General features: G+C 65.1%; 53 protein-coding genes (2 of these 53 cut by a window edge). 28 read left to right on the top strand and 25 right to left on the bottom strand.

Features of this window, described 5'->3' with window-relative positions; genetic code table 11:
- Positions 1–1194: the 3' portion of a SpoVR family protein gene (locus tag OO015_RS10350; protein WP_265942070.1), read on the top strand. Its footprint begins 174 nt before the window's first position; 1194 of the gene's 1368 nt are visible here — the last part of the coding sequence; the start codon falls outside the window, past its left edge; its stop codon occupies positions 1192–1194.
- Positions 1195–1227: 33 nt separating this feature from the next.
- Here the strand turns inward: OO015_RS10350 and OO015_RS10345 are convergent, their stop codons facing one another.
- From OO015_RS10345 to mltG, 3 genes are all read right to left on the bottom strand, one after another.
- Positions 1228–1956, bottom strand: coding sequence for a prepilin peptidase (locus tag OO015_RS10345; RefSeq protein WP_265941185.1), 729 nt, complete (start codon positions 1954–1956; stop codon positions 1228–1230).
- Positions 1957–2040: 84 nt separating this feature from the next.
- Positions 2041–2874: a shikimate dehydrogenase gene (aroE, locus tag OO015_RS10340; RefSeq protein WP_265941184.1), complete on the bottom strand. Its 834-nt coding sequence runs from the start codon at positions 2872–2874 to the stop codon at positions 2041–2043.
- A 4-nt stretch (positions 2875–2878) separates the two neighbouring features.
- Positions 2879–3931: an endolytic transglycosylase MltG gene (gene mltG, locus OO015_RS10335; protein ID WP_265941183.1), complete on the bottom strand. Its 1053-nt coding sequence runs from the start codon at positions 3929–3931 to the stop codon at positions 2879–2881.
- An 81-nt stretch (positions 3932–4012) separates the two neighbouring features.
- Between mltG and miaA the strand changes: the two genes are divergently transcribed.
- From miaA to OO015_RS10320, 3 genes are all read left to right on the top strand, one after another.
- A complete protein-coding gene (gene miaA / locus OO015_RS10330; RefSeq protein ID WP_265941182.1) occupies positions 4013–5005 on the top strand; it encodes a tRNA (adenosine(37)-N6)-dimethylallyltransferase MiaA in 993 nt (330 codons plus the stop codon).
- A 342-nt stretch (positions 5006–5347) separates the two neighbouring features.
- Positions 5348–6277, top strand: a complete 930-nt coding sequence (locus tag OO015_RS10325; RefSeq protein WP_265941181.1) for an A/G-specific adenine glycosylase — start codon at positions 5348–5350, stop codon at positions 6275–6277.
- Positions 6278–6564: 287 nt separating this feature from the next.
- The gene (locus OO015_RS10320; protein WP_265941180.1) at positions 6565–6765 is read left to right on the top strand and encodes a hypothetical protein; all 201 of its coding nucleotides are present in this window, start codon (positions 6565–6567) and stop codon (positions 6763–6765) included.
- Between the two features lie 76 nt (positions 6766–6841).
- Here the strand turns inward: OO015_RS10320 and OO015_RS10315 are convergent, their stop codons facing one another.
- The gene (locus OO015_RS10315) at positions 6842–8065 is read right to left on the bottom strand and encodes an argininosuccinate synthase (RefSeq protein ID WP_265941179.1); all 1224 of its coding nucleotides are present in this window, start codon (positions 8063–8065) and stop codon (positions 6842–6844) included.
- Between the two features lie 584 nt (positions 8066–8649).
- Here OO015_RS10315 and OO015_RS10310 point away from each other — a divergent pair.
- Positions 8650–10563, top strand: a complete 1914-nt coding sequence (locus OO015_RS10310; RefSeq protein WP_265941178.1) for a peptidase domain-containing protein — start codon at positions 8650–8652, stop codon at positions 10561–10563.
- A gap of 4 nt (positions 10564–10567) precedes the next feature.
- A complete protein-coding gene (locus OO015_RS10305) occupies positions 10568–11500 on the top strand; it encodes a glycosyltransferase family 2 protein (protein ID WP_265941177.1) in 933 nt (310 codons plus the stop codon).
- A gap of 9 nt (positions 11501–11509) precedes the next feature.
- Here the strand turns inward: OO015_RS10305 and OO015_RS10300 are convergent, their stop codons facing one another.
- Positions 11510–11854, bottom strand: coding sequence for a hypothetical protein (locus OO015_RS10300; RefSeq protein WP_265941176.1), 345 nt, complete (start codon positions 11852–11854; stop codon positions 11510–11512).
- 75 nt (positions 11855–11929) lie between these two features.
- On the opposite strand from OO015_RS10300, the gene OO015_RS10295 reads away from it, so the two are divergent.
- Positions 11930–12409, top strand: coding sequence for a hypothetical protein (locus OO015_RS10295; RefSeq protein ID WP_265941175.1), 480 nt, complete (start codon positions 11930–11932; stop codon positions 12407–12409).
- Between the two features lie 2 nt (positions 12410–12411).
- On the opposite strand, the gene OO015_RS10290 is transcribed toward OO015_RS10295, so the two are convergent.
- On the bottom strand, positions 12412–13374 hold the full coding sequence (locus OO015_RS10290) for a glycoside hydrolase family 15 protein (protein WP_265942068.1): 963 nt from the start codon (positions 13372–13374) through the stop codon (positions 12412–12414).
- A 78-nt stretch (positions 13375–13452) separates the two neighbouring features.
- Positions 13453–14244 (bottom strand): glycoside hydrolase family 15 protein, encoded by a 792-nt coding sequence (locus OO015_RS10285; RefSeq protein ID WP_265941174.1) that lies wholly within the window; start codon positions 14242–14244, stop codon positions 13453–13455.
- A 94-nt stretch (positions 14245–14338) separates the two neighbouring features.
- Between OO015_RS10285 and OO015_RS10280 the strand changes: the two genes are divergently transcribed.
- Positions 14339–15139: a creatininase family protein gene (locus tag OO015_RS10280; protein WP_265941173.1), complete on the top strand. Its 801-nt coding sequence runs from the start codon at positions 14339–14341 to the stop codon at positions 15137–15139.
- Between the two features lie 23 nt (positions 15140–15162).
- Positions 15163–16038 carry a pyrroline-5-carboxylate reductase gene (gene proC, locus OO015_RS10275; protein WP_265941172.1) on the top strand — a complete coding sequence of 292 codons (876 nt, stop codon included), beginning with the start codon at positions 15163–15165 and terminating at the stop codon, positions 16036–16038.
- 4 nt (positions 16039–16042) lie between these two features.
- Here the strand turns inward: proC and OO015_RS10270 are convergent, their stop codons facing one another.
- Positions 16043–17767, bottom strand: coding sequence for a hypothetical protein (locus tag OO015_RS10270; protein ID WP_265941171.1), 1725 nt, complete (start codon positions 17765–17767; stop codon positions 16043–16045).
- A 176-nt stretch (positions 17768–17943) separates the two neighbouring features.
- Here OO015_RS10270 and OO015_RS10265 point away from each other — a divergent pair, with 176 nt between their 5' ends.
- Positions 17944–18612: a haloacid dehalogenase type II gene (locus tag OO015_RS10265; RefSeq protein WP_265941170.1), complete on the top strand. Its 669-nt coding sequence runs from the start codon at positions 17944–17946 to the stop codon at positions 18610–18612.
- 12 nt (positions 18613–18624) lie between these two features.
- Positions 18625–19587: a sugar kinase gene (locus tag OO015_RS10260; protein ID WP_265941169.1), complete on the top strand. Its 963-nt coding sequence runs from the start codon at positions 18625–18627 to the stop codon at positions 19585–19587.
- A 105-nt stretch (positions 19588–19692) separates the two neighbouring features.
- On the opposite strand, the gene dcd is transcribed toward OO015_RS10260, so the two are convergent.
- Genes dcd through OO015_RS10245 form a run of 3 tightly spaced genes read right to left on the bottom strand, consistent with a single transcriptional unit; the run spans position 19693 to position 21738 of the window.
- Positions 19693–20208: a dCTP deaminase gene (gene dcd / locus OO015_RS10255; protein WP_265941168.1), complete on the bottom strand. Its 516-nt coding sequence runs from the start codon at positions 20206–20208 to the stop codon at positions 19693–19695.
- A 22-nt stretch (positions 20209–20230) separates the two neighbouring features.
- Positions 20231–21526 (bottom strand): amidase, encoded by a 1296-nt coding sequence (locus tag OO015_RS10250; RefSeq protein ID WP_265941167.1) that lies wholly within the window; start codon positions 21524–21526, stop codon positions 20231–20233.
- 5 nt (positions 21527–21531) lie between these two features.
- The gene (locus OO015_RS10245; protein WP_265941166.1) at positions 21532–21738 is read right to left on the bottom strand and encodes a hypothetical protein; all 207 of its coding nucleotides are present in this window, start codon (positions 21736–21738) and stop codon (positions 21532–21534) included.
- A gap of 271 nt (positions 21739–22009) precedes the next feature.
- Between OO015_RS10245 and OO015_RS10240 the strand changes: the two genes are divergently transcribed.
- The gene (locus OO015_RS10240) at positions 22010–22408 is read left to right on the top strand and encodes a cytidine deaminase (protein WP_265941165.1); all 399 of its coding nucleotides are present in this window, start codon (positions 22010–22012) and stop codon (positions 22406–22408) included.
- Between the two features lie 929 nt (positions 22409–23337).
- The gene (locus OO015_RS10235; protein WP_265941164.1) at positions 23338–24765 is read left to right on the top strand and encodes an aminomethyl transferase family protein; all 1428 of its coding nucleotides are present in this window, start codon (positions 23338–23340) and stop codon (positions 24763–24765) included.
- 64 nt (positions 24766–24829) lie between these two features.
- On the opposite strand, the gene OO015_RS10230 is transcribed toward OO015_RS10235, so the two are convergent.
- From OO015_RS10230 to OO015_RS10215, 4 genes are all read right to left on the bottom strand, one after another.
- Complete coding sequence (locus OO015_RS10230; protein WP_265941163.1) at positions 24830–26602, bottom strand: ScyD/ScyE family protein; 1773 nt, start codon at positions 26600–26602, stop codon at positions 24830–24832.
- Between the two features lie 428 nt (positions 26603–27030).
- A complete protein-coding gene (locus OO015_RS10225) occupies positions 27031–28149 on the bottom strand; it encodes an NDMA-dependent alcohol dehydrogenase (protein WP_265941162.1) in 1119 nt (372 codons plus the stop codon).
- Between the two features lie 315 nt (positions 28150–28464).
- Positions 28465–29694, bottom strand: coding sequence for a pre-mycofactocin synthase MftD (gene mftD, locus OO015_RS10220; protein WP_265941161.1), 1230 nt, complete (start codon positions 29692–29694; stop codon positions 28465–28467).
- Between the two features lie 432 nt (positions 29695–30126).
- Entirely contained in the window at positions 30127–31242 is a 1116-nt protein-coding gene (locus OO015_RS10215) for an NDMA-dependent alcohol dehydrogenase (protein WP_265941160.1), read from the bottom strand.
- A gap of 274 nt (positions 31243–31516) precedes the next feature.
- On the opposite strand from OO015_RS10215, the gene mftA reads away from it, so the two are divergent.
- The 6 genes from mftA to OO015_RS10185 all read left to right on the top strand — a co-directional run bounded on the left by mftA (position 31517) and on the right by OO015_RS10185 (position 36742).
- Positions 31517–31681: a mycofactocin precursor MftA gene (gene mftA, locus OO015_RS10210; protein WP_265941159.1), complete on the top strand. Its 165-nt coding sequence runs from the start codon at positions 31517–31519 to the stop codon at positions 31679–31681.
- A gap of 8 nt (positions 31682–31689) precedes the next feature.
- Positions 31690–31956 (top strand): mycofactocin biosynthesis chaperone MftB, encoded by a 267-nt coding sequence (mftB, locus tag OO015_RS10205; RefSeq protein ID WP_265941158.1) that lies wholly within the window; start codon positions 31690–31692, stop codon positions 31954–31956.
- Positions 31946–33043 (top strand): mycofactocin radical SAM maturase, encoded by a 1098-nt coding sequence (gene mftC, locus OO015_RS10200; protein WP_265941157.1) that lies wholly within the window; start codon positions 31946–31948, stop codon positions 33041–33043. Before mftB ends, mftC begins: the two co-directional genes overlap by 11 nt.
- A 44-nt stretch (positions 33044–33087) precedes the next feature.
- Positions 33088–34635 (top strand): mycofactocin biosynthesis glycosyltransferase MftF, encoded by a 1548-nt coding sequence (mftF, locus tag OO015_RS10195; RefSeq protein WP_265941156.1) that lies wholly within the window; start codon positions 33088–33090, stop codon positions 34633–34635.
- A 130-nt stretch (positions 34636–34765) separates the two neighbouring features.
- Positions 34766–35368, top strand: coding sequence for a CDGSH iron-sulfur domain-containing protein (locus OO015_RS10190; protein ID WP_265941155.1), 603 nt, complete (start codon positions 34766–34768; stop codon positions 35366–35368).
- Between the two features lie 159 nt (positions 35369–35527).
- On the top strand, positions 35528–36742 hold the full coding sequence (locus tag OO015_RS10185) for an NAD(P)/FAD-dependent oxidoreductase (RefSeq protein WP_265941154.1): 1215 nt from the start codon (positions 35528–35530) through the stop codon (positions 36740–36742).
- A 15-nt stretch (positions 36743–36757) separates the two neighbouring features.
- On the opposite strand, the gene OO015_RS10180 is transcribed toward OO015_RS10185, so the two are convergent.
- The 6 genes from OO015_RS10180 to OO015_RS10155 all read right to left on the bottom strand — a co-directional run bounded on the left by OO015_RS10180 (position 36758) and on the right by OO015_RS10155 (position 41055).
- A complete protein-coding gene (locus OO015_RS10180) occupies positions 36758–37093 on the bottom strand; it encodes a rhodanese-like domain-containing protein (protein ID WP_265941153.1) in 336 nt (111 codons plus the stop codon).
- Positions 37094–37214: 121 nt separating this feature from the next.
- Complete coding sequence (locus OO015_RS10175; RefSeq protein ID WP_265941152.1) at positions 37215–38612, bottom strand: MBL fold metallo-hydrolase; 1398 nt, start codon at positions 38610–38612, stop codon at positions 37215–37217.
- Positions 38613–38624: 12 nt separating this feature from the next.
- Positions 38625–39026, bottom strand: coding sequence for a DUF302 domain-containing protein (locus tag OO015_RS10170; RefSeq protein WP_265941151.1), 402 nt, complete (start codon positions 39024–39026; stop codon positions 38625–38627).
- An 83-nt stretch (positions 39027–39109) separates the two neighbouring features.
- The gene (locus tag OO015_RS10165) at positions 39110–39304 is read right to left on the bottom strand and encodes an FmdB family zinc ribbon protein (RefSeq protein ID WP_265941150.1); all 195 of its coding nucleotides are present in this window, start codon (positions 39302–39304) and stop codon (positions 39110–39112) included.
- 4 nt (positions 39305–39308) lie between these two features.
- Positions 39309–39665: an ArsR/SmtB family transcription factor gene (locus tag OO015_RS10160; RefSeq protein WP_265941149.1), complete on the bottom strand. Its 357-nt coding sequence runs from the start codon at positions 39663–39665 to the stop codon at positions 39309–39311.
- Positions 39666–39885: 220 nt separating this feature from the next.
- The gene (locus OO015_RS10155) at positions 39886–41055 is read right to left on the bottom strand and encodes an aminomethyltransferase family protein (RefSeq protein ID WP_265941148.1); all 1170 of its coding nucleotides are present in this window, start codon (positions 41053–41055) and stop codon (positions 39886–39888) included.
- Between the two features lie 511 nt (positions 41056–41566).
- Between OO015_RS10155 and OO015_RS10150 the strand changes: the two genes are divergently transcribed.
- The 7 genes from OO015_RS10150 to OO015_RS10115 all read left to right on the top strand — a co-directional run bounded on the left by OO015_RS10150 (position 41567) and on the right by OO015_RS10115 (position 49734).
- Positions 41567–42916, top strand: a complete 1350-nt coding sequence (locus OO015_RS10150) for an MFS transporter (protein ID WP_265941147.1) — start codon at positions 41567–41569, stop codon at positions 42914–42916.
- Positions 42917–43009: 93 nt separating this feature from the next.
- Complete coding sequence (locus OO015_RS10145) at positions 43010–44692, top strand: acyl--CoA ligase family protein (RefSeq protein ID WP_265941146.1); 1683 nt, start codon at positions 43010–43012, stop codon at positions 44690–44692.
- A gap of 145 nt (positions 44693–44837) precedes the next feature.
- On the top strand, positions 44838–46712 hold the full coding sequence (locus OO015_RS10140; protein WP_323053865.1) for a PLP-dependent aspartate aminotransferase family protein: 1875 nt from the start codon (positions 44838–44840) through the stop codon (positions 46710–46712).
- 38 nt (positions 46713–46750) lie between these two features.
- The gene (locus OO015_RS10130) at positions 46751–47545 is read left to right on the top strand and encodes an enoyl-CoA hydratase (RefSeq protein WP_265941145.1); all 795 of its coding nucleotides are present in this window, start codon (positions 46751–46753) and stop codon (positions 47543–47545) included.
- Between the two features lie 669 nt (positions 47546–48214).
- Positions 48215–48571, top strand: a complete 357-nt coding sequence (locus tag OO015_RS10125; protein WP_265941144.1) for a hypothetical protein — start codon at positions 48215–48217, stop codon at positions 48569–48571.
- Between the two features lie 67 nt (positions 48572–48638).
- Complete coding sequence (locus OO015_RS10120; protein ID WP_265941143.1) at positions 48639–49067, top strand: hypothetical protein; 429 nt, start codon at positions 48639–48641, stop codon at positions 49065–49067.
- Positions 49051–49734 carry a DUF4388 domain-containing protein gene (locus OO015_RS10115; protein ID WP_265941142.1) on the top strand — a complete coding sequence of 228 codons (684 nt, stop codon included), beginning with the start codon at positions 49051–49053 and terminating at the stop codon, positions 49732–49734. The genes OO015_RS10120 and OO015_RS10115 overlap by 17 nt, the downstream gene beginning before the upstream one ends.
- 121 nt (positions 49735–49855) lie before the next feature.
- Here the strand turns inward: OO015_RS10115 and OO015_RS10110 are convergent, their stop codons facing one another.
- The 4 genes from OO015_RS10110 to OO015_RS10095 form a co-directional block, all read right to left on the bottom strand.
- A complete protein-coding gene (locus tag OO015_RS10110; protein ID WP_265941141.1) occupies positions 49856–51205 on the bottom strand; it encodes a polysaccharide biosynthesis tyrosine autokinase in 1350 nt (449 codons plus the stop codon).
- Complete coding sequence (locus tag OO015_RS10105; protein WP_265941140.1) at positions 51195–51905, bottom strand: YveK family protein; 711 nt, start codon at positions 51903–51905, stop codon at positions 51195–51197. The genes OO015_RS10110 and OO015_RS10105 overlap by 11 nt, the downstream gene beginning before the upstream one ends.
- Positions 51896–53032: a glycosyltransferase gene (locus OO015_RS10100; protein ID WP_265941139.1), complete on the bottom strand. Its 1137-nt coding sequence runs from the start codon at positions 53030–53032 to the stop codon at positions 51896–51898. Before OO015_RS10100 ends, OO015_RS10105 begins: the two co-directional genes overlap by 10 nt.
- Before the next feature lie 1055 nt (positions 53033–54087).
- A complete protein-coding gene (locus OO015_RS10095; RefSeq protein WP_265941138.1) occupies positions 54088–55617 on the bottom strand; it encodes an undecaprenyl-phosphate glucose phosphotransferase in 1530 nt (509 codons plus the stop codon).
- Between the two features lie 194 nt (positions 55618–55811).
- Between OO015_RS10095 and OO015_RS10090 the strand changes: the two genes are divergently transcribed.
- Both OO015_RS10090 and OO015_RS10085 read left to right on the top strand, forming a co-directional pair.
- Positions 55812–56720 (top strand): NUDIX domain-containing protein, encoded by a 909-nt coding sequence (locus tag OO015_RS10090; protein WP_265941137.1) that lies wholly within the window; start codon positions 55812–55814, stop codon positions 56718–56720.
- Positions 56717–57671, top strand: the 5' portion of a protein-coding gene (locus tag OO015_RS10085) for a GDSL-type esterase/lipase family protein (RefSeq protein ID WP_265941136.1). The gene runs 65 nt beyond the window's last position; 955 of the gene's 1020 nt are visible here — the first part of the coding sequence; it begins with the start codon at positions 56717–56719; its stop codon lies beyond the right edge, outside the window. The genes OO015_RS10090 and OO015_RS10085 overlap by 4 nt, the downstream gene beginning before the upstream one ends.

The raw sequence follows: 57671 nt of genomic DNA, 5'->3' as shown, positions 1-57671 counted from the left end.
AAGGCCTACCAGATCCAGAAGACGCTGTACGACTACGGCCTCAGTAAAATCTACGAACTGGTCATCAACAGTGACCCGTGCTATGCGTTCTTGCTCGAGACCAATACCGTGCTCCAGAACACCCTGGTGACTGCACACGTGATGGCGCATGCGGACTTTTTCGCGAACAATGCTTACTTCGTGCAGACACGCCGGGACATGGTCGACATCGCCGCGCTCCACGCTGAGCGAATCGAGCGTTACGAGTTCGAGCACGGGAAGGCGGAAGTCGAACGCCTGCTCGACGCTGTCCTGGCGATCCAGGAGCACGTCGATCCGAGTGTCCCGGACGGAACCAAACTGGACTCGAGCGTACGGTCGCGCCGAATGCAATCGCCCTACGACGATCTCTGGGCGCTGGACGACCGTCAGTCAGGAGGGCGGCAGGACGAGGAGCACGTCACGAAGCGGTCGACCTTGACGCCGCCGGAACCGGTACGAGATCTCCTCTGGTTCATTCATGAATACTCGCCGGTACTCGAGGACTGGGAACGCGACGTCGTCGCGATCGTGCGGAGCGAGATGCTGTACTTCCTTCCGCAGATCCGGACGAAGGTGCTGAACGAGGGGTGGGCAACGCGCTGGCACGCACGGATCATGCGAGAACTCGATCTCACGCCGGAGGAACACGTCGAGTTTGCACGCCTCCATGCGGCAGTCGTGCAGCCGACGGGACGGCGCCTGAACCCCTATGCGCTCGGGTACGCTCTGCTCTGCGATATCGAACGGCGATACGGTGCCGAGCACCTCTTTCTGGTTCGGGAAGTCGAGTCCGACGTGTCGCTCATCCGGAACTACCTCACCGAAGAGCTGGTCGACGAGCTGGACTTGTATCTGTACGAGCGACGCGGGGACGAACTGGTCGTCGTCGACAAGGACTGGGAAGCGGTGCGGGAACGTCTGGTCAGCGAACTCGGGGGGAATCACATTCCCGTTATCGTCGTCGAGGACGGCGACTATCTCGGGAATCGTGAGCTGTATCTCCGGCACATCTGGGACGGCCGGAAGCTCGATCTTCCCTGGGCGGAAAAGACGCTGGAGCACGTCTTCCGCCTCTGGGGGCGTCGCGTCTGGTTGGAGACGCGGACGGACGATGGTACCGAGCCGCTCCGGCTCAGCTATCACGCCCGCGAGGGACACCGGCGGCATCGCTGACCAGGGCGAGCTGAGGAGCAACGCCAGCTACTCTCAGGCTGGCCCCCAGAGGAGGAGACCGACAACGGTGCCAGCGGCGAGAAACGTGCCGTACGGCAAGTAGGTCATCCGGCCAGCCCGGCGCAGTGCCAGGAGGTAGGTCGCGGCGAGTGCTGCGAGAACCATCCCGAGAAGAAGTGTCGGTAAGACACGCATCACCCCGACCATCGCACCGATGAGCGCGGCGAGCAGGATGTCGCCGCTTCCGAGCGCCGCCCGGCGGTACAGCAGCCAGCCAAGCCCGTAGAAGACGGCGAACACTGCTGCGGCACTGGTCATACCGGTGACTGCGAGCAAAAAGGTGCGAAGCGAGGTGACCAGAGCGAGCAACAGCGTAAAGATAAGTGTCGGTACGATCGTGACGAGGTAGATGAGATGATGGGCCCAGTCGATGCGCGCGATCAGGAAGAGCAGCAGTACGAAGAGCGACACGCGGAAGACATCGAGAGCGTCGGCGAAAAAGCGTAGCCAGACGAGAGCGAGTGTTGCAGCTGTCAGCAGTTGCACGGTGAGCTGAGTACGAGGGACAGCACGGCATGACGAGCATCGGCGGGGAAGGAACCAACTCCAGCGAGGTCGGTCGGCACCGCAGCCTGGGCAGGATGATCGGACGAGGAATGGTTCGCCACTGGGCAGACGCAGGGCAGTCAATTCGATCAGTCCGCCGAGCAGGAACCCGGCCAGTGTGACGAACGGTAGCATGATCAGTAACGACGCGGACATCGGTCGCTCCGTGCGGTCGGCGGCCTCATCCACCTTCCGGGGCGTACCCGGGTACAGCTTAGGGGAGCCGGTGCGACGAGCGATTCACCCGTTCGTCCCGAATCGCTGCGCGCGAGCTTCCTGTGCTGCTTGGAACATGATCTCGAACGGCGGGTCCACACCGAACCACAGACGAAACGATTCGGCTCCTTGCGCGACGAGCATCTCGAGGCCGTCCAGCGTCGGCAGGTTGCGAGCCCGAGCAGCGATGAGGAGCGGTGTCTCGCGGTAGGTGAGATCGTAGACGAGTGCGTGGGCTGGGAGGAGGTCGAGCCACTCGACCGGTATGGGGCTCGCGGCACCGTCCCAACCGATGCTCGTGGCGTTGACCAGGAGATCAGTCGCGGGGAGGACATCCGTGAGGACGGGAGCGAGGGGCAGCGCGCGGCCGATACCGAACTCGCTGACGAGCGCTTCGGCGCGCTGGAGCGTCCGGTTGGCGACGACGAGGGAACGACAGCCGTGCTCGGCCAGTGCGACGATGACGGCCCGGGCTGCACCACCAGCACCGAGCACGACGATGCGGGCATCGGCGATCGGGAGGGAGCGGCGGACGAGCGGGAAGAGAAATCCTGGAATGTCGGTATTTTCGCCGATGAGCTGGCTGTCGCGGTTGAGGATCGTATTGACAGCTCCGGCGCGCTGGGCACGCGGGGCAAGCCGGTCGACGGCACGGGCAACTGCCTCCTTGTGCGGTACCGTGACATTCGCGCCGATGATGTCGGGGGAGCGCAGCATGATGATCCGGTCAGCGAGTCGATCGGGTGGCGTCGGCCACAGTTCGTAGCGTGCTGGAATGCCGATGGCATCGAGGGCCGCTTGCTGAAAGATTGGCGACAGGCTGTGCTCGACCGGATAGCCGATGAGACCGAGACGCATCGCATCACCCGCCGTGCTGTTCCCGGATATTCCGGACGTGCTCCTCGTAGGTGCGCGCGAAGACATGCGCGCCACTGCCGTCACCGCGCGTCACGAAGTACAGGTAATCGGTCTGGGCTGGTGAGAGTGCGGCCTCGATGGCGGCCAGCCCTGGGTTGCAGATCGGTCCGGGCGGGAGACCAGCGGTCCGGTACGTGTTGTACGGGCTGTCGACTGTCGCGAGATCGGGGACGCTGGCCAAGCTCGGCCACCAGTTGTCCTTCGAACCGAGCGCGTATTGGACGGTCGGATCAGCCTGCAGGGGCATGTTTTCCCGCAGGCGGTTGTAGAAGACCGAGGCGATGACCGGGCGCTCCTCCGGCACGGCTGCCTCGCGCTCGACGATGGAGGCGATGATCAGGACCTGATAGAACGGGCGACCGAGCTGCTCCGCCTGTGCCCGCATTTCGGCGGGAACGCGCTGATCGAAAGTATCGAGAAGGGTTCGCACGATCTCTTCTGGTGTCGCATCGGTACGAAACTCGTAGGTATCGGGGAACAAGAAACCCTCGATCCGCTGGTTGGGGAGCAGGTCGGCCAGGAATGGGTACCGGGCTTGCCAGCGACCTGCGTCGAGTACCTCGAGGAACTGCTGTGGGTCGGAGAGGATCCCGACCCGGACGAGTTCGTCGGCGTACTGCTCAGCACGCCAGCCCTCGAGAAAGCGGACACGCACCGTTTGCACTCCCGGTGCCGTTGTGAGCGTCTGGATGATCTGATTGACCGACATACCGGTATAGAGGACGAAGCGACCGGCGCGGATTCGGGTATCCGCATTACTGAGGCGGACGCGTAGCTTGAAATACGTCGGAGAACGAATCAGGCCCGCCTCATGGAGCCGTTCGGCAATCGAATCCACCGACTCGTCTGGCTCGACCTGGAAGACGACCGGCTGACCGGCTGGGCTCGCCGAGGCTTCCAGCTGCGTGACGAGCGCGCGCTGAGCAGCAACGACGATGACCGCTGCGAGCACGAAGACGACAGCGATTTTGAGTCCCTGTATCATGACACGGAGCACGAACACCCGCCTCCCGCTGGTGCGGTGCTGGACGTAAGAGATACGCACAACCGGCGGTCAGTCTACCAGGGGTGCAACGCGATGGACAAGCCAAAACCGGTTGTCGCGATCGTCGGACCGACTGCGGTGGGGAAGACTGCGACCGCGATCCGGTTGGCGTTGGAGTTCGACGGCGAAGTCGTGTCGGTGGATTCACGGTATTTCTACCGTGGGATGGACATCGGGACAGACAAGCCATCGGTCGAGGAACGACAGGGGGTGCCGCATCATCTGATCGACATATTGGATCCGCGCGATGAGTACTCGCTGGCACTGTTCCAGCGCGATGCGCGACGGGCTATCGAGGAGATCCAGTCGCGCGGCAGGCTGCCGCTCGTCACTGGGGGAACGCCGCTGTACCTCCGCGCGCTGTTAGAGGGCTGGAGGATTCCCCCGGCACCCCCGAATCCCGAGCTGCGGGCGCAGTTGGAATTGCGGGCACGCGAGGAGAGACCGGAGGTCTTGCACCGAGAACTCGCGCTCGTCGATCCCGCAGCAGCTGCGCGGATTCCGCCCAGCAATGTCCGACGAGTGATCCGGGCTCTCGAGGTCTTCATGACGACGGGCCGGCCAATGTCCGAGCTGGAAGGCAAGGAACCACCGGATTGGTGCGTGCTGTGGATCGGGCTCACCATGCCTCGCGAGGAGCTCTATCGCCGGATCGACGAGCGGGTCGAGCGACAGATCGCGCGCGGACTCGTCGAAGAAGTGCAGCGCCTCTTGCGCGAGGGGGTTCCGGCGACGGCGCCCGCCATGACCGCACTGGGATACCGGCAAATCGTGGCCTACCTGGAAGGAAGGACGACATTGGAGGAGGCGATCGCGCGGATCAAATACGACACCCATCGCTACGCGCGACACCAGATGACATGGTTGCGTCGACTGAAGCAGATCGAGTGGTACGACGTGACGACGGACGGGTGGTACGACGCAGTACGCGAGCGGGTACGAACGTTCCTGGACGAGGAAACCGGCTGGACGCAAGCTGACGTACATCGTAACGGAGGAGGAAGAACGAGAGCGCCTCGCGCGTGAGGAGGAGGCACGGAAGCGGCCAGATGGCCGCTTCCGTGTTTCAGACCGTGGGTGCGGACGGCTGGCTGCTGGACTGGGTGCGGAGAACCATATCACTGCCCTCGCCGTGTGGTGGGTAGGCCGCTCGGTTCCGGGTGCGCGCTGTTCGATCATGCTGCTGGAGGGGCTGTCGTCGTTACTGCACCATGACGGAGCGAGACGGAAGTGTCTCTTCTCAGCACGGCCAGGCACGCTGGCTCAGGGTACGGGCGGGTTCGACGAGGCAACACTCGGGAGACAATCGGTGAGCGGTGCGTACGGTGGTCGGCCGGCGGACCCGCGGAGCAGGCTGGGTGAGGAACGATGACCCAAGAAACGTACGGAGAGCGAGATTTTGCCCGGACAGATGACCTGCGAGTCGTGCACGAGCGGCTTCTCAGCTGGTACGCGGCGAACGCTCGTGATCTGCCCTGGCGCCGGACACGCGATCCCTACCGGATCCTGGTCAGCGAGGTGATGTTGCAGCAGACGCAAGTCGAGCGCGTGATCCCGGCGTACGAGGCGTTCTTGTCCCGCTTCCCGACGATCGAGCATCTGGCTGCCGCGCCGCTCGCGGAGGTCATCGCCGCCTGGGGCGGGCTCGGCTACAACCGACGCGCGGTGTATCTCTGGCGGGCGGCACGCCAGATCGTGGAGCAGCACGGCGGGGAGTTTCCGCGCGACCGGCGGCAACTGGAAGAGCTCCCAGGAGTTGGCCGGTACACCGCAGGCGCAGTGCTCTGCTTCGCCTTCGGTCAGCCGGTGGCGTTCTGGGATACCAACATCGCGCGTGTACTCACGCGGATCTTCCTCGGTCCGGATCATTCTCCTCGTCGCCGTGATCTCGATGCGCTCGCTGAGCGTGTGCTGCCCCTCGATCGCGCCTACGAGTGGAACCAGGCCCTGATGGAGCTGGGAGCGCGTGTTTGCACCAGCCGGAGTCCTCGATGCGAACAGTGTCCAGTGCGAGCGGTCTGTCGTTCGGTCGGTACGGTGGGAATGGTACGCCGGCGGAGCGAGCGGTTCGCTGGTTCGCGCCGGTATTACCGGGGGCGGATCGTCGCTGCACTGCGCCGTTTGCCAGCGGGGGTGTCGCTGCACGCATTGCGTGAACTCGTGGGCGATCCTGACTCGGCGGGAGGGGAACTCGCGCTCGAGGAACTGGTGGAGGGCCTCGCCCGCGATGGGCTGGTGGAAGTGCGCGAAGAAGGCGGTGAGTACTTCGTGCGATTGCCGGGGAAGCCGGCTGACTAAGGAGACATATGTGGCAGCAGCGCCGAGTCACGCGAGAGTTCGATGCGAGTCAAAGGGAGTGCCGACGGTCGGTGAAGCTGCCGGGTGCGGGACGGTGAGCCGCGATACGGTCAGGTCGGTGTCGCTGTTCGAAAAGCGAACGAGCCCAAGGTAGGTGGAAATGACCCCCTACCATGCTCGAATGAACGATCGGCCGACTCGTGAAGGGATGCGCAAAGTCGGTACGGGATGGTAGGATAGGGGGCGGGAGCGTTACGTCCGACATCCTGGTGCGGGAGGAGCGACACGTGGCGAAGGGACAGACGAGCCGGGCAGTCGTCGAAGAGCGGGTGGAGGCGGCAGCAGTCTCGCAGCCGCTTTTCGGGTACGAGTTCCGGTACGGCTGGGGATTCCTGGCGTTCGTGACGTTCGTCGGGATCAATGTTCTCGGGCTGATCATCTGGATGATCATCGCGATCAATTCGCCGACGATCCATCCCTGGTCGTAGGGGACAAGCTCGCTCGACAACAGCGAGCCAACCGGGGGCGTCAGCACCCCCGGTTGGCTTTTCCTTGCGTCCGCGGTCAGGAGATGCCCGTCTGTTGCTGGCGGAGCAGAGCGGCGACTTTCAGCGGGAGGCCGAAGAGATTGATGAAGCCCTCCGCGTCACGCTGGTCATAAATCGCGTCGGCCCCGAAGGTCGCCAGCTCCATGCTGTAGAGGCTGTAGGGCGATCGTCGTCCAGTTGGGATGCAGTTGCCCTTGTAGAGGGTAAGGCGCACTTCACCGGTCACGGTTCGCTGGGTGACATCGACGAAGGCATCGAGCGCCTCGCGGAGCGGTGTGTACCAGAGGCCGTAGTAGACCAGCTCTGCGTACTTCAAGGCGAGCATATCTTTGAAGTGCATCGTTTCGCGGTCGAGCGTGAGATGCTCCAGCTCCTTGTGTGCCACAGACAGGATCGTCGCACCAGGCTGCTCGTAGACACCGCGTGACTTCATGCCGACGAGACGGTTCTCGACCAGGTCGATCCGACCGATGCCATGGCGACCGCCGAGCTCATTGAGGCGCTCCATGAGGGACACCGGTGGGAGGCGTTCGCCATTCAGGCTGACGGGATATCCCTGCTCGAAACCGACGACGATCTCCTCCGGTCGGTCGGGAGCGGCCTGTGGACTGGTCGTGATCTGGTAGACCCGCTCGTTGGGTGCCTGCCAGGGATCCTCGAGTTCACCACCCTCGTGCGAGAGATGCCAGAGGTTCTGGTCGCGGCTATAGATGTTCTCCTTGGACTGCGAGACCGGAATACCGCGCGAGGCAGCGTACTCCAGCAACGCCTCACGCCCGGAGAGATCCCACTCGCGCCAGGGGGCGATGACCGTCAACTCGGGGGCGAGGGCTTTGTAGGTCAGTTCGAAACGAACCTGGTCGTTGCCCTTGCCGGTGCAGCCGTGGGCGACGGCATCGGCGCCCTCGCGCTTGGCGATCTCGACCTGGTACTTGGCGATGAGGGGGCGAGCGAAGCTCGTGCCGAGGAGATACTTGCGCTCGTAGACAGCGCCGGAACGGAGTACCGGGAAGGCATACTGGGTGAGGAATTCCTCCTTGAGATCGAGAACGTACGCCTTAGAGGCGCCGGTTGCCAGCGCCTTAGCCTCGACACCGGAGAGGTCCTCGCCCTGGCCGATATCAGCTGTCACCGTAATGACTTCGCAGTCGTAGGTCTCCTTGATCCACTTCAAAATGACGGACGTATCGAGTCCGCCGGAGTAGGCGAGAACGACCTTGTTGACTTTCTTCTTGGACACGCTGTGCTCCTCCCTGATCGAACCGTCGACAACACGCTGCTTCAGGAGACCGAGGCGGTGACTTCCGGCCTGGCGCGACCGGGCAGATGGACGAGCACAGCGCACCCTCCCCACCGAGACCGCTTCTTTCCGAGGCGAGGGTAGCAGGAGGGGAAAACGGCGTCAAGCGCCGTTCGATTCCAGGGAGCTGCCGACACCCTCCCAGGAACGAAGACCACCATGTCTCCGCCAGGCGTCAAAAAATGATTGCCCTGGCATGCTGTACTGGTGTTTCGCTGACTGAGGCCAAACGCTTTTCGAGCGCTCGGGATCTTTGCAGCGAGACCGATAAACCTGGCCGAAGGGTTTTCTCCCGGGGCCACGAGCGGTGAGTGCTGAGCTGGTGCGGCCGAGGCGTGTCTCGACTTCGTCCCCTGATCACCATCGCTCGGCGCGATGCCTCGCGCACGTGGTGGAGGGGTGAGTGCTCGCCAGCCGGTTCGCATGAAGTCAGGCGTGCGGCCGGTGAGCGAGACGATACGGTCGGCGAGCAGCTAGGATACTGCGCAGGCAGCGCGAGGCTGCCGCTGGGAAGGGGAATCGGGATGCGGGGTGCGTGGCGTCTCGTACTCGCGCTCGTTTTGGCTTGGGGAGCTGTACTGCCGATTCACGCCCAGGAGCAGGAGCCGTCGTGGCGGCAACTGGCACTCCTCGATCGGCATCGCAGGCTCTGGCTCGCATCGTCCGATGGCGCTGCACCGGTCGCGGCACTCGAAGGACTCGAGGTCACGGCCGTCGAGTGGTCGCCCGAGGGTGGGCGGCTCGCTTTCACGGCGATGCAGGACGGGCGATCGGTCGTCGGGATAGCTACGACCGGCGCGCAGCCGGCGGCGCGCGTGCTGGACACGGCGACTACGATCGCCTGGTCGGGTGATGGTCGCTGGCTGGCGTGGAGCGACGGTAGCCGCGTGGTGATCGCGAGCCGGGAGGGCGAACCGCTCCGCACCGTTGCCGTAGCTGCCCGCCGTCTCGCCTGGTCGCTCGATGGGCGGTGGCTGGCGTTCACGCGCGCGACCGATGCGGTACCGTCCAGCTCGTGCCCGGTCGAGGATGTCGGTTGGATCGAGGTGGCGAGTGGTGGGGTTACGGTGAACGATCGAGCGGTGGGACACCTCACCTGGGTCACGACGGGGGGTGATGCCGAGCGACCACGGCTCGTGTACACGAGTGCGGCGGACGCGCGGCTGCGCTGGGCCGATCCGGGGACTGGCGCGACGGGGATCCTGTGGGATGGACTGGTGGCGAGTTGTCGTGCACCGCTCCTTACCTCGGGTGACGGACAGTGGGTCGGCTTCCTGGCGGCTGATAGCGGTGGGGACGATCTGGTGCTGATCAACCTCGTGACGGGCGAGGCGCGGCGTCTCCCTGATCTCCCGCTGGGCTATCCAGGGCTCGCATTACCGACGGTGTATCTGTGGCTCGATCCGCTGGCGCGCTTCCTCTACGCGAGCCGGAGTTTCCCGACAGTCGTCACACGCATCGATCTCGTTACTGGCGAGCGGACGACGGCAGCGAACGATCCGGGCATCCTGGTCGCAATTTCCCCGCAAGGGGAGCGGCTGGCGTTCGTGCGCAATGTTCCCGGTAAGCCCCCAGTGCTGGTGATCGTGGAACCGGCGAGCGGACGGAGGGAAACGCTGGAAGGCTTCGGTTGGGCAGCCTGGGAGCCGAGTCCGTACCAGCCGATCGTCTTCAGTGCCTGGCAGCGGACGTGGGAGCGGGAAGATCGGCCGGTCGCCGCAGGGTTGGTGGAGCGGAGCTGGACGTGGGGGCCGCGACCGATCCGTGTGACGGTCGAGCCGTATCGCGATGCGCCGGGTGGGCGGCGTGCCGTCGTGTATTGGGATAAAGCGCGCATGGAGGTCACAGCGCTCGCGGGCGACCGCGGGACACGCTGGTACGTGACCACCGGTCTCCTCGTGAAGGAACTGATCACCGGGCAGGTACAGCTGGGTGATGCGACGTTCGAGCAGCGTGAGCCGGCTGCGATCCCGGTCGCGGGTGACCGAGACGATCCGACGGGGCCGACATACGCGACGTTCCGCGAACTTCTCGCCGCTCCACCACTGTCGGAAGGAAGCGAGATCCGCTGGCGACTGCACCGCGATGGGACGGTGACCGAGGACGGGCCGGGGGGCGTCTCGGTCGCCGTGGTCATCCCGGAAACGAACCATGCGATCGCCGACGTGTTCTGGGAGTTCTTGCAGAGCGAGGGGCCAGTCTGGGGCGAAGCGGGCGCGACCCACGGTCGGCTCTTCGAGCCGCTGTTCTTCGCGACGGGACTACCGATCACCGAACCGTATTGGGCGACAGTGAAAGTCGCGGGCGAATTCCGCGACGTCCTCGTGCAATGCTTCGAGCGACGCTGCTTGACGTATACGCCGAGCAATCCGGCCGGTTGGCGAGTGGAGATGGGGAATGTGGGGCAGCACTATCTCGCATGGCGTGACCAGGAGTGAGCGAGTGCTCCAGCCTCCACAGGTGACTGCTGCTGCGCCGCAGGGTGTGTGGGTCGTGATCGTCAACTACAACACCGCTCACCTGCTCGAGCGATGCTTGACGGCGCTCCGGGCGAGCACGCTGGATCGGCCGTGCACGGTATTCGTCGTCGATAACGGGTCGCACGACGGGTCGGTAGCGCTGGTGCGGGAGCGGTTTCCCGAGGCCGTGCTGCTCGAAACCGGCGCGAATGTGGGGTTCGCTCGCGCGAACAATGTGGCACTGCGGCGTGTTCTGGCACTGGTACCGGATCGCGCGCGACGCGCGCACGCTGTCCTGCTGTTGAACTCGGACTGCTTCGTCGAGCCGGAAACGATCCAGCGACTGGTGACGGTGCTGGAGCGCGAGCCGGATGTGGCGATCGTCGGGCCGAAGCTGGTGTTGCCGGACGGGCGGCTCGATCTGGCATGCCGGCGCAGCTTCCCGACACCGGGCACGGCGTTGTGGAAACTGACGGGGCTGGCACGGCTGTTCCCGCGCAGCCGCTGGTTCGCACGCTACAACCTGACGTATCGTGACCCCGACGAACCGCTCGAGGTGGATGCAGTGAGCGGGGCATGCATGCTGGTGCGACTGCAGGCCGTGGTGGAGGCCGGTCTGCTGGACGAGGCTTTTTTCATGTACGGTGAGGATCTCGACTGGGCGTATCGGATCAAGCAGCGTGGCTGGCGCGTGCGCTACGAGCCGTCGGCACGAGCCGTCCATGTCAAGGGTGGCTCGTGGGGGCGACGCGACCCGCGGATTCTGTGGGAGTTCTACCGGGCGATGGCACTGTTCTATCGTCGCCACTACGCGGCTCACCAGCCGGTTCTGCTTCGCTGGCTGGTGTACGCTGGGATCGGGATGCGGTTCAGTGTCGCGCTGGTGGGGCTTGCTGTGCGGCGGTTCGTCCGTTAACGCCCGCGGTCAGTCGAGTGCCTGGTCGACTTCATCGCGCGTGCGCTCGAGCGCCCAGGCGAGTTCCTCGCGTTCCCGAACCGCCTGGGAGTCGATCACGAGTTCGTCCTCGACGAGGACGACGAGGTAGGTGTCGAGAGCGAGGGCTGCGAACTGGATTTCTGGATAACGAGCGGTCAGTGCATCGGCACAGTCCTGATCGCAGGCGACGAAGACCGGTGAGCCGCCGAGTACAGCAGGCGAATCGAGGCTCCAGAGGACGAGGCCGGCCTCCGCGGTGACGAGTTCGCCGCACTGGTCGCAGCGGGCTGCCGGGACGAACCCTTCGGGACGGAGATCCATGACGAATGGCATACGACCGCAACTCCCTGGCACCGAACTGGTGCACGTGAGCGAGGATAGCACGGCGGTCGTGGAGGGTGCGGCGCGGTGGCCGAGAGCGTCTTGCGTCTGATCCTCGCCGGACTCGTGGCGACGATTCTGCTGACGGTCGTCTTGCGCGGCAGTCAACTGTTCGGACTGACGCGTATGGATTTGCCCCTGATCCTGGGGCTGTGGGTGACCGACGATCGAGAACGGGCGAAATTCGTCGGTGTCTTCGCGCACATCCTGGTCGGTTGGCCGGTCGCGGCCGTCTATGCGGGTGTGTTCTGGTTGCTCGGAGGCGCGTCCTGGTGGCTGGGGGCACTGGTGGGACTGGTTCATGCGTTGTTCGTGCTGCTCGTGGTCTTGCCAGGCTTACCGGGAGTGCACCCGCGGATGGCGAGCGAGGGTACAGGGCCGGATCCGACACGGCATCTCCAACCGCCCGGACTGGCCGGGCTCAACTACGGGCGACAGACGGCAGTGGCGACGGTCATCGGGCATGTCGTGTACGGGATCGTTCTGGGCATCTTGCTCCGCACGTGACCTCAGTGCGCAGCAGCGCGAAGCGGCTTCCGCGACGTGGTCGCCTCCTCCAAGGCGAGCGCAGCACTGATGAGGCCGATATGACTGAATGCCTGCGGGAAGTTGCCGAGGTGCTCGCCAGTGGCAGGATCGATCTCCTCGGCGTACAGACCGACGTCATTGGCGCGATGGAGGAGGCGCTCGAATCGGTCGTAGGCTTCGTCGAGGCGGCCGATGCGAGCCAGCGCCTCGACGAGCCAGAAGGAGCAGATGACGAAAGCTCCTTCCGGCCCAATGAGACCGTCCGGCCGGTGGTAGCGATAGACGAGGTCGTCGACAGTGAGTTCGCGTCGTACGCTATCCACGGTGCCGATCACCCAGGGATGCGTCGGCGAGAGGAAGGCGTCCTGGAGGGCGAGCCAGAGGAGGGACGCGTCCGCTCCGCCGCCGGGTACGGCGACGAACGCGTTCCGGGTAGGATCGACTCCGTACGTGACGAGCCAGCGCTCGATCTCGGCAGCGGCGCGGCGGTAGCGGTGGAGCGGGAGGTGCACGCCGTCCTGCACCGCGAGACGCTCGAGATGACGCCGGCCGACGAGTGCCATGACCTTGGAGTGGACGTGATGGACACGGCCGGAACGGACTTCCCAGATGCCGTCGTCCGGTTCGTGCCACCGGTGAACGATGACATCGGCAAGGCCACGAAGGAAACGGTAGTTGTCGCGGTCGAGCGGGCGACCGAACGCACGATAACGCGCGAAGGCATCGATGACTTCACCGTAGACATCGAGCTGGAACTGCTGCGAGGCCTGGTTCCCGACACGGACGGGACGACTGCTCCGGTAGCCGTCGAGGTCGACGAGCAGGTGCTCCGGGATATGCGGCTCACCGTGGAGGGTATAGACGACTTGCAGTTCCGGCTGAGTAAGACGCGTAGCGTAGAGGATCCAATCGACGAATGCGTCGGCTTCCTCATGGAAGCCCAGACCGAGGAGCGAGCGAACGGTGAAGGAGGCATCGCGGAGCCAACAATACCGGTAATCCCAGTTGCGGGGGCCACCCGGCTACTCGGGGAGCGAGGTGGTCGGTGCGGCGACCACGGCACCCGAGGGCGCATAGGTAAGGAGCTTGAGTGTGAGCGCGCTGCGCTCGACTGCCTCGCGATAGGGGCCGGTATAGGTGCAGTGCAGGATCCATTGCGACCAGTAGTCGAGGGTCAGACGCTCGAAGGTGTCGAAAAGCTGCGGAATGGGGAGTTCGACGGGTGCTTCGTCGGCGTAGGCGAGGGCGAAATCGGCGGTTTGCCCGGCTTCGAGTATGAAGGTGCCGCGCAAGACGGAGCCCCGCTGCTCGAGCGGGACGCTCGCGTAGAGAACGGCAGCGCGATGATCCCATCCGTACTGGTACCACTGGCCGGCGAACACGCGGAGTTCTGGGGTCTGCCGACCGAAGCGGGGACGAAGGCGAATGGTCACCTCGAGGGCGACGCGACCGGCCTGGCAGCGGACGCGACGGATGAGAAGCGTCTGGGCGAGCGGGAAGTGTCGTTTCTGGGTCTCGGTGAGGGCCGGGAAAAAATCGGTGAGACGTACCTGGCCGGTCGTGGTGGTGAAGAAGGTTTCGAGGACGTTGGTACGGTCACGATAGCTTCGCTGGGCAGTTCGGGCGTCGTGGGGCAAGATGCACCAGTATCCACCGAGATCAGCGTCGAGGATGCGGGAAGAGACAGGGTCGGCGTCGAAACGAGGGAGGCATAGCCAATCGATCGAGCCGTCGCGGGAGACGAGTGCGGCGGTTCGCCCATCGCCGATGATCGCATAGTCGGCGATGGGTGGATACGGGCGGGGACGCAACATGGGCGATTGCCCCCTCTGTGTTACGATGCGATGCTGTCGATATGCGAGATGATCGCGGGCACGCGGTCAGACTGTAGGAAGGATAGCGAGGGCTATGGAAGAGCGTGAACGGTATGTCCTGTGGGAAATGACCTGGCCGGAGCTCGAGTCAGCGATGGGGGAGATTCGACTCGTCGTCATTCCGGTCGGGTCGACGGAGCAACATGGGCCGCATGCGACGTTCGCGACGGACAGCGTGCGGGCTTACGAGTTCAGCCTGCGCTTGGCGGAGCGCTTGTACCCGGAAGTTCTGGTCGCGCCGGTCATGCCATTCGGTGTCTCGCCGCATCACATGGCGTTCCCGGGGACTATTACGCTCTCCGGCGAGACCTTCATGCAGGTCTTGTACGAAGTCGTCGAAAGCCTCGCTGAGCATGGGTTCGAGCGTTTCCTCTTCGTGAACGGGCATGGCGGGAATCGCCCGGCGTTGGAACTCCTCGTGCAACGGCTGCGGCGGGAGCTGGACGTACTCGCAGCATGGGTATCGATTACGGAGCTGGCGAACGATGTGGTGCAGCGCGGGAAGGTAGCCGAAGTGATCGGTCACGCCTGCGAAAGCGAGACGAGCCAGCTCTTGTACCTGGCGCCCTGGGCGGTGCGGGAGGACGCGCTCGCTCCTGGCGAGCTCCTGGAGCAGGCGTATCCGCACGCGTCGTGGTGGGGGCCGGTGCACGTTGCGTATTCGTTCGACGAGATCACGGCGAACGGGGCACTCGGTGACGCCCGGGCAGCCTCAGCGGAATTCGGGGAGGCGATCGTGGAAACGGCGCTGAACCGGTTAGCGGAGTTCGTCGAGGCCTTCATCGAGGAGAGCCCGTTCGAGGAGTTCGAACTCGAGGAGGAAGAGGAAGAGTGAGGCCGAGCGAAGGGCGAGCCGAGATGGCGAGCCGGGTCAGCAACCTGCGGGAGTCGCCGCTGAGCGGGAAACGCATCGCATTCGTCGGCTGCGGCGTGATGGCGGAGGCGATCGCAGCGGCGCTGCTCCGAGCAGGACTCGTCAGTGTTCACCAGCTGACGGGAGGCGAGCCGAACGCGCGGCGACGACAAGAGTTGATCGCCCGTTTGGGGCTCGAGACGACACCGGACAACGTTGCGGCAGTCCGCGGTGCGGATCTCGTCGTGCTTTCGGTCAAGCCGCAGACGCTGGAGGCAGCGATGCGGGACCTAGCGGGTGTGCTCGCACCGGAGCAGATCGTCCTGTCGATCGTGGCGGGTGCGACCGTGCGACGGTTACAGGAGGGGTTGCAGCACGAGCGAGTCGTGCGTTCGATGCCGAACACCCCGGCCCAGATCGGCCATGGGGCGACTGTCTGGTATCCGGCACCGGGAGTGACACCCCAAGACGAGCAGCTGGTGCGGACCGTGTTGGAAGCCATGGGTCTGGCGATCCGCGTCGACAACGAAGACATGGTCGACATGGCGACGGCGTTGAGCGGGACGGGACCGGCCTACGTCTTCCTGATCATGGAGGCGCTGATCGATGCGGGGGTTCATCTCGGGTTTTCCCGGAATATCGCAGAGCAGCTCGTGCAACAGACGATTCTGGGGTCAGTTCTGTTTGCCCGGGAAACCGGTAAGCATCCAGCGGAGCTCCGAAATATGGTGACGACGCCAGGTGGGACGTCGGCCGCAGCACTCTACGAGATGGAACGAGGTGGGCTCCGGACGGTCATCGCGCGAGCAGTGTGGGCGGCCTACCGGCGTGCGAAGGAGCTCGGTGCGGGAATGCCGAACGGTGGGCCGAGTGACCTCTGACTCCTCACTGGGCTTGCCGGCGCGTGGGCACGATCTTGATTAACTGTCCGGTACCTGCGTCGGCGACGTAGAGCGTGCCGTCGAGTCCGACCGTCATCGCGACAGGATAGCGGAATCCCTGGGCGAACGGTGAGGTGGGTGCACCCTGTCCGTCAGATCCCGGGACAGCGCGGAGGAGCGTACCTGCAGTCTCGCGTGTGCCCCAGAAGAACAGTGTTCCGGGAATCGGGTCTGCCCACAGTTGTGTCGTGTAAGCGAGCCCACCGCCTGGAATGAACCCTGCCGGGAAGTCGAGGAAAGGCTCGGCCACGACTGTGCGACTTCCGAAATCGAGGCGGACCACATGCACGCGGCCCTCCTCGGTCTGGACAAGAGCGAAAAGGAGCTCGCCCCAGGTGAAGAGTCGCACGAGGCTGGTGGGTGCCGGACCGAGTGGGACGCTGTGGCCCTCGGTGATCAGGTACAAGTAGGGAGCAGAAGAGCCATCCTTGGCCAGGCCAGCGAGATAAACCTGGCCGCGCGCGTCGGTGACCGGTGCACCGGCCGGACCAGGTAACGGGCGAAACGCGAGCGGCAGACGCTGCGTGCGGTCGGCGATGCCGTCGCCGTCGTCGTCGCGAAGCCGGACGAGACCCTGGTCATCGGTGACGTATACCCAGGGACCAGCGGTGGCGATGCCGCGTGGGACGACGAGGCCAGAGGCGAAGGTGGTGAGGCGCGAAGCCCGACCGCTCGCGTCCTCGGCGGTCACGAGGAGGACGGTACCGTTGCTGGTGAGGACGAGGAGATTCCCGTCGGGGGCGAGGGCCAGGTCGACGGGGTCGCGGACACCCTCGAGGAAGAGACCAGCACGGAAGTGGGGCGGCACTTGGATCGAGACGGGAGTGCCAGGAAGCGGGTCAGGCCAGAGTCGGGATGGATCCGCTCCGTAGCGCCAGCGATAGTAGTGGCGACCGGTGTTGACCAGCGTGAAGCGCTGATCGGCGGGAAGAGAGGGAGTGTAGACGAGGATGCGTCGCTCGAAGACCTGAATCAACGAGGGAAGCGCGGTCTCGCCACGACGATAGTAGGCCCAGAACGGCTCACTGATGGGATAGCCGAAGACCTCGATCCAGGCGTTGGGTCCGAGCGGTGAACGGTCGAAGAGGGAAACCGTCACATCTGGAAGGTTGTGGCGCGTCGTCGCGATGTAACGGCTCGATCGCACCGGGGCCGGGGGCGTTGCGTGCTCTCGCGAACCATCCGCGGTGATCCACGAGTCGATCGCCTGACTGGTGACAGTTCGATCGGGGGCTGGCTCGGACACGAGTGCAGCGAGCGTGGCATAGGTGGGGACGCGCGGATCGGTGGATCCACCATCGATCGGAAGATCGGGCGGCGGGCGACGGATGAAGAGGTCGCTGCCGATGGCGATGTTTCCCGTGGTCAGTTCCCAAGCGAGCCGGCCCTGAGTGACACTGGTGCGGTTGACGCTGGCGAGGGTCGTCAACTCCATCCGCCCCCGGTCGAAGTATTGGACGAGTCGTCGACCGCCTGGCGAATCGGCATACGGCTCGATACGCCAGGCGAGCGGTATCTCTCCCCACAGATCGAGCTGGGCACGCTGGTGCTGGATCCAGAGTTGCTCGAAGGCGGGGCTGGCGAACGGTGTCCCGTTCGCCTCGTGGACCGGGAGCGTGAACACGAGCGCAGCGACGCCGAGCAGAACGAGAACGACCTGTTTCCACACGAGCTCCGACCTCTCTCTCCCCCGAGGGTACCAACGAACGAGGACGCGAGCTGGTCGCAGGAGGGCGTTTTGTCTACCTGGTGAGCACTTCGACGGAGCTGCGCGGGAGGGCATTGCACTGCTGCTGGCGAACGCCTAGGATTCCCGCAAGAGACTGGGCGAACGGAGGGCTTAGATTGGCGCAGCACGGGATCGAGGCGATCGTTTTCGACGTCTATGGTACGCTCTTCGGGTTCAACCGACTCGCGGAGCGCGCACGAGCGATCGTCGGTGACCTCCCGCTCCTCGATCGCTGGCGGGCCAAGCAACTGGAGCACAGTTTCTTGCGGACGATCCTCGGGGAGTACGTCGACTTTTGGCAGGTGACGGAGGAAGCGCTGGACGCAGCATGCGCGCAGCTCGAACTGGAGTTGACGAGCGAGGAGCGGGAACATCTCCTGCACGGCTGGCTCGAACTCGAGGCTTTCCCGGATGTGTACCCAGCCCTGGTGGGGTTCCGCGAGCGGAGCGTGCGACTGGCCATCCTTTCCAACGGCAGCCCAGCGATGCTGGAGGCGTTGCTCGGCGCCGTCGGGATGCGCTCAGTCTTCGAGGCAGTGCTGAGCGCTGATGCCGTGCAGCGGTACAAGCCGTCACCAGCGGTGTACGCGCTCGCACCGGCCGCGTTGGTTCTGCGGCCGGAACGGATCCTGTTCTGTTCGTCGAACGGGTTCGATGTCGCGGGAGCGCTCCGGTTCGGTTTTCGGGTGTGTTGGGTGAACCGGGGGACTGCCAAATTGGATGCCCTCGGGATGCAACCGCACTATTCGGTGCACTCTTTGCTCGAGCTGCTCGAGCAGTTGTGAGGTCGAGTGGCCGTGCGCTGGGACGTCGTCGGTTTCGGCGAAGCGATGCTCCGGCTGGCGGTGCCCACCGGTGAGCGGCTGGAGACGACGAAGCAGCTCGAAGTCGGGATCGGGGGCGCCGAGGCGAACGTGCTGATCGCGTTGGCCCGGCTTGGTCGGCGAACTGCCTGGTCCTCGGTGCTGCCGAGGAATACGCTCGGTGAGCGCATCGCGCGGGAGCTGGCGTGGCACGGTGTCGATACGTCACTGATTCACTGGACCGATGAAGGACGCGTCGGCGTCTACTTCCTGGATGTGGGCGTCCCGCCGCGCCCGACGGTCGTGCTGTACGACCGTGCCGGGTCGGTCGTGGCGCACGTCGATCCACTGGTCTTTCCGGTCGAGTGGGTGAGCGAGAGCCGGTGGTTGCATGCGACGGGGATCACCCCGGCGCTCAGCAGCGGATGCCGGGCAGTCCTCGCTCGGCTGGTCGAACGAGCGTGCCAGTCCGGTGTCGGCGTGTCGTTCGACGTCAACTACCGGTCCCGCTTGTGGAGTCCGGAGGAGGCGGCGCGAACGCTCGAGTGGTTCTGCCGTCAGGCGACGGTACTGCTGTGCGGGGAAGACGACGCACGTCTGTTGTGGGGCCTTTCTGGCGATGGGGAAGCGGTCGCTCACGCGCTGTCGACCCGTTTCGGTGCAGCGATGACGGTGGTGACGCGAGGCGAGCACGGTGCGGTGGCGACGACTGCCGACGGGCGCACGGTGATCGTGCCGGGTCGGGCGGCCACGGTGGTCGATCGAGTGGGAGCCGGAGATGCTTTCGCGGCTGGGTTCCTCCACGGATATCTCGATACGGGGGACGTGGAGCGAGGTCTCCAGTATGGCGTGGCCTTGGCCGCGTTGAAGCTTACTGTCCGTGGCGATCTGGCCATCGTGACCGCGGAAGAGCTCGAGTCGGCGGTGGCAGCAGCGCGGCGAACGATCCTGCGCTGAGCTGAGGCCGTTACGCGTACGCCGATTGGGTGAACACACCACGAACGTGTTTGGGTGGCTGGACGGCAACCACCCCCGATGGTCAGACGGCTCGTCTACCGACCGCTAGGGATGTTCCTGCCCCTGGAAACGCCCGGTGTAGTGGGCGCGACCGACGCATTCCTCGAGGATGATCTGGCAGATCCGGATGCCGGGACGAATAGCGAGTGGGACGGGCCCAGCGTTGTTCATCTCGAGAACCTGCCGCGTACGGACCATGCCGGGCTGGATGAAGTTGGCAGTGACGTGGACCATGAGTCCGACACGGGCGAAACGGCTGCGGCCCTGGATCCAGCCACAGATATTGTCGGGGAGGGTCAAGCGCTCCTCGGTGATACCGAGCACGGCTTGTCCAGGCAAGAGGAGCAAATAGTCGTCGACGGTGACGAGTTCGGTCACCTCGCGATGATCGGTGTCCTCCGTGACGTGCAGGATCTCGCGGGCGTGCCGGAAGAGGCGGAATTCGCGGCCCAGGTGAAGGTCGATAGACGCCGGGCCGACCTGCGAGGGATCGAACGGCTCGATGACGATCTCACCGGCTTCGATGAGACGGAGAATCTCCGGTCGCGTGAGCACAGCCATGGACCGACCCCTTCATCGACCGTCAGGTAAGCGGTGGCGGCGGCAGGCTCGGCAGGATGCGTTCGCACCAGGCGGCGACATGGAGGAGGCGCCGATCGTGTCCGTAGCGGGCGACGAGCTGCAGTCCGAGCGGTAAGCCGTCGCGAGTGAGGCCGGACGGGAGAGAGATCGCTGGTGTACCGAGAAGCGTCCAGACGGCTTGGAAGCGGCGGTCGCCAGTCGTCGAGCGATCGGGAGCCGGGCCGGAGGCGGTGGGGAGGATCGCGGCGTCCGCGCGAGCGAGGAAATCATCGAGAAGAGCTGCCAGGCGACGGCGGAGACGGCGAGCGTGCAGCAGGGCACCAGCAGGGACGAGCTGCCCGACTTCGACTGCGGCCCGGAGTCGCGGGCCATAGGCATCGGGGTGTTGCTCGAGCGTTTGCTGGTGGAGTGCGCCCATTTCGGCGAGCATGATGACATGGTGGATCGCGAGCAGGAGCTGGACATCGACCGGAAGGCGGCGTTCCTCGATCCGTGCACCGGCCTCGCGAAGGCGGCGCACCACGTCCTGCAGGTGCTCAGCGACCTCCGGCTCGGTGAGTTCGAGAAAGTCGACGAGAAACAGCAGCCGCGGTGGCTCGCTGAGGAGCGGGAGTTCGAGACGCTGGTGCGCGCAGAGCGCGACGTACGTGTACGCGACGTCTTCGACCGACCGCGCGAAGAGGCCGAGGTGATCGAGCGTCCAAGCGAGCGGGATGACTCCTTCGAGTGGGAACCAGCCGAGGCTCGGTTTGAACCCCACGACACCACAATACGCAGCAGGACGCAGGACGGAACCGGCAGTCTGGGTGCCGACAGCGAGTGGTATCTGACGCGCGGCGACTGCAGCTGCCGATCCGGAACTCGAGCCGCCAGGAGTCCGTTCGGCAGCCCACGGGTTACGAGTCGGAGCCGGATCGGCGAAGGCGAGTTGGGTGGTGTGGGTCTTCCCGAGGACGAGAGCGCCGAGTTCGCGTAAGCGGGCGACGATGGCAGCATCGGCTTGAGCTGGGCGGTCGCCCAGCGGCGCGAAGCCCGCACGTGTGGGCAGGCCAGCGGCGTCGATCACGTCCTTGAGACCGACTGGTACGCCATGGAGCGGAAGCACGGTTCCACGTTCAGCGAGATGATCGAGCCGCTCGGCCTCACGAAGCGCACCCTCACGGTCCAATTCGACCCAAGCCTGAAGGAAGGGGTCGGTGCGTTCGATGCGCTCGATCGTGGCCTGGAGCAGTTCGTGGACTGAGAGATCGCGCTGGCGGATGCGCGCTGGAATTTCGCGCACGGACAGCTGTGCCATGGTATTCACGGGTTCCCCGGCCTTTCGCTGAGCATATCGACTGGTGGCTCGTCGTCGAACTCGAGCGGTTCAGCGAACACCCGAGCGATCGTCTCCGCCATCAGGCGGAGCTCATCGACGAGATGGTCGGCGCGCTCTGAACCTAGGCGTGCTCGGGCGGCACCTTCGAGAACGGTAAACCAGTGTTGCGCACTCTCGGATCGTTCCCTCATCGGTCTACTCCGTCCACCTACGACAACGGTGGAGTGTGCGGGGAAGTGCGGGGGGCTGTCAAGGGAGTGTAACCGGGTCAGCCGAGCGCTTTCACCCTGGCGGGCTCGGTCTGCCAGCGCGCGAATCCTTGGCGTGGCGGATGCGTCGCTCTCAGCCGTAAAGCACACCTGCCGCGGGCTGTTCGGTACGTCCACCCGGGCACCGTTGGCTGCGGTATCACTACCGGGATCGACCGCGGTCACCGTGCGTACCTTGAGGAGGGAGCACGTCATGGCACTCACGGAAAGCGAGCGTGCGCTCGTTGCTGCGGCACGTGATCTCATCGCGCAGCGTTTCAAGGAGGGCTGGCATCACATCGGTTGCGCGCTCCGGACGCGATCGGGGAGGGTGTATCGCGCCGTGCATCTGGAGGCGACAGTGGGCCGCATTGCGGTGTGCGCCGAAGCGGTCGCGATCGGTATGGCAGCGGCTGATGGCGATACCGAGATCGATACGATCGTGGCAGTCAATCGATGGGGCGAGGTCGTCCCACCGTGTGGGATGTGTCGGGAACTCATCTCCGATTACGCACCGGAGGCGCGGGTGATCGTTCCGGACGACGACGGTGAGGCGGCCGTTCCAGTTCGCTGGCTGCTACCGAAGAAATACGCGCGGCGGGAGCCGGCCTAAATGCACGGCTCGGCATTGCGGGTGCTGGTGGCTTTCTGCTTCGGACTTCGCGTATCGCTGTGACCGGCAGCCAGACATGGCCGTGTTTTCCCTGTCTCCGGTGTCCGGGTGACGGGAGACGAGGTCACCTACCCACTCGTCATCGGCAGATCCGGGTTTCTGGCTGGCGCGGCGGTATGCCAAACGGAGTAACGGCTGGCCTTGACCAGGGTGCTTCGCTCTCGCATTCCGCAGGACAGAAGTGTTTTTCAGTGCGCCTCGCGGTGATGTTGCGCGCCGCTTCGCTTTGCGAGGCGTGTGCCCGCTCGGACAACATCGACGGTTCTCGGGGGACACAGATGCCCGGAGGACGCACGCTCGGTGAATCCGACACGAAAGGCTCATCCGGCCGGCGTGTGCGCATTCGTGACCGGTGGTTCGCACAGGACGAAGCCGAGGGCGATGGGCAGGAACTCCTGCCTGGTCCCGAGCGACTCGTTCGCAGGTGGGCTGTAAGGGCCATTTTCACAGCTACGGAACACGATGCTCGAGTCGCGATGACCCAGCCGTGGTCACGTGGCTTGCACGGATGACCGATCGCCCGCGGCTTTCCCGGGTTTCAGCCGGTGCACCGAAGTATGTGGCGTTATCTCGCCCGGAGCGAGTTCTCGGGCTACCGTGTGGTGTCACGGGCTTGTAACGGTGGGCGCTTGTGGGGCGGACAGGCCTCAGTTAAGCTATAAGCTGAGATTCCGGGGCAGGTAGGACGATCGGTAGGCTGCCGTGCAGGCTCGCGGAGCACCGATCGAACCGAAGGACTCGTGGGTACAGCGTGGTATGGGCCCGGCGGCCTGCGCGTGGGGGCGGTCAGGAGGGAGTTGCTGGGAACGGAGTCCACCCAGGCCAGGAGTCGGCAGTGCGGTGCGGTTCGAGCAGTCAGGAGGGGTACCATGGCGGGAAACGCTCCACGCACGCTCCAGGAACTGATCGATTCTGTGCCCAGCATCGTCGATTACCTGTTCGGGAACCAGAAGAGCGCGATCACGCCGTACATCACGCTCCTGCAACCGGCGCCTCACGTGCTACCGGAGTTCACGAACTGGCGAGACGAGCAGCGCTCGTGGTGGAAATCGGTCGGCCTGTCCGACCAGACGTTCCACATGGTGAATCTCTGGGTGCGTGGGCGGGATGCGGTGCGGCTACTGGAGTACCTCGGGGTGAACAGCTTCAAGAACTTTGCCCCGGGAAAGGCGAAGCAGTTCGTCGCCTGCGCCCCGAGCGGCCACATCATCGGCGACGCGATCCTCTACTGCCTCGAGCCGGAGACGATGGTTCTCGTCGGGGCCGACATGACGATGAACTGGATCAAGTATCACGCCGAGGCCGGTGGATTCGACGTGCGGATCGAGGAGGATCCACTCTTCGCGTTGAACCCGGCCGGTCGGCGGACGCTCTACCGGTTCGAGATCGAGGGGCCGAACGCGACACCGCTCCTCGAGACGTTGATCGGTGGACCGGCGCCGGAGATCACGTTCTTCAATTTCGTCGAACTCCGGATCGTCGGACGGCCGGTCTGGGTGATGCGGCACAGCATGACCGGTTCACCGGGGTTCGAGTTGTCCGGCCCCTGGGAGGATCGGGAGACGGTACTGGGGGCGCTTCTCGAGGCCGGGCAACGCTTCGGCTTGCGTCGGCTGGGGCCACTGGCCTACTTCACGAACGCGCTCGAATCGGGCTGGTTCGCCGCACCGCTGCCGGCGATCTATACGGGCGAGGAACTCCGGCCGTACCGCGAGTGGCTGCCGCTTACTTCAGCTGAGGCGACGCGGGCGATCGGTGGCAGCTTCTACTCGCCGAACATCGCTGACTACTACGTGACGCCGTACGAGTTGGGGTACGAGCGGATCATCAAGTTCGACCATGAGTTCATCGGCCGGGTGGCACTCGAGCGGTTGCGGGAGCAGCCCCACCGGAAGAAAGTGACGCTCGTGTGGAACGTCGATGACGTGCTGGCGTTGATGCGCGCGGCACTGTTCGAAGAAGGGACGCCGGCGAAGTACCTCGATCTCCCGGTGGCGCAGTATGCCGTATGGAAGTACGACCGGGTGCAGAACGAGCAGGGCGAGCTGATTGGGATCTCCCAGTGGACGGGGTACCTGGCGACGGAGCGCAAGGTCGTCTCGCTCGGGCTGGTCGACGAGGCGTACGCGACACCGGGAACAGAAGTCGTCGTGGTCTGGGGCGAGCTCGACGGGGGCGAGCGGAGCCAGCCGTGGATCGAGCGGCACCGGCCGTTCGAGGTGCGGGCGACGGTGGCGCCGGTGCCCTTGAGCAAGGTGGCGCAGGAGTACTGGGCACAGGTCAAAGCCCACCGTTGAGTTCACTGCCGTGGCAGGGCGCGGGAGTGGGGGATGAGTCCCGCACTCCCGCGTTGCCTTCCGGTCATCCTGAGACGTGCACCAGTTCAGCTGCGTCGCCGCTCAGGCTGTTCTGGGTCACCAGGAGCGAGCTGTCCGGGAGACGCACGAATGCCGTGGGGGTGACGAGACCGGTCGGGAGGATCGGTACGTAGGTCCCATCAGCGGTGACCTGGGCGAGTGCCCCCTCCACAAGGCCTTGCTGTGCCGCGAGGAGGCCGTGCGCCGTGATCTCGAGGACGATGAACGAACCGTCTGGTGCGACCGCAAGATCGATGAGATTGGTGAAGCCGGTGCTGACGATTTGCGGATCCTGGCCTGGCACGACGCGCCAGAGACGGGCGGCGCCGACCGGGAAGGGAAATCCCGTCAGCTCGCTTACGTAGTAGGCAGCGTCAGTGCCCTTCGCGACACTGGTCGGAACCGTTTGCGCGGGGATTTCGATTCCAGGTGGAAGGCCGAGGAAAGGCGGTGCTGGAGCCATGAACGGTGGGAAGACCGCAAGTGTGGTAATCTCCCCAGTCATCGTGACGCTGAGGAGCGCGTTAGCACCGGCATCGACGACGATGAAGCGGTCACCGTCCACCAGCATGGCGTACGGATTGCTGTCCGGGCCGGCGCCGTCCGGGTCATGGCTGGCCTCGTACGCGGCGAGGTCAGCGATGACCGTGCGTGTCCCGTCGGCGGCGATGCGGCGGAGCTGACCCAGGTGCGCAGCTTCCGGCGGTAGTTGGGCGCGAACCGCGGGGTCGGCGCCGAGACCCAAGAGGACATAGAGCATGCCGTCAGGTCCGATCAGGAGATCGTGCACGCCGATCGCGGCGGAGCCGTCGGGCTCGGCCAGCGAGGGGAGACCGGTCACGATGCGCTCAGTCCTCGGACCGATGATGCGCGTGATCGCTCCGGACGTTCCGAAGCACACGTTGTTGCCCTCCGGGCCGGGGACGCAGACGGTGTCTCCACCGTTCCCTGCTTCAGCGACGTAGACGGTGCCGTCGGTGGTGACGGTCATGCCACGCGGGTTGCGGAGCCCAGTCGCGACGGTCGTCAGTGACTGGAGACGGAGTTGTTCGGCTCCGATGAGACCGAGCAGCACGTGCGCACGTTCGGGTGCCTTCCCTGGATGGGACTCGAAACGAGCGCGCTCGAAGTACTGGATCGTCGTACCGTGATCGACGTACGGCTCGCTGATCGGAAAACCGAAGAGCGCGAGCCCACCGTAGGTCTCCCAGTACGTGCGGAAGGCGCCCGAGAGATTGTGAGCTGTTTCCGGAAAGTAGCGTGCCGAAGGTTCAGGTGTCGCTGGTTGAAACGGTGATTGGCCTTGCCGGCTGGCTGCTTGCTCCGTGCCGAGGAGTCCCAGCAGGACGTCATGATGGTCAGGTGCGGCACCAGGGTGCCACTCGAACCGGGCACGCTCGAAATATTGGACGACTGTACCGTTGACAGTCATCTCGTCGGTCAAGGGATAGCCGAACAACGGCAGCCTGCCGAACTCGTCCCAGAAAGCTAGAAAGCCGTGGCAGACCGAGTGACCGGTCTCCGGGAAGTCGCGGCAGGGAGCAGCCGCCGGTTGCGCGTGCGTTACTGCCGGGAGCGTCAGAGCCAGTAGCAGCGTCAGAACCAGGAGCAGCGGAAGCTGGGGAATGCGCGCTTTCGTTTGTCCATCAGGGGTCTCACTTTCGTGGCGTCTCTGCTCGTCGCGTGTGTCGTCGGGTCGGGAGCGTCCTGGGAGCCCTTCGCCTCCTCTCGCGAATGCGGCTGAGAGAAGCCTAACCGTCAGGACAACACTGCCCATGCCTGCAGGTGCCTCAGAGTCGGTCCTCCGTTTGGTCACGTGGTAGCCAATCTCCGGCCGGCAACGAACGGCTGGCCAGGGTGCGCAGATCGGTCGAGTGCGGGTCGGGTGACGCGGCGCAGTCCCGACTCGGACGGGTACATCCAGGTGCGGTGCGTCTGCAGGGAGCGGTATCGGTAGCGGGATGCGGCTCGGGGGCGCGAAGCTCCAGCCGGAAGGTCGTCGGACGCCTCATGTCGTGCGCAGGGTCGGATGGTGACGATGGTCGGACAGCCGAGGGGTGCGCCTGTATGTGGCGGGACTGCTCGAGGCAAAAAGAGATCGGGGTAACTCGGTTGTCCGAGCCACCCCGATCGAGGGCCGGGTCACCTCGCGAGGAGTGTGCGACGTTCAATCACGACGGAGTCGTACACCGTCGTGCGGCATGCTCAGTGATCGAAGAGGAGCACGCCGCGGATGACGCGTCCTTCGACGACGTCACGATAGCCCTGGTTGATCTCGTCGAGCTTATAGGTCTTGGTCACCAGCTCGTCGAGCTTGTACTTGCCAGCCTTGTACAACTCCAGGAAGCGCGGGATATCGACCTTCGGATTCGAGTGCCCGAAGATCGTGCCGACGATCTCCTTGGCGAGCAGCATGAACTCGCGGGGCGTCACCGCGATATGGTCCATGCCGCGGCCGGAGGCGCCGACAATGACGAGGCGTCCAGCCTTGCGCGTGATCTGGGCACCGATCCCGACATGCTCCGGCTTGACGTGGTCGAGCGTGAGGAGCACCTTGTCGCAACCGACGCCGTTGGTGATTTCCATGACGCGCTGGACAACGTCCTCGTGGTTCACATCGATAGTGTGTGTAGCGCCGAATTCGCGAGCCTTCTCCAGTTTCCACGGTACGCGGTCGATCGCGATGACGCGCACGGCGCCGGAGAGGACAGCTCCCTGGACGGCATTCATGCCGACACCGCCGACACCGTAGACCGCGACCGTGTCGCCGGGACGGACCCCGCCTCGGAACATCGCAGCGCCGGCACCGGTCGGGACAGCGCAGGCGACGAGGCAGGCCTTGTCGAGCGGAATGTCGGGATCGATCTTGACCACGGCGTCCGTCGGTGCGACCGTCCACTCGCTGAAGCAGCCGATCATGGCGAACTGGCCGACGTCTTGGCCATCCTTGGTGTGGAGGCGGAAGGTACCATCGAGCTGGGCACCGATCGTCACGTTGGCGCCGCGATCGCACAGGACCGGGATACCGCTCAGGCACCAGCGGCATTTGCCGCAGGGCGGGATGAACGTCAAGACCACATGGTCGCCCGGCTGGAAGTCGGTCACACCGGGGCCGACCTTTTCGACGATTCCTGCACCCTCGTGCCCGGCGACGATGGGGTACCGGCCAGGGCTGTCACCGGTGGCGAAGTACCAGTCGGAGTGGCACAGGCCAGTGGCGACCAGCTTGATGAGCAGCTCGCCTTCTTTTGGTTCTTCGAGCTCGAGTTCTTCGATCTCGAAGTGCTGGGTCGGCCCCCAGAGGACGGCTGCGCGCGTCTTCACCGACTCCCCCTTTCGGTACCCCACGAGTGCCGCCGCTTCGAGCGCCTCGCGCTGAGGCGGGTTCGTTCCGGCACTAGCCGTACCCTAACATCAGTCCTGAAGTGTCGTCAATGGCCGTGTTCGGCTATCGTGAACAGTTCGCGAAACGGCCTTCTCGTCGAGCTGCGGTGGTCACTGCGCAGGGACGGTTGTTGCTGGGGACGACCGAAGATGCTGTAACGATGTGATAGGTGCCGGTGGCTCGCGACAAGGTGATGCGCCGGTCGGTGCGACCGGCTCAGAGCACGGCGTGCCGGAGTCGGCAGGCGGCGTGACTCAGACCGGGAGCGGGTGCATGCTCGGCTCGCGGGAGCGCCAGTGGGCGACCGCAGCCGAGGGTCCGAGAGCGAAACCCGGCGGAATGATGAGATCGTCGGGACAAAGATCGTGGACCGAGGCCTTGCCGAGCCCGAGCAGGGTTTCGTCGATACCGCTGCGCAGGAGTTCCAGCACGTTGCGGACCCCGGCCTCGCCGTTGGCAGCGAGACCCCACAGGTAGGCGCGGCCGATGAGAACTGCCCGGGCGCCGAGCGCGAGCGCTTTGACCACGTCACTGCCGCGGCGAATTCCACCATCCAGCAGGATCTCGATGCGGTCGCCGACGGCCTCGACGATGGTCGGGAGGACACGGATGGTGGCTGGGGCACTGTCGAGGTTGTTCCCGCCATGGTTGGAAACGGAGATCGCGTCAGCGCCGATGTCGACGGCCCGTCGGGCATCTTCTGGATGGAGGACACCCTTTATGACGAAGGGGCCGTCCCACTGCTTACGCAGCCAAGCGATGTCCTCCCAGGTCGGTGGCGGCGTCTGCATCCACTCGAAGTAGGCCTCAAAGAACGTTGGCGGGCGCTGGCCAGGCTGGGCCAGATTGGGAACGGTGAGATCCGGTAGCTTGCCGCGCTTGAGGTACTGCCAGAGCCAACCGGGGCGAGCGAGCGCTTCCGGAGCCAGCCTGAGCATGTTGCGGAACGTGAGGCGATCGGGGATGAAGGGACTCTCCCAGTCGCGACGCGTGGCGAAGGACCAGTCGAGCGTCACGACGATCCCACAAGCACCGGCTGCCTTGGCGCGGTCGAGAAGCGCACGGATGCGCTGGCGAGTGCCGAGCCAGTAAATCTGGAAGAACGTGCGGGGGTTCGCGGCCACGACTTCTTCGAGCGGCTTGGAGGCAAAGGAACTCAAGATCATGATGGTGCCAGCGGCAGCTGCTGCCCGGGCGACGGCGACCTCGGCATCGGGATGGACTGCCTGGACACCAGTCGGAGAGATGATGACCGGGAAGGCAATCTCGAAACCGAGGACGGTCGTCGCCAGCCGGCGCTGCGGTGGAGCTCCAGCGATACGGGGCAAAAAGCCGATTTCAGCGAAGGCTGCGACGTTGTCGGTCAACGTTACTCCACGCTCGCTCCCGGCCATGATCGCATCGTAGACGGAGCGGGGAAGACGCTTCTTGGCGCGCCGTTGCGCTTCGGCGATAGTCTCGAACCAGTGCCGTGTGCTGGCCATAGTCCCTCCGCACTCTTCCCGTGACGACTCGCGCCGTACCGATGAATCGCCTGCACTCACCACAGTTCAGCGCGGCACGACCGGACCGATCCACCAGTACTCAACAGAAGTGTGTCACGCGAAGCTGTCCGGCCGGCGCGTGCGGAAGCCCGGGTCGCCTCCGACAGTTCAGGTATACAGTGTCAGCACACATCCGAACAGGTTGGCGGTTCCTGTGCCGTGTCGACGGTTCCGGTCATGCCGGATGGAGGGCCGGACCTGCGCGAGAGGTATTCCTAATCACGGTGTCCCGGATTACCCCGTCGCTCGCTCAGCGAACGCCGAGCTGATCGGACTCGGTCTGTGCTCAGCACCGAAACACCTGTCACGCGTGGCGAACGCTCCACCGGAGTGCTCCGGTGGAGCGTTCGCACCAGGCTCGCAATGCCGGTATCAGGCGAAGCGGATGACGCCGCGGATGACGCGGCCTTCGAGGAGGTCTGCATAGCCCTGGTTGATCTCGTCGAGCGTGTAGGTCTTGGTGACCAGTTCATCGAGCTTGAGGCGCCCGGCGCGGTAGAGCTGCAGGAGGTAGGGGAAGTCGACGCGCGGGTTGACGTGGCCGTAGAGGGTGCCGACGACCTCCTTGCCCAAGAGAACCAGATCGGCTGGTGGGACTTTCATGGAGTCGGTCGCGATCGGGGCCAGGCCGACGACGACGCAGCGGCCGGCCTTGCGGGTAGCGCGGTAGGCGATGCCGATGTGCTCGGGTTCGACGTGGCCGATGGTGACGATGGTCTTGTCGGCGCCGACGCCGTTGGTGAGGTCGAGGATGCGCTGGACGGGGTCTTCGTACTGGGCGTTGATAGTGTGAGTAGCGCCGAACTCCTGGGCGGCCTCGAGCTTCCAGGGGACGACGTCGACGGCGATGACCTTGGCGGCGCCGGCGAGGGCGGCACCCTGGACGGCGTTCATGCCGACCCCGCCGAGGCCGAAGACGGCAACGACATCACCGGCGCGCACTTCACCGCGCTTCGCGGCGGCGCCGACGCCGGTCGGCACGCAACAGGACACCAGGCAGGCCTTATCGAGCGGAATGTCGGGGTCAATCTTCACGATGGCATCGGCCGGTGCGACCGTGTACTCGCTGAAGCAGCCGATCATGGCGAACTGACCGACGTCCTGGCCGTCCTTGTTGCGGAGACGGAAGGTGCCGTCGAGCTGCGCGCCGATCGTGGCCTGCGCGCCCCGGTCGCAGAGGACCGGAAGACCAGTCAGGCACCAGCGACACTTCCCGCAGGGCGGGATGAAGGTAAGGAGCACGTGATCACCGGGCTGAACGTCGGTGACCCCGGGGCCGACCTTCTCGACGATGCCGGCACCTTCGTGGCCGCACACGATCGGGTAGCGCGCCGGATGGTCACCGGTAGCGAAATGCCAGTCGGAGTGGCAGATACCGGTGGCGACCATCTTGACGAGGACTTCGCCGGCTTTGGGTTCATCCAGTTCCAATTCTTCAACACTAAACGTCTTGGTCGGACCATACAGCACGGCCGCTCGCGTCTTCATAGACTCCCCCTTTCACGAGTCCACCCTACCAACGCTCTCTATCCATTGACAGCACTGTCGTAGAAAATGTTATCTAAGCTCAGTATAGCAGAAGACTGAAGAGCTGTCAAGCGTTTCTGCGGCAAGGTGTGGCTCTTGCACGAGAGGAGTCCAGACTTTCTGGCGGTTTCGGTAGCGCATTGACACTGTGCGGGGTACTGGCTATACTCCGGCTGACATCCAGATGTGGACGCAGCGAAGGGCGAAGTGCGTAGTTGGGAAGGGAGCGGAGACGATGGAGCCGGTGCTGGAGCCGTGCGAACAGCAGGCGGTCGTGGTCGACGAGGAGCAGCCGGTCGCAGCGGTGACGCAGGCAGCTGAAGAGGCGGACCAAACCGAGGAGCTGGTGGAACTGCTGCTCCGGGAGATCACGATCGACGGGATGTGCGGGGTCTACTGATCGGCGTGATGCGTTGGGAGAACCGCACGAGGCTGGCGCGGACGGCGGCGCTCCGACCGGAACCGTTCGGGGCGCTCGCCTACACCTATCACGAGCGCCGGCTTTTCTTCATTCCGCCCTGGCTCGTTCCGTTCGTCGAAGGGACGGGCGACGAGACGATCGGCGAGATGGCGCAGCGCCTGCGGGCATCAGGTGCTTTGCCGGAAGACGCTGTGACGAAGATCTTGCCGCTCCTGGAGGGGTTGCGCCGCAGGGGGGTCGTCGATGTGGACTGAGGTGTTGCGTCGTGGGCTTGACGCGCCGATCTGCCTGACCTGGGAGATGACTTACGCGTGTAATTTCAACTGTGTCCACTGCCTCTCCTCCTCGGGCAAGCGAGCGCCGGACGAACTGACGACGGAAGAAGCGAAGCGGCTGATCGACGAGTGGGCTGCGCTCCGGGTGTTCTACATCAATGTCGGAGGCGGTGAGCCGCTGATCCGCCCTGATTTCTTCGAGCTGATGGAGTACGCGATCGCTCGTGGTATCGGGGTGAAGTTCAGCACCAACGGGAGTCTGATCGACGAGGCGGTCGCCGACTGGATCGCGCGGACACCTTACCTCGACGTACAGATCAGCCTCGACGGTGTGACAGCCGAGGTGAACGACGCGATCCGCGGAGCTGGCTCCTACGCGCTGGCGCGCCGAGCGATGGACCTCCTCGCAGCGCGCGGCTTCCCGTTCAAGATCAATGTCGTGTTGACGCGGCGCAACTTCGACCAGCTGGATGCCTTCTACGCGCTCGCGCAGTCGTACGGCGCACAGCTTCGGGTCACCCGGCTCCGCCCGTCCGGTCGAGGGCGAGAGGTGTGGCACGAGCTGCGTCTGACACGTGCCCAGAGTCACCAGCTCTTTGGCTGGCTGCTCGCGCACCCGGACGTTTTGACGGGTGACTCGTTCTTCCACCTCTCGGCGCTCGGTCAGCCGCTCGAAGGGTTGAACCTCTGCGGTGCTGGGCGCATCGTTTGCTGCGTCGACCCGCGCGGCGACGTGTACGCCTGTCCCTTCGTGCTGACCGAGGAGTTCAAGGCAGGCAACGTGCGCGAGCAGTCCTTCACGGAGATCTGGCGGTACTCGCCGCTTTTCCAGCGGTTGCGCGAGTGGGAGGCTGGTGCGACCTGCCAGCAGTGCTCGGCCTACTCGCGTTGCCAGAGCGGGTGCTTCGCAGTCAAGTACTTCACCGGTACGCCGCTCGACGCGCCGGATCCGGAGTGCGTCTTCGCGCCGGAGACGGGGCCCACCGACGTCGTGTTGCCGCTCCGTCTCCACCCGCGCCCGGTGCGTAGGCCGCGACGAATGGCGACGGTGCCAGCAGCCTCCTAAAAAAGAGGCTGGATCGGCGGACATCCTGAGGTCGGATAGGCTCGGTGAAAGCGATTCGCAGAGACGGCGATGAGGAAGCGGTGCGCCGTGGCGGTCACTCGGAGGTCACGGCGCACTGCCGTCTTCGGGCACGGTTGGTCCGCCAGGGTGGTGGCGTGTGGCTCCTCGCTGAGCGACCGCTGCGGCTACTGCGTGTCCATCCGAAGGTAGAGCCACTCCTCCAGGCCCTGCGTGACGATCCCGATGTCGAGCGAGTGCTCAAGGCTGTTCCTGGCCTCCGGCGAGAGAGCGCCATCGCCTTCCTGGAGCGGTTGAGCGACGAGGGACTGGCATACCTGACATGGTCGGTACCGGACGAGCTTTTGCCCACCGTCTCGATCGTGGTACCGGTACGGAATCGGCCGAGGCAGCTGGACGCGTGTCTTGCGGCTCTGGCCCGTCTCGAGTACCCATCGGATCGCTGGGAAGTGATCGTCGTCGATGACGCGTCATCCGACGACACGGCGGCGCGGGCGGAAGCCTGGAAGGAGCGTCTCGCGCTCCAGCTGATCCGGCTACCGCAGCAGGTCGGCGCGGCAGAGTGTCGGAACCAGGGGGCACGCGCCGCTCGCGGTGAGATTATCGCCTTCACGGACAGTGACTGTCTGCCGCATCCTCGCTGGTTACGCGAGCTCGCACCCGAGTTCGTGCGACCGAGTGTGGTGGCAGTCGGCGGTGCAGTCCTACCGGTCGACGAGGCGGCCTGGCTCGACCGTTACGAGGCGGTCGAGTCGCCCTTGACTCACGGCTGGGAACCGGTGCGCGTCCAGCCGCGGGGTGCCGTGCCGTATCTCGTGACGGCGAACATGCTGGTGCGCCGGCAAGCGCTGCTCGATGCGGGTGGCTTCGCCCGGATCCATCCGGGGGAGGACGTCGACCTCATCTGGCGGCTGTGCGCGCGTGGCGGGCGTGTGCTCTACCGGCCGCAAGGTCTCGTCGCACACGATCACCGAGACCGGCTCTGGCCGTTCCTCGTGCGGCGGGCGTCCTACGCCAGCTCGGAAGTCGTGCTCGTCAGGCGGCATCCCCAGTACCGGCACGCAGTGGTGATGCCGGTGGCACTCGCGCTCGGTGCAGGCTGGGCTCTCTGGTGCTGGAGGCGGTGTTCCCGCTGGGTGTTCCTGTTCAGCCTCGTTCCACTGCTCGCTGATCTGGTGGCGGCAGTGTCGAGCGTCCGGCGTAGCGGTGCTCACCTACCAGTGCGGACGCTGGTGCGTGCCGAGTTGCGCGGGATGCTCGCGGCAACCTACTGGCTCGGGGGAACGATCAGCCGGTACTACACCTGGCCGCTGCTGACGCTGGGTGCAGTGCTTCGCCGACGCCCGCTGGGGCGCTGGCTCACTCTTGTGGCGTGGTCGAGCCTGATCGCGACTGCCGGTGCTGATTATGCGCGAAAGCGACCACGGCTCGATCCTTTCCGGTTCGTGTTTGGCCACATCCTCGACGATCTCGCGAACAACGTTGGGTTGCTTTTCGGCTGTGTGCGGTATCGGACGCTCCGCCCATTGCTCGTGGAACTCCGCCTGTACTGGCCTCGCTTCCGGCCCGAGTGACGACGAGCCGCGGTCGACAGCGAGCTGGGAAACCGCGGACTTCTCGAGCCGATGTGGTCTGTCGCCGCCTTTCCGCAACGCTATAGTTGCGTTGGAGGACGCGGTCATGAGTAGGCCTGGAGGGTGAACGGTGAGTGAGGTCCGCATCACGGTTCGGAAGAATGGCCCGTACCACGTGCAGGGGCGCGTTGTCTTGGTCGATCATGAGGGAAACGAGATTCCGTACGAGGGTGACGAGATCTGGCTGTGCCGGTGTGGTGGCTCAGCGAAGAAGCCGTTCTGCGATGGCACGCACAAGCGGATCGGCTTCCAGGGAGACCTGGGGGCGGAAGTCCGGCGTCGTATGGAAGCAGCCAGTCAGCCCGAGCCGGAAGCAGCGACGAGTGGAATGGCTGAGCGAACGACTGCTCCTGACGAATACGTTGCCGTGCGACCGCTCGCCGAGGTACCGGAGGCGCAGCTCGTGCGTTTCGAAGTCGATGGAGAGCCGCGTATCCTGGTGCGGTTCGGTGACCGGCTGTACGCGATTCACGGCATCTGTACGCACGAAGAGGCGGAACTGGCTGAAGGCGATCTCGAGGACGGTGTCGTCTACTGCCCGCTCCACGGTTCCGGGTTCGAGCTGGCCACTGGGCGCGTGACGAGCTTGCCAGCGACACGACCGCTGCCGGTCTACGATGTCGTCGTCCGTGAGGGCGTGGTCTACGTGTCACGACGACCGCGGCAACCGTGAAGGGGGACTCGCGACCGGACTCGTGCGGCACCGGTGCGGGGCAGTAGCTTCGTCGGACAGGACCAGTCATGACCTCGGGAGCTGGGGCCGGTGCGGTTCAGTGGTCCGAGAAGTTTTCGGCGAAGCGCGGGCTGGGCGATCGAAGAGGGGGCCGCAACGATGGCTGAGACGTGTATCGTCGTCGGAGCAGGGGTAGCGGCGTATGGTTTCGCCAACGCGATCCGGGAGGCGGGCTATCAGGGGCGCGTCGTCCTGTTCGGGGCGGAATCAGTAGCCCCCTATGAGCGGCCACCGCTCTCGAAACAATTTCTCACCGGAAAGAAGGACGAGGATGCCCTCCTGTTCCAGCCGGTTTCGTTCTACGAGGAGCGGAGCATCGAGCTGTGTCTAGGCACACCGGTCGAGGAGATCGACCTCCAGAGAAGGGTCGTGCGGACGGGTGACGGGAGCGAGCACGGCTTCGACCAGCTCGTCCTGGCGACGGGGGCGAGGCCGAACCGCTTACCGGTACCGGGAGCCGAGCTTGCCGGGATCTTTACGCTCCGCTCACTCGCGGACGCGCGAGCGTTGCGCGCAGCGCTGGCGGCTGCCGAACGGGTGTTCGTGGTCGGTGGCGGATTCATCGGTTGCGAGGTAGCGGCGAGCGCGCGGCTCTTGGGGAAACAGGTGGCGCTCGTCGAGACGCTGCCAGTGCTCCTGGGGCGAGTGCTCGGCCCGGAGATCGGTGCTGCGATCACGCGGGTGCACGAGCGGCAGGGTGTCGCGCTGTATCTGGGACGACGCGTCGTCGGAATCGAGGGGCAAGAGCGTGTCGAGCGGGTCGTACTCGACGATGGGACGGCCCTGCCGTGCGACCTCGTCGTGGTCGGTATCGGTGTGCAGCCAGCGTTACCGGCCATCGTGGGAGAGCTCCGGATCGATGACGGTGTCGTGGTCGACGCGACCTGTGCGGCGAGCGTCCCAGGGGTATGGGCGGCTGGCGATGTGGCGCGCTGGTGGCATCCCCGGGTCGAGCGCTTCATCCGGGTCGAGCATTACGATAATGCGCTGGAACAGGGCGCTGCGGTGGCCAAAGCGGTCGCCGGTCAGCCGGAACCGTACGTGCCGGTACCCTCGTTCTGGTCCGACCAGTACGACCTGACGATCCAGCAATACGGGTACCCCGTCGAATGGGACGAGGTGGTTGTCCGGGGCGATCTCGACCAACCAGCATTCACCGCTTTTTATCTAAAGGAAGGCCGGATCTACGGTGCGGTGATCGTCCGTCGACCGCGCGAGATGCGGCCTGCTCGCCGACTGGTGGAAGCCCTGGCGCAGGTCGACCGGTCGCTGCTGGCTGACCCGAACGTCGACCTGCGCCAGCTCATGAGCTGAGCCAGCGAGCGAGGCTCAACGCTCCACTGGCAAGCCAGCTCGCACCCACGCGATCATGCCACCGGCGAGATTGGCGACCCGGCTGAAACCGGCCCGTTGGAGCCAGAGTGTGGCCTGGGCCGAGCGGTTTCCGCTGCGACAGACGAGGACGATCTCCTGATGCCGATCGAGTTCGGCAAGGCGCCGGGGTAACTCGCCGAGCGGAATGAGGCGGGCACCGGGAATATGACCGGTACGCCACTCGTCAGGTTCGCGAACGTCGATGACCAGTGCGCCACGCTGCTGGCGTTCCTGGGCCTCGGCAGGTGAAATCTCAGGCACTTGTGGCCGACCGAACAAGCGGGTCAACATCTCGATCGTTCCTTCCGAACCCGTCGTCGTACACCAACTCCTTCGACAGACGAACAGTAGTGATCCCGGTGGTGCAGTTTGGCGCGCACCACTGGGATCGGATGTGCAGTCGTGCTGGTCTTCAGGCGATCGTCACAGTGGCTCCACGAGCGACCGGATAGCCGGCAGCTCGCCAGGCGTCCATGCCGCCCTCGACCGAGTAGAGATGGTCGAAGCCGTGGGCCTGGAGCAGGCTGGCAGCGAGGACGCTCCGTGTCCCAGCACCGCAGACGAGCGCGAGTGGGCGCGTACGATCGAGTTGACCGAGTTCGCGCGGGAGCCGGTAGAACGGAATGTGGCGTGCTCCCTCGATATGCCCCTCGACCCATTCGGAGCGCTCACGGACATCGACGACCTGGACGAGTGACTGTTCCTCCAGCCAGCGCGCCAGCTCGTGGACAGTAAGCATCGGCAGGGTGCGGTAGGGATAACCGGCACGTTCCCAAGCTGACATGCCACCCGCCAGATAGCCGACGACCTGGTCGTAGCCGATGACGGCGAGCATCCGGACGGCGCGGTGCGCGTCCTCATCACGTTCGACGACCAGGACGAGCGGACGATCGGGGGGTAGGACGAGCCCGACGCGGTTCTGGAACTGGCCACCGTCGAGCGCGACGGAAATGGCTCCAGGAATATGGCTCGCCGCGAAGGCTGCTGGCGAGCGGACATCGAGCACGGCGGCACCTTGGTCGAGCAGTTCCCGCACGCGTTCTGGTGGCAGGGGCACGGCGCGCCCGAGGCGCGGTGGCTCGGCTCCGCGGTTGAGGTCGACGATGCGCGCGAGGTTGGGCGGACGCTCCGGCAGGTTCTCGTTCATGAAGCGCACGAAGGTGGCGCGATCGCGGATGTGCAGGGCTGGGTTGTGCTCTTTCTCGAAGCCGATCGTCGTGAGGGGCATCCGGTTGTTGACGCGGCCGCAGAGCGACCCGGCGACATGGCCGGGAAAGACGAGCGTACCGGTCGGTAGCTGGAGCAAGCGCTGGTGCAGCGAGTCGAAGAGGGCAGCGGCGCCCTCCGTGCCGTCGATCGCGAGATCGGGGCGGGCGACGTCACCGACGAAGAGCGTATCGCCGGTGAGGACGAGCCAGGGATCGTTCCCGCGGGTGCGGTCGATCACCGCGATGACGATGTGCTCGGGCCGGTGCCCCGGCGTGTGGATCGCTCGGAGGACGACTTCACCCAGTTCGAGCTCGTCACCGTCGTGCAGGGGAAGATGCGGATAGGCGACTCCGGCCAGCGCCGAGACGGCGATCGTGGCACCGGTCGCTTCGGCCAGCTGGTGGTGTCCCGAGACATGATCGGCGTGGTTGTGCGTCTCGACGATGTAGCGGAGCTGCAGCCCTTCCCGTTCCAAAAGCTCGAGGATCTCGTCGACCATATCGATCCGCGGGTCGACGACCGCCGCGAGTCCTGCGTCGGTCGAGCCGACGACATAGGCAGCGCAACCGATGTCGGTGCGGAGAATCTGCTGGAAGAACATCGCAATCCCTCCTCAGGCTGCTTCGAGCTTCTGCAATGCACGCTCGAGCCGGGCCCGCGCCTCGCTTGCCAGGTCATCGAGGGCGGGGTTACCGACGATGCCGAGCATCGCCTTGGGATCGGCGATCTCGACACGCGTCTTGCCGTCGACCTCGCGGACGACCACGTTGCACGGGAGGAGCAGCCCGACTTCCCGCTCGGTCTCCAGTGCCCGATGTGCGAGCGGCGGGTTGCAGGCACCCAGAATGACGTAGCGTTCCATGTCGAGGCCGAGCTTCTGCTTGAGGGTCGCCTTCACGTCGATCGTGGTGAGGACACCGAAGCCTTGCTCTTTGAGTGCCTCCTGCACGGCGTTCAGGACATCGTCGAAGGGACGATCGAGATCGATGCCGAAGCCATAGCGTCCGACGAACATGCTTTCGCTCCTTTCCATCCGACCTCATGTCTTCCTCGCTGGAGTCGTGGCGAGCCAACGGCTCGCATTTACCAGCGAATCGCTCAACCACCGCCGGTCGAGCAACTCGTGGCGGTTCCGGTATCGCCAGTCGAGCGAGCGGCGAATGCGGAGAGCAGCCGCTCGGTTTCGTCAGTGCCGCAATTGGGGCAGACGACCGGTTGGGCGGCTTGCGAGAGGCGAACCAGCTTTTCGAAGCGGTAGCCGCAGCGCTGGCAGCGATACTCGTAGATCGGCACGCTCTCACCCCCGTTCTGCGAACAACACGGACTCGGCGAGTTCGCCCTGGCGGAGCAACTGATCGAGCAGGAGTTCGCGCGTCAGATGGCACGCGTCGAGGATGCGCCGGTCCGTCAGGGAATAGTGCATCTCCGTACCGACGCGCTGGGCGTGAACGAGACCGCGTTGCCGGAGCACGGCGAGATGCTGGCTGATCTTGGCCTGGCGCTGGCCGGTCGCCTGGGCGAGTTCCTTGACCGCTTTGGGCCCTTCGCCCAAGAGCTCGATGAGCTCGATACGGGTGGGGTCAGCGAGCACTTGGCAGAGCATCGCCTGGAGGCGGTAGAGCTCGCGCCGGCGCTCCCGTTCGTCGTAATTCAACGTCGCTTCCTCCTTTCGCAAGATCGATCGTGCGCGGCTCTATTCGAATGCGCGAATATTCTAATGCATAGGGGGTAGCGCAGTGCAAGGAGCGGTCGTTGGCAGCAGGTCTGACGGCCAGTGCTGCAGCAGCGAGGGGAAAAGGGGATTATCCGATGCCGGATTGACGTGGAGCGGCTGCACCGGCGGGTCGCGACCATTCTGGGTGGACGACGTGGGCTCAGCTCTTCACCCGGCGCTTCTCGGTATCGACGAATAGGGTAGGAACGACGCGTGCCCGGCGGAGCCCGGTACTCGTCTGCACGACGAGTTCGGTGTCCGGTGCAGCAGCGGTGGCCGGGAGGCGAGCGAAGCCGATGATCCAACCGAGCGCAGGGGAGAGACAGGCTGACGTGACGCGGCCGGTCGGCTCGGTATCACCGGGCCGGAAGACCGGAAGGGGCTCGACGAGGAGTCCACCCCAGAACTCCGGCGGCGGGTCGCCCTCGATCGTGATGCCGACGACCTCGAAGCGCGGGCCTTCTCGCGCGATACGCACGAGGGTGCTCCGGCCGACGAACGGCAGCTTGCGCAGGTTGACCATCCATCCGTACCCGGTCAGCTCGAACGGATCGGTCTCGAGCGTCATGTCTACGCCAGAGGAAAAGATGCCTGCCTCGATGCGGCGGATCTGGCTGGGAGCGGCGACACGGATTCCGAACGGACGGCCGGCTGCACGGACGGTTTCCCAGAAGGCGGGGCCAGTGCGGGAGCCATCGAGCGGCATCAGCTCGTAGCCGAGCTCGCCGGAGAAGCCGGTACGGGTCACCACCTCGAACCGGTCGATGCGCGTCCGTGCGAAGCGGTAGTCGGGCAAGTCGGCCACCTCGTCACCAGCCAGTGCCCGGACGACTTCGCGGGCGCGGGGTCCGCGGACCTGGAGCGGAGCGGTATCGACCGGTTGGATCACGACCTCGGCCTCGGTCGCGGCAGCCAGAGCACGGAGCCAGAGCAGGAGATCGCTCTCGGACGGCATGAGCCAGAAGCGTTGCGCTTGGAGACGAACGACGACCGGATCGTTGACGATGCCGCCATGCTGGTCGGTGACGAAGACGTACCGGCATTCGCCGACCGGGCAGCGCGGGAGATCGCGCGTGACTGCCTGGTCGAGGAACTCCAGGGCAGCTGGGCCGCTCACCTCGATCGGGATTTCGGTGCCGATGTCCCACAGGACGACGCCCTCGGTCGAGGCACGGTATTCGTCGAGCGGGTCGCTGTACAGGGCGGGAAGCACTTTCCGGTGGAAGACTGTGTCGGCACGCGGGCGATAGCGGGACGATGCAGGGAAGGAGATGGTCGTTCCGGTCCGGAGCGAGCGGAGAACCGGCACGGTCGGCGGTTCTGGCGACATCGGCCCCTCCCCGGACAACGAGCGACACGGGACAATCGGATGGTACCCCAGCGGGTGCTCGGTCGGAGCGGTGCGTGCCTGGCGGTGGAGGGTGGAGCGTTTTCGAGGCAGGTCGGGTTCGGCTGCGTCTCGAGCCAGGGAAGCTTGACAGCTCGCGATAGGCTGTGGTACGCGTATGCATCGCGAGGCGGTTCGCAGTCGTCAGGGTGGGAGCAGCCGGCAGCTATGCAGCAGGTCCAGCGGAGTGCCACGAACGCGCGATCACTGGCGCCGGCTCCGTGCCCGACGATGAACGTGCTCTTCGCGTTCTGGCCCCGAATCTGCGAGTGTTCCCCCTCGAACCAGTGAGGCCAGGAAGCGCGGTACGTTTCGGTCGCGTGCTCTGGCGGTGAGGTGCCGGGACGGTCTCGTTACTGGCCGAATCGGTGCTATCCTGTGGATATCAGGTGATCGGGTGATACGTGCACGGTCGCGTGCCTGACGCGACCAGGAAAGGGAAGGGACAGGCGGTATGGCACAGGCAGCGAACCACAGTCGACGCTATCTAGCGTTCGTTATCGCCGCTTCGACGGTCGGGTCGGCGATCGAGTGGTACGACTTTTACATCTTCGGGAGCCTCGCGTCCATTTTGGCGACACACTTTTTTGCCAAAGGTGATCCGATCGCCAGTCTTTTGAACACGATCGCGATCTTCACGATCGGGTTCCTGTTCCGCCCGCTGGGTGCGATCCTCTTCGGTTGGTACGGTGACAAGATCGGACGCAAGCGTGTCTTCTTGCTGACGCTGCTCGGGATGGGACTCGGTACGGCTCTGATCGGCGTGCTCCCGACCTATGCCACGATCGGCGTGCTGGCGCCGGTTCTGGTGTTCCTCCTGCGCGTGGTCCAGGGGCTCAGTGTCGGGGGCGAGTGGGGTGGTGCCTTGACGTACGTTGCCGAGCATGCACCGGACGGGAAGCGCGGGTTCTATACCGGCCTGCTCAGCCCGGCGGCGATCTACGGGTTGATCATCAGCTTTTTCGTCGTGCTGGGCGTGCGGACGGCGCTCGGTGAGGAGGCGTTCAAGGCCTGGGGCTGGCGGATTCCCTTCCTGCTCTCGCTCGTCCTCGTCCTGATCTCGCTGTACGTCCGGTTGCGCCTCCAGGAAACGCCGATGTTCGCCGAGCTCAAGGCACGCCGGGCGACGGTCCGGAATCCGCTCAAGGTCACCTTCACCGGTGAAAACCTCCGGCGCGTGCTCATCGCGGCGGCGGTTTCGTTCGGACAGGCTGTTGCGTGGTACACGGCGGTCTTCTGGGCCCTCTTCTTCCTCCAGACAGCGCAGAAGCTCGATCTGATCACGACCTACAAGATCCTTCTCCCCGGCCTCATCGTCGCTCCGGTGCTGCATGTCTTGGTGGCATGGCTCTCCGATTCGATCGGGCGCAAGCCGATCGTGCTGACCGGTTTCGTACTCGCCATCGTGGGTTTCTACCCGCTCTACACGTTGCTCGGTCGTTTCGCCCAGAAGGATCAGCTCCAGTACTGGCCGGCCGTGTTCACGGTGCTGGCGCTGATGGTCATCGCAGCGATGGTCTGGGGGCCGTTGCCGGCGCTGCTGGCCGAGTCCTTTCCGACGCAGGTGCGCTATACGTCGCTCGGTGTGGTCCAGAACGCAGCCAACGGCTGGGGCGGTGGCCTCGTGCCCTACGTGACGACCTGGGTGCAGACAGCGACCGGCAACCTGATGTGGGCTCTGGTCTATCCGATCGCGCTGCCGCTCGTCGGTCTGGTGGTGGGCCTGCTTTGCCTGCCGGAGACGGCGCAGCAGCGGCTCTGGGAACAGCCGGGAACGACTCTTGCGACCGGCGAGGGAGAATAATTGGAGCTCGACAGCCGTCGCTGGTGTGATCGGTGGCGGACTGAGAAGTCGACCCGCCACCGGCACCGATGAGTCGAGAGAGGGGAACGAGCGATGCAGATCGAGACGAAGCCCCTGTTCCAGCAACTCTGGTCGCGTCCGCAGTGGGAGGGGTTGCCGCCCTATCGATCGCTCCTCACGCCGCTCATGTTGCTCGAGCGCACGTTGCACGTCTTCCCGGACAAGGTCGGGGTCGTCGACGGAGCACGGCGGTTGACGTACCGCGAGTTCGGTGCGCGGGTCTACCGGCTGGCCAGTGCGCTGCGTGGGCGTGGGTTGGCGGTGGGCGATCGGATCGCGGTACTCTGCCGAAACAGTCTCGAGGCGCTCGAGGCGCATTTCGCCGTTCCCCAGATGGGCGGCATCCTGGTGCCGATCAACGTGCGGCTCGCGAGTGACGAGATCCGGTACATTCTCGAGCACTCGGGGGCGCGAGCGCTCATCCTGGATGGGGCGTTGAGCGGGCTGATCGAGCCGATCCGGGCGAGTCTGCCGGAACTCCAGCTGGTGGTCTGGGTGGATATCGATGCGCGGCATGGCGATCCGTCGCCGGCGCGCTCGGCGGTCGCGGATGTCGAGTACGAAGCGTTGCTCGCCGAAGGTTCGCCAGAACCCTCGGTCTACCCGCTCCGTGATGAAGAGGACGTGCTCAGTATCAACTACACGAGCGGGACGACTGGAAGACCGAAGGGCGTGATGGTCACGCACCGTGGTGCCTACTTGAACGCGCTGGGTGAGATCATCGAGGCGCGCCTGGTACCGGAGAGCGCCTATCTCTGGACGCTGCCGATGTTCCATTGCAACGGCTGGTATTTCCCGTACGCGGTGACCGGGATCGGTGCGACGCACGTAGTGTTGCCGAAGGTGGATCCGGCACGGATCTACCAGCTGATCGAGGAGGAGGGGGTCACGCACTTCTGCGGAGCGCCGACGGTCCTGATCATGCTGTTGCAGGGTCGGCCGAGTCCGGACTACCGCTTCCCGCGCGCGGTCACGGTGCTGACGGCTGCTGCGCCGCCGGCACCGGCGACGATCGCGCAGATGGAGGAGATGGGGGCACGGATCGTTCACGTCTACGGGCTCACCGAGACGTATGGCCCGCACACGGTGTGCGAGTGGCACGCGGAATGGGACGCACTGCCCCTGGAGGAGCGGGCGCGGCTCAAGGCCCGGCAGGGTGTCGGGTACATCCATGCGCCGGAACTCCGGGTGGTCGACGACGAGATGCGCGACGTTCCGGCCGACGGGCAGACGCTGGGCGAGGTCGTGATGCGCGGCAACAACGTCATGAAGGGCTACTACCGAGACGAGGAGGCGACCGCCAGAGCGTTCGCCGGTGGGTGGTTCCATTCCGGTGACCTCGCGGTCATGCACCCGGACGGGTACATCGAGCTGCGCGACCGGAAGAAGGACATCATCATCAGTGGCGGAGAGAACATCTCGACCATCGAGGTCGAGCGGGTGCTGTACCAGCATCCGGCAGTGCTGGAGTGCGCCGTGATCGGCATCCCGGACGAGAAGTGGGGTGAAGTGCCGAAGGCGTTCGTGGTCCTGAAGCCTGGCACGCAGGCGACGCCGGAGGAGCTGATCGCTTATTGCCGCGAGCGGCTCGCCCACTACAAGTGCCCGAAGCAGGTCGAACTGGTCGAGGCTTTGCCCAAGACTTCGACTGGGAAGATCCAGAAGTTCGTCCTGCGGGAACGCGAGTGGGCGGGCTACGAGAAGCGCATCCACTGATCCGGGAGCGCTGCCCGCGAGAACCCGGCCACTGCTGGTGAACCGGTGCTGGGGTGCCCTGCAGTAAGATTCGTCGGGGGAAACGCGGTGCGCGTTCCGAGGGCCGGGTACAAAGGACCATTCAGGAATCGAAGGAGGGTGTTCCTTGGCGACCGAACGTGATCCGTTCCGGGAATATGCCATCGAGACGCTAGCAGTCCACGCTGGACAGGCGCCGGACCCGGCGACCGGCGCTCGCGCGGTGCCGATTTACCAGACGACCTCGTTCGTCTTCCATGACGCTGATCACGCGTCGCAGCTCTTCAATCTCGACGAACCGGGTCACATCTACACGCGGATCAGCAACCCGACGGTCGAGGTCTTCGAAAAGCGCGTCGCCTATCTCGAGGGCGGTGTGGCGGCGGTCGCCACGTCCAGTGGTCAGGCCGCAACGACGCTGGCGATCCTCAATATCGCGCGGGCTGGCGACGAGGTCGTGGCGAGTACCAGCCTGTACGGCGGCACGGTCGCGCTGTTCGCGAACACGCTGTCGGATCTGGGTATCACGGTGCGGTTCGTCGAACCGTCGGATCCGGAGAACTTCCGGCGGGCGATCACCGAGCGGACGAAGTGCATCTACGCCGAGACGATCGGTAATCCGCGGCTGGATGTCCTGGACATCGAGGCGGTGGCGAGGATCGCCCACGAGCACGGCATCCCGCTGATCGTGGACAACACGTTCGCCACACCGTACCTCTGCCGGCCGATCGAATGGGGTGCCGATATCGTCGTGCACTCGGCGACGAAGTGGATCGGTGGACACGGTGTGGCGATCGGTGGCGTGGTCGTGGATGCGGGGCGGTTCGACTGGGGGAACGGGAAGTTCCCGCGGTTGGTCGATCCGGATCCGGGGTACCATGGGATCTCGTACTGGAAGGACTTCGGAAGTCTGGCCTACGTGACCAAGCTCCGCGCGCACATGATGCGTGACGTCGGGGCGTGCATGAGCCCGTTCAACGCGTTCCTGCTGCTCCTCGGGCTGGAGACCTTGCACGTCCGTATGGACCGGCACTGTGCCAACGCGCTGGAGATCGCGCGCTGGCTCGCGGAACATCCGGCGGTTGCCTGGGTCGCCTACCCGGGGCTCCCGAACCACCCCTCACACCATCTGGCGCGCAAGTACCTGCGCGAGGGCTGCTACGGTGCCGTCGTGGTGTTCGGCGTCAAGGGCGGGATGGAAGCTGGCATCAAGGTGATCGACTCGGTCGCGCTCTGGTCGCACCTGGCGAACGTGGGCGATGCCAAGTCGCTGATCATCCATCCGGCTAGTACGACGCACCGGCAGTTGACGCCCGAACAGCGCGTTGCGGCTGGTGTCGGTGACGACCTGATCCGGCTCGCGGTCGGAATCGAGCATGTCGAGGATCTCAAGGCCGATCTCGATCGCGCGCTGCGTATCGCGACCGGTCTCGCGGTGCCTGGTGATGGGCGCACGCGCGACCAGACGGCACGGATCGTGTTGAACGACGAACAGGTGATCCGCTCGGTCTGTGCGCGCGCGTTCGTCGAAGAGGGCGGGGAGCGCCGGCCGCTGGTGCTCGCGATCGTGGGCCTCTCGAACGATCCGGCGCGCCCGAGCTACCGAGTGGCACAGAAGCTGAAGCGCCTGGGGTACCGCATCGTGCCGGTCAATCCGCTGATCGAGGAGGCGCTCGGCGAGCGAGCGTATCCGAACCTGAAAGCGCTGCCAGTGCGGGCCGACGTGGTGGTCGTCTTCCGGGCGAGCGAGTACGCGCCGGAGGTCGCGCGCGAGGCAGTCGAGCACGGAGCGCGGGTGCTGTGGTTGCAGGAGGGTGTGGTCAGCCCGGAGGCCGCACGGATCGCGACCGAGGGCGGGCTCGCGGTGGTAATGAACCGCTGCATCTACAAGGAGGCGCAGCGCTGGCGCGGGCATGCCAAGACGTTCCGGCCCGACGATGTCGACCGCGAGCTGGTCGGTGCCGGGGCAGACGGGCGGACGAGCGAGCCGGCCGACGATTGACTTCACGAAGGTCCGCGGTGGCCGAAGGAGGTGCGGTGATGACGGCGACCGGGCTCGGGACATACCAGTACATCCTGACCGAGGTGCAGGACGGGATCGCGGTCGTCACGATGAACCGTCCGGAGAAGCGGAACGCACTCTCGGTCGCTCACATGGAGGAGTTGACCGATGCCTTCCGGCGGATCGGCGAGGATCGGGAGATTGCCGTGGCCATCCTGCGGGGTGCTGGGGCAGTCTTCTGCGCTGGGCATGATTTGAACGAGCTGGCCCAGTGCGACGCACGCGCCGCACGGCAGATCTTCCAGGTCTGTACGACACTCATGCAGACGATCCGGTCGATCCCGCAACCGGTGATCGCGCAGGTACACGGTGTGGCGACGGCAGCCGGTTTTCAGCTGGCGGCGACGTGCGATCTCATCGTGGCGGCAGCTGGAACCCGATTCCAGACGCCGGGTGTGAAGATCGGGCTTTTCTGCTCGACCCCGATGGTGGCGGTGAGTCGGGTGCTTCCGCCGAAGAAGACGTTCGAGCTGCTGGTCACTGGTGAGCCGATGACGGCCGAGGAGGCGGCGCAGCTCGGGATGGTCAACCGGGTGGTGCCGCTTGAGGAACTCGAGACGGCGACCTGGGAGCTGGCCGAGAAGATCCGCGCAGCGAGCCGATACGTGGTCGGGATCGGCAAGCAGGCGTTCTACCGGCAACTCGAGCTACCGGAGCATCTCGCCTACGCGTACGCGATGGAAGTGATGGCGCTCAACGCGCTGGCTGAGGATGCGCGGGAGGGGATCTGCGCCTTCCTGGAAAAACGGCAGCCGGAATGGCGCCACGCCTGACGTGCCAACTCCTCAGTAGCGCGGCGGGGTCGAAGACGACGACCCCGCCGCTGCTGTTTCAAGAGATCGAAGGCTAACTGGGCGGGCCTGGGCCTGGAGACCGGAATGAGGCGGTGAACGAGCGTCGACCGCTGTCGCTTCAGCCGAGAGGCCCTGCGCGTGCGAGCACGGGTACGCGCGACAGGCATTTGGCGAGCCATCGGTGTCAGGCCGGCGGGAAGGGTTGACAGTCGCTGGGTTGCTCGGTAAACTGGTCGCGTACGTACTCGTGTACATTCACATCGTGGGCACTGCGGTGTGCTTTGGGACGAAAAGCCTAGGGCCCCGTTGTGTTCCGATACCGAGAATGTGAGGAAGACGGATACGCGATGCCATTCGGTAGGAGTCGGGGCCATGGTGTTGGGAGAGCAGGTTCTCAAACAGTGGCCGATCACGATTTTTCGTGATCCTTGTAGTGTCGACGAGCAGCCTCGCTGGGTGGCGGTCGCGTGTGAACCATCGGAGTTACCGCCGGAAGCCGCTAACTCGTGCCTGGTTTTGCAGTACTGGCGCCGGCAGCTTCGGTGCCCGCCACTCGCCGATGGCGAAACGCCAGATGCTGCGCTCGCGAACCTGCTCGCGGCAGTGAGCAGTGCGGGGGAAGGCTAGACAGCGGAAAGGGGTGGAGCCATGGGTGAGTACCGTGAAGCGCTGGCCATCGTCGTGAATGCTGTACGTTCCGCTGGGCTCCCGCTGACTGGATGGTGCCTCGAGCGCGACCGCGTGCATTTTCTCTTGAGTGGTGGGACGACAGTGACTATTTCGCTGGAACGCCTCCTGATCGGTTCGCCCAGTACGGTCGTCGCGGAGCTGCTCAATGCGATCGGCTGGCGGACGACGCCGGTCACGGTGCGGCCGATGGAAGAAATCGTCGAACTGGCTCCGCAGCAGCTCGCACGGCTCCGCTTCGTGCACTGGCTGGTGAGCACCGGTCGGTTGCTCGGTGATACCGAACGAGCACACGCCGAGTACGCTGCGGCGTCCTGAGCGATCTCGTTCCTGCCCCGTCGTTCGGGTATTCTTCCGGCGTATGGGGGGTGGGAGCGGGGTGCACGTGCCGAGCACGAGTGGCTGGTTTCCCTTTTCGCTCGATGCGGAGACGGAACGTTGGCAACGGGCAGTCGTCCGAGCTGTCATGGCGGCTGAGCGCGAGCGGCCATGCCGAGCGGTGGTCCTTCCATCGCGTGTGGGGTCGATGCGGGGCATACCGGACTTACGACGGTGGGTCGTGAACATCGGGTCGCCGGCGTACCTTTCGGGGGCGGCTCGGGCGCGGGCGTTACTGGCTCGGGCGCCTGAGGTGGTGAGTTGTCGGATCGAGCGGATCGATAGCCGCGCGGTGCGCCTGGCGGTCATGACGGTTGCGATGGGGCGGGATCAGCTGATGAACGTGGTGGAGCGGTGTCTGGAGCGGAGCGGGTGTCCGGGACCGGTGCAGGTGGTGGAAATCGGAAGAGCGTCGAACGATGCCGATCTACGGTGATCTGAGCGATCTCCCGCTCCATCTCCTGCTTCAGGCGCTCATGCGTGCCGGACAGACCGGCAGCTTGACGTTACGCACCCGACTGGAAGAGATCACGCTCCTGTTCGACCGTGGTCGCATCGCGGCGGTCGTCAGCAGCGATGTCCAGTTGCGACTCGGTCAGATGCTCCTACAACTTGGTGAGATAACGGAAGAGCAGTTGGAGCAAGCCCTCGCCTTGCAAGCGGTCAGCGCGACTCATCGGCGACTCGGGGAGCTGCTCGTCGAGCTGGGGTTCGTGACGCACCAGCAGATCAAGCGCGCGCTGGCCAATCAGTTCGAAGAGGTGCTGGTGCGTGTCATCACCGCTCCCGACGCCACCTTCGCCTTCGTTCCTGAACCGGCAGCGGCACTGACCGACGAAACGGTTCTCGACGACGCGCCAGCGACGAAACTGATCCTGAACGCGATCCGGCGCGCCGACGAGCTGACCGCGCCGATCCAACTGGCGACTGTCGTGCCGGACCCGAGTGTCCTCGATCAGCTGGTATTGGAGGAACGCGAAGTCTTGCTGGCGCTTCTCGAAGGGAATCGAACCCTCCGCCAGGTGGTGCAGGCGACCGGACTCGCGCCGGAGGTCGTTCGCGAGGTGCTCGAACGGCTCCGGGCGTGGGCGCTCGTCCGGTAACGACCCGCCGGCAGACAGTCCAGTGCGCGGGCCCATACCCTATCGTCTCATCGGACGAGCGCCTCCACCGGGTGGAACGGGGTCTCGGTCGTGCGTGTTCGAATACCTGACCTTCTCCCCGTCACTGGGTGAGGAGCGTGATGCCGAGAAGGGGCGCACCGACGCGCTCGAGCTGTGCTTTTGCTTGCTGAGCGGCCGAACGCGGTGTCACACCGCTCCGGATGACGAGCAGCACGCCGTCGGTGAGCGAGGCCAGGCTGAGGGCATCGCCGAAGGCCGGTAGCGGTGCGGCATGCACGATAGTCCGGTCGGCGAGTCCGGCGAGGTGCCGCAAGCGTTCTCTGGTGGCTGCGCGCCCGAAGAGGTCGGCGGGGTTGGTGCCGGCTGGGAGCGTGCCAGGCGGAACGAGCTGAAGACCGGGCACGGTTGTCGCGAGGAGCGGGGATGAATCGGTCGGGGAACCGTCGAGCCAGTCGACGAAGCCGGGCGAGTGCGCGTTGGATGCGAGTTCGTGGAGAAGCGGCTGGCGGAGGTTCGCTTCGACGAGGATGACGCGTTCGCCAGCAACGGCAAAGGCAGCAGCCAGGTTGGCGGCAACGTGGGCGGAATCGATCGCATTCCGGCCGATACCGCACACGAGGAGAAGGCGGACAGGATGGTCGGAGGTCGACTGTTGCGCGAGCTGTGCACGCAGTGTCCGATACGCCTCCGCGGCGGCCGAAAGCGGTTCCTCGACTACGACCAACCTCATCGTGTCTCCCTCCGTACTGGTCCGAGACCGGCGTCGCCGAGGGTACGGGATTTCACCGATGATCGGTATCCGGAGCGCGCGGCTGATATCGTGGGTCGAGCGCAGGACGTCTTCGAAATATTCGATCACGAACGTCGTGAGAAGGCCGACAGCGAAGCCGAGTACCGCGCCGGCGGCTGTGTTCAGGCGTGTGCGCGGACTGACCGGTGTCGTGGGGGGTGACGGGCTATCGAGTTTGACGACCGTAACCGTACCCTGGATACGCTGGCCGAACGGGTCACGAAATTGCCGGAGAATACGCTGGTTCTCTGCGGCCGCTTGCGCGACGAAGGCGTCGGCGAGAGCGTTGGCGACGCGGGCGGCGCGCTGGGGATCGGTATCCACGACGACGAGCTGGACGATGTTGCTGTCCTGGTTGCGGCCCAGCTCGAGGCTGCCGAGGACGCGGCTGGGATCGTCGTCGAGTCCCGCTCGCTGGAGGGCGTCGGCGACGAAGTCGGCATTCCGAATCAGATCCTGATAGGAAGCCAGGCGGTTCTTGGCGTAGAGATCGAGCCAGTAATCGGGTGGCTCCGCGATGGCCATGAGGCGGACGCTGACCTGGTAGAGGGGTGGCTGCTGGCTGCTGTAAACGAAGGCAGCGCCAGCAGCGACGACGGCAGCCAGGAGAACGATCCACCAACGGCGCAGGACGATCGCCAGGTATTCCTCAGGACGCACGAGACCTCCTCTCCGATGCTGTCGGGATCGTGACGAGGACAGGGATACGGAGTGCATGCTGGACTTCCTCGGGAGTGTAGAGCGCATCGGCGAAGTAGTCAGCGAGGAACGCGAGGAACAGGCCGGCAGCGAGAGCGACGACCAACTGAATGGCCCAAAGAAGACGCGTCCGCATCGTATCGGGAACCGCGCTGTTCGGCTGCTCGATAACCTGGACGATGACTTGACGCTGCGGATCGGTAAAACCGAAGTACTGGGTCCCACGTTCGCGCAGGGCATCGACGGCTGCCGTCGCGAGCGCGACCGCACGCTGGGGATCACGCGCCGTGATGGACAGAAGGACAGCGCGATTGCGCCGAGTGACGCTGATCCCACCCTGCACCTCGCCCGGCTCGACAGGGCTGCCGAGCAGTGCTTCCGCTCGACGCGCCACGTCGGTGGCGAAGACATTGCCACGAACGACTTCGGTGAAGTCATCGACCGTGTATTCGTTCGTCAGGTAGAGATAGTACTCGTCGTACCGGTATTGGTCGGGTGGCGTCTCCTGAGGCAGACGCGTGACGATGACGGTCGCGCTGGCCGTCCAGCGTGGCTGATACTGCAGAGCCTGGACGACGATCGCGAGCAGGGCGACCGCTGGCACGACGGCGACGATCACGCGACGACGCCACAGGATCGCGAGATAGGCTTTCAATTCCACGGGACAAGCGCCTCCCTTCGCCGGTGCGGCGAGGTCCGTACTGCAAGGGTTGCGCGAACGACGTCGGTGAACTCGGCCTTGAAGCGCTCGGGGCGAAAGCGCTGGGCGTGCCGGCGAATCGTCTCGCTGTCGAGGTGGAGGTGCTCGAAGCGGCGCAGCGCAGCGACGAGGGCGTCGACACTCTGTTCGGGAAACAGAATCCCCGTCACGCCGTCGATCACCGTCTCGCGGGCGCCGCCGCGCGCGAGGGCGATGGCCGGGCGACCGGCTGCTTGCACCTCCACTTGCGCGATGCCGAAATCGTCCTCAGCGGGAAAGATGGCAGCGCGGCAGCGTGCGTAGAGCCAGAACTTCTCTTCGTCCGATATCGCACCGAGAAACTGGACGGTCGGGCCGGCTAACCGCTCGAGTGCAGCGCGGGCGCGGCCGTCGCCGACTATCTTGAGCGGCAGGTGGAGCTGGTTGCAGGCTTCGATGACGAGATCGAGGCGCTTGTAGTGGACCAGCCGGGAGACGACGAGGAAAAAGTCGCCGATTTCGCTCGGTGGCGCCGGACGAGCCCGGTCCACGTCGACCGGAGGATGGATCACCGTCGCGTCCCGCCCCCAGTACTGGCGGATACGCTCCGCGACGGTGCGGGAGTTGGCCACGATGGTCTGGATGCGCTGGGCCGTGGTGCGGTCCCAGCGGCGGAGCCAGGCCATGAAGGGTGTCAGGAGCGAACGCACTGGAGCGGGTAGTTCCTCGCGGGCGGCGTAGCTCTCGAAGTCCCAGGCGAAACGCATCGGGCTGTGGCAGTAGCAGACGTGGACGGCGCCGGGTGGGACGGGGACACTCTTGGCGAAGGCGCTCGAGGAACTGACGATGAGCTGGTAGCCAGCGAGCCGCAACCGGGAAAAGGCGAACGGATAGAGCGGGAGGTACAGCCGGTGCTTGCGGTGGATGGCTGGGAGTCGCTGCAGCCAGCTGGTGCGGATATCCCACGAGCGGTAGGAGGCAGGCAGGCGCTCCGGCGCATAGATCGAGGTGTAGACCGGTGCATCGGGGAAGAGTTCGTGCAGCACCTCGAGAACCCGTTCAGCCCCGCCGTACTGGTTGAGGTAGTCGTGCACGATCGCGGCGCGCACAGCCCTCTTTCCCTCCCGATCCCGGCTGATGATAGCGTATCGTGCGGGGGCGAGCTGTGCACGACGGGGTTCTTTTGCGCCTTCGGCAGGAACCGGGCTGGCGAGCCGAGTTCCCAAACGGACGAGGATGACCCCGAAAGATGCGGCCAGCGCTCAGCGATAATACGATCCCGCGTCAGCTGGTGCGAGGGCTCAGCCGCTCACAGGCGAAGCAGGTCGTCCCCCTTGTGTCCACGCCAAACGGACAGTGGTAGCGTCTTGCCAGCTACCCGAACCTGGAACGCTCCGAGGATAGAGACAGCGAGGCTTCCCGGTTCCGATGGCACGCGCACACTCTGGAGTATCTCGCTGGCATGTCGCTCCATGAGCCTTGGCTCGATTGGCAGATCGCCGGTTCCGGAGCTAGCTGTCATAGCTATCCATCTGTCAGGCTCAGTGTCGTATGCCAATCATCGTGCGAAACACCGCAGGAACGCACGACAGGACAGAACTCTTCCGAAATTCTTCCTCGATCCGCGTGGAATATCCGGGATCATCGTCTGCCCCGCGGAAGATCGAGGACAATGATACGTCCACCCGACAGGAATACAGTGCTCGCCCGATCGCTCGAGCTGCGGGATAGGGGCGCTGAGCCAGTCAGGTGCCGAAGCGGATGAGTCGCGTTCCTAGAGGAACGCGCCAAGCTAGACTCGCAGGAAGAAGGGATTGACGACGCCGGTTGCTCGATGCAGCACTTTGGAAATCCTGGCGCCGGAGGGCAGCGAGCCGCTCGGCGAGGAATGGATGCACGGTGTTGCTCCGTCCGACCGCAGTTCGTGAGACGGCCACGCATCGAACCGAACCGGTAAGCGTACCGGATGCGCGGCGGAGAGCGCCTGGTCACACGCTGCTCGAGGCCTGTTTGTCCGTGACGCATGCTCGGGATGAGCTACTCGTAGGGTCCGATCGCCCAGCTATGGCAACCGGAACCAAGCCCTGCAGGAGGAGGGCACGCACGACTGCTCGAGGTCAAGGCAGCGATACGACGCGCTCTCCGAGAGAGCCCCGTACAGTCCTCAGTAGGCACCGCGCCCGGTGAGGACGACCGGGACGGTCCGCAACATCACTTTGAGGTCGAGCCAGGGGGACCAGTTCTCGACGTAGTAGAGGTCGAGCCTGACCATCTCGTCGAAGGTGAGGTCGCTTCGTCCGTTGACTTGCCAGAGTCCCGTGAGGCCAGGCGTGACCAAGAGGCGCTGGAGGTGCCAGTCCTGGTACTCAGCGACTTCCTCCGGTACCGGAGGACGTGGTCCGACGACGCTCATCTCGCCCTTGAGCACGTTCCAGAACTGAGGAAGTTCGTCCAGACTGGTGCGACGGAGGATGCGTCCGACTCGGGTGACGCGTGGATCGTCGCGGAGCTTGAAGAGGAGCGGGCTCCGCCCGGTCGCCCGACGGAGGGCCTCCTGCTGCTTGTCGGCCCCATCGACCATCGAGCGGAACTTGTAGAGGACGAACGGCTTGCCGCCCTTGCCGATACGCACCTGGCGGAACAGTACCGGCCCGGGCGAGTCGAGTTTGATCGCGATCGCGATGAGCAGCATGAGCGGTGCGGCCACAATGAGAACGCTCGCTGAGATCACGATATCCATGGCCCGTTTGATCCACCAATTCCACCCCTGGAGACGGCTTTCCTTGATGCCGATGAGCGGAAGGCCCGCGACTTCGCTGATCTGGACACGGTCGAGCGCGAGTTCGAAGAGGTCCGGCACGAGCGAGAAGGCGACGTCGAGCTCGCGACACTGCTCGACGATCTCGAGGATGCGATCGTGATGATTGGGCGGGAGGGCGACGATCACCTCATCGACTTGCACCGACTGGAAAAGAGAAACAGCTTGGTCGAGCGTACCGAGATACGGTGGTTGCACGACGCCACGCTCGGTTCCCAGAACGAGGGGGGCAGCCGGTAGTTCGACGTCGACATACCCGAGCACGCGGTAGCCGAGTCGTGGGTGGTTGTACAGGTACTGCATGATGCGACGTGCTGCGGGACCGGACCCGATGACGATCACGCGGTCGACACCACGCTCGTGGGCCCACAGCCAGGCACGGATCCACCGGCCGACCAGGCGTTGGGTCGTGAGGAGCGCAATGGCGAGGATCCAGGCGTAGATGAAAATCAAACGCGATGGCGAAAAGCGAGACAGGAAGCTATACAGGATAACGAGTGCCATGCCAGTGGTCACCCCACTGGCGATCATCGATACCTCGTCGATGAAGCTCGTCCAGCGTGGCAAACGATAGAGTCCGCGGAGACCCAGAATGAGGAGCGTGACGGAGACGAAGAGGGCCGTACGGCCAACGAAGGCACTGAAGGGCTGCACGAAGAGATCGGGGACGTCGCCACCGATCTCCCAGTGGTAGCGAAGCTGATAGGCCAGCCAGAAGGCCAGGACGAGCAGCAGGCCATCGAACGTGACCTGCGCGACACGGGGGATCCAGCTGCGGCGCCGGGAGCGGCGTCGCCTCGGCGTCATGATGTCATGGGTGCGAACCGCCAATCCTGCTTCCCCTTCGCCGTGCGTTGCCACTGCGTCGTCACGCATCGTGTCCCCCAGGCAACGCGCCGTGCCGGGGCTAGTATACGACGCGAAGAGACCCGTAGTCCGTAGGCGTGGGCTCCGGATCCGGTCATGGCCAGTATGCCGTTCCTGGCACGCACGAGGCGAGACAGCGGCTCGCTTTTCGACGATGTTACGATTCTGCGAGAGCGAAGCTGATCAGGAGCGAGGGGCGGAGGATGGAACGACTCTGGGCTCCCTGGCGGTTGCGGTACGTCGAAGGTTCGGTCCGGCATCGCGGGTGCATCTTCTGCGAGAAGCCGGAGACCGGAGACGATGTCGAAGAATTGATCCTCCTGCGCGGCGACCGCGCGTACCTCATCATGAACTTGTTTCCCTACAACACCGGTCACGTCATGGCCGTGCCGTTCCAGCACGCGGCGGACCTCGCCGAGCTGGACCGCGACACGACGGCGGAACTCTTCGAGCTGGTCACCTGGTTGACGGTGGCGCAGCGACGGGTGTTGCGGTGCGACGGGTTCAACATCGGGCTCAACCTGGGGGCGGTCGCCGGGGCAGGGATCAGTGACCACCTGCATGTCCACATTGTCCCACGGTGGCAAGGCGACGCCAACTTCATGCCGATCCTGGCGAATACGATGGTGATACCCGAGCTGATTCCGGTGACGTATGCGAAGTTGCGGGCCGAACTCGAGATTTCCGCGTTCGGGCGGGGGGACGACGGATCTCTTCCCCAGGCGGGGGCGATCGTTTGGCTTCCGGAGGAGGGGAAAGTCGCTGTCCGTCGGGCGCGGGATGGCTCGATCGTGCTGCCCAAGGGGCATATCGAGCCGGGTGAGGCAGCCTATCGGGCTGCGCTGCGCGAAGTTGCTGAGGAGATGGGGCTGCGTGGCGAAGTGATCGGGTGGGGAGGAGTGCTCGAGTTCGTGGCCGAGGGGAAGGCCCGGCGCGTCGTCTATCTCTTGGTGCAAGCGCAACCGGGGCCGGATTTCGCCCGTCATGCTGGCCACGATACGTTGCTGCTGGACCCTTCCGAGGCGGTGGCGGCGCTTACTCACGAGGACGCGCGGTCACTGGCCGCTGAGGCACTGCGCCGGATCGGGATCCCAGTGATGACACGTCCATGACCGGACGACGTGTGCTTGTCCTGGTGACACTGTTGCTGCTAACCGCATCGGCGGTGACCACGGCGCGGCTGGCTGCAGCACCACCGGCGGTCTGTCTCGCAGCAGGCGATTCGCTGGCTGCTGGTATCGGAAGCACACTGCCGAGGGAACGGAGTGCCGCAGCGCTCTTGTGTCGCTGGTCGGAGGCGTTCTTCGGTGATCGGGCGGAGTTCGTGAACGTGGCTCGACCGGGGGAGCGCGCGACGACGTTTCGCAGCGACGGTCAGCTGCAGGCACTACGCGACGCTGTCGGTCGGGCACGCCGCGCCGGGCAGCCGATCCGTTTCGTCTTGCTGAGCCTCGGCGGCAACGATCTCCTGGCTCTACGGGAAGCGAGCGAGGAGGATCGGGACCGGCTGTTCGCGCAGTTCGCCGATGCACTCGGTGCAGCGCTGGTCGAGACGCGCGCAGCGATCGGTGACGCGACCCCGCTGCTCGTTCTCACGCTCTACGATCCGACAGAAGGTGACCCAACGGCTGAGCGGAGCGACAGCTGGTGGATCGCGCGGTTCAACGATGAGATCCGGCGCCGAGCGGAGGCGGTGAGCGGGACCGTTATCGATCTCGCTGGCGCGTTCGCGGGTCACAGCAGCGACTGGACGTGGTGGCCGGTCGATATCCATCCGACGAACGCTGGTTACGAGGCGATCGCGCGTTTTGCCTGGCAGGCATTGGGTTGGGATCGTCAGGGGCCGCGGGTGACGATCGAACGGCCTGCTGACGGGAGCGGGCTGGACCGGCGCTATCAGACGGTTCGGGCTGCAGTAGAGGATCCGGGTGGCGTCGAGCAGGTCACGCTGTGGGTCGACGGGCGTGAGATCGGTACGCTCGATCCATTGCCGTCCAGCGGCGAGTGGATCACACTGTGGGAGACACCGTGGCCGAGTAGCGGCCCGCCGATCACGCTCGAGG

The sequence above is a fragment of the Thermomicrobium sp. 4228-Ro genome (assembly GCF_026241205.1).
Classification (GTDB): Bacteria; Chloroflexota; Chloroflexia; order Thermomicrobiales; family Thermomicrobiaceae; genus Thermomicrobium.
Note: the sequence above shows the minus strand (reverse complement) of the source record. Positions and strands in the feature narration are given on the sequence as shown.

What these genes read in the sequence shown, in the direction of transcription:
- OO015_RS10345 (WP_265941185.1), bottom strand. Translation starts at nt 1,956, where the DNA reads ATGTCCGCGTCGTTACTGATCATGCTACCGTTCGTCACACTGGCCGGG.
- aroE (WP_265941184.1), bottom strand. Translation starts at nt 2,874, where the DNA reads ATGCGTCTCGGTCTCATCGGCTATCCGGTCGAGCACAGCCTGTCGCCA.
- miaA (WP_265941182.1), top strand. Translation starts at nt 4,013, where the DNA reads ATGGACAAGCCAAAACCGGTTGTCGCGATCGTCGGACCGACTGCGGTG.
- OO015_RS10325 (WP_265941181.1), top strand. Translation starts at nt 5,348, where the DNA reads ATGACCCAAGAAACGTACGGAGAGCGAGATTTTGCCCGGACAGATGAC.
- OO015_RS10310 (WP_265941178.1), top strand. Translation starts at nt 8,650, where the DNA reads ATGCGGGGTGCGTGGCGTCTCGTACTCGCGCTCGTTTTGGCTTGGGGA.
- OO015_RS10300 (WP_265941176.1), bottom strand. Translation starts at nt 11,854, where the DNA reads ATGCCATTCGTCATGGATCTCCGTCCCGAAGGGTTCGTCCCGGCAGCC.
- OO015_RS10285 (WP_265941174.1), bottom strand. Translation starts at nt 14,244, where the DNA reads ATGTTGCGTCCCCGCCCGTATCCACCCATCGCCGACTATGCGATCATC.
- OO015_RS10280 (WP_265941173.1), top strand. Translation starts at nt 14,339, where the DNA reads ATGGAAGAGCGTGAACGGTATGTCCTGTGGGAAATGACCTGGCCGGAG.
- proC (WP_265941172.1), top strand. Translation starts at nt 15,163, where the DNA reads ATGGCGAGCCGGGTCAGCAACCTGCGGGAGTCGCCGCTGAGCGGGAAA.
- dcd (WP_265941168.1), bottom strand. Translation starts at nt 20,208, where the DNA reads ATGGCTGTGCTCACGCGACCGGAGATTCTCCGTCTCATCGAAGCCGGT.
- OO015_RS10250 (WP_265941167.1), bottom strand. Translation starts at nt 21,526, where the DNA reads ATGGCACAGCTGTCCGTGCGCGAAATTCCAGCGCGCATCCGCCAGCGC.
- OO015_RS10245 (WP_265941166.1), bottom strand. Translation starts at nt 21,738, where the DNA reads ATGAGGGAACGATCCGAGAGTGCGCAACACTGGTTTACCGTTCTCGAA.
- OO015_RS10240 (WP_265941165.1), top strand. Translation starts at nt 22,010, where the DNA reads ATGGCACTCACGGAAAGCGAGCGTGCGCTCGTTGCTGCGGCACGTGAT.
- OO015_RS10235 (WP_265941164.1), top strand. Translation starts at nt 23,338, where the DNA reads ATGGCGGGAAACGCTCCACGCACGCTCCAGGAACTGATCGATTCTGTG.
- OO015_RS10230 (WP_265941163.1), bottom strand. Translation starts at nt 26,602, where the DNA reads ATGGGCAGTGTTGTCCTGACGGTTAGGCTTCTCTCAGCCGCATTCGCG.
- mftD (WP_265941161.1), bottom strand. Translation starts at nt 29,694, where the DNA reads ATGGCCAGCACACGGCACTGGTTCGAGACTATCGCCGAAGCGCAACGG.
- OO015_RS10215 (WP_265941160.1), bottom strand. Translation starts at nt 31,242, where the DNA reads ATGAAGACGCGAGCGGCCGTGCTGTATGGTCCGACCAAGACGTTTAGT.
- mftA (WP_265941159.1), top strand. Translation starts at nt 31,517, where the DNA reads ATGGAGCCGGTGCTGGAGCCGTGCGAACAGCAGGCGGTCGTGGTCGAC.
- mftB (WP_265941158.1), top strand. Translation starts at nt 31,690, where the DNA reads ATGCGTTGGGAGAACCGCACGAGGCTGGCGCGGACGGCGGCGCTCCGA.
- mftC (WP_265941157.1), top strand. Translation starts at nt 31,946, where the DNA reads ATGTGGACTGAGGTGTTGCGTCGTGGGCTTGACGCGCCGATCTGCCTG.
- OO015_RS10185 (WP_265941154.1), top strand. Translation starts at nt 35,528, where the DNA reads ATGGCTGAGACGTGTATCGTCGTCGGAGCAGGGGTAGCGGCGTATGGT.
- OO015_RS10180 (WP_265941153.1), bottom strand. Translation starts at nt 37,093, where the DNA reads ATGTTGACCCGCTTGTTCGGTCGGCCACAAGTGCCTGAGATTTCACCT.
- OO015_RS10175 (WP_265941152.1), bottom strand. Translation starts at nt 38,612, where the DNA reads ATGTTCTTCCAGCAGATTCTCCGCACCGACATCGGTTGCGCTGCCTAT.
- OO015_RS10170 (WP_265941151.1), bottom strand. Translation starts at nt 39,026, where the DNA reads ATGTTCGTCGGACGCTATGGCTTCGGCATCGATCTCGATCGTCCCTTC.
- OO015_RS10155 (WP_265941148.1), bottom strand. Translation starts at nt 41,055, where the DNA reads ATGTCGCCAGAACCGCCGACCGTGCCGGTTCTCCGCTCGCTCCGGACC.
- OO015_RS10150 (WP_265941147.1), top strand. Translation starts at nt 41,567, where the DNA reads ATGGCACAGGCAGCGAACCACAGTCGACGCTATCTAGCGTTCGTTATC.
- OO015_RS10145 (WP_265941146.1), top strand. Translation starts at nt 43,010, where the DNA reads ATGCAGATCGAGACGAAGCCCCTGTTCCAGCAACTCTGGTCGCGTCCG.
- OO015_RS10130 (WP_265941145.1), top strand. Translation starts at nt 46,751, where the DNA reads ATGACGGCGACCGGGCTCGGGACATACCAGTACATCCTGACCGAGGTG.
- OO015_RS10125 (WP_265941144.1), top strand. Translation starts at nt 48,215, where the DNA reads ATGGGTGAGTACCGTGAAGCGCTGGCCATCGTCGTGAATGCTGTACGT.
- OO015_RS10115 (WP_265941142.1), top strand. Translation starts at nt 49,051, where the DNA reads ATGCCGATCTACGGTGATCTGAGCGATCTCCCGCTCCATCTCCTGCTT.
- OO015_RS10095 (WP_265941138.1), bottom strand. Translation starts at nt 55,617, where the DNA reads ATGCGTGACGACGCAGTGGCAACGCACGGCGAAGGGGAAGCAGGATTG.
- OO015_RS10090 (WP_265941137.1), top strand. Translation starts at nt 55,812, where the DNA reads ATGGAACGACTCTGGGCTCCCTGGCGGTTGCGGTACGTCGAAGGTTCG.